Origin of the sequence: Halolactibacillus alkaliphilus (assembly GCF_900115465.1) — a bacterium.
Lineage (GTDB): Bacteria > Bacillota > Bacilli > Bacillales > Amphibacillaceae > Halolactibacillus > Halolactibacillus alkaliphilus.
In genome coordinates, this window is record NZ_FOWN01000014.1 from 1 (window position 1) to 57,671 (window position 57,671).

57 protein-coding genes, 1 tRNA gene and 1 other RNA gene (1 of these 59 running past the window's edge) are annotated in these 57,671 nt (G+C 39.4%); 14 read left to right on the forward strand and 45 right to left on the reverse strand.

All coding sequences use genetic code 11. The annotated features are described in order from the left end of the window. From BM163_RS13765 to smpB, 4 genes are all read right to left on the reverse strand, one after another. The coding region (locus BM163_RS13765) for a helix-turn-helix domain-containing protein (protein WP_177200256.1) at positions 1-335 on the reverse strand (335 nt) is incomplete at its 3' end. Beyond that, a complete protein-coding gene (locus tag BM163_RS07115) occupies positions 302-487 on the reverse strand; it encodes a hypothetical protein (protein WP_089801639.1) in 186 nt (61 codons plus the stop codon). The genes BM163_RS07115 and BM163_RS13765, both read right to left, overlap by 34 nt. A 453-nt stretch (positions 488-940) precedes the next feature. Continuing rightward, positions 941-1,304, reverse strand: a transfer-messenger RNA (tmRNA) gene (gene ssrA, locus BM163_RS07120). Positions 1,305-1,410: 106 nt separating this feature from the next. Beyond that, positions 1,411-1,872 (reverse strand): SsrA-binding protein SmpB, encoded by a 462-nt coding sequence (smpB, locus tag BM163_RS07125; protein ID WP_089801641.1) that lies wholly within the window; start codon positions 1,870-1,872, stop codon positions 1,411-1,413. 123 nt (positions 1,873-1,995) lie between these two features. Between smpB and BM163_RS07130 the strand changes: the two genes are divergently transcribed. Together BM163_RS07130 and BM163_RS07135 are read left to right on the forward strand one after the other, a co-directional pair. Next, on the forward strand, positions 1,996-2,835 hold the full coding sequence (locus BM163_RS07130) for a GNAT family N-acetyltransferase (RefSeq protein ID WP_089801643.1): 840 nt from the start codon (positions 1,996-1,998) through the stop codon (positions 2,833-2,835). 21 nt (positions 2,836-2,856) lie between these two features. Beyond that, positions 2,857-3,651, forward strand: coding sequence for a DUF4097 family beta strand repeat-containing protein (locus BM163_RS07135; RefSeq protein WP_089801645.1), 795 nt, complete (start codon positions 2,857-2,859; stop codon positions 3,649-3,651). A gap of 101 nt (positions 3,652-3,752) precedes the next feature. Here the strand turns inward: BM163_RS07135 and rnr are convergent, their stop codons facing one another. From rnr to secG, 3 genes are all read right to left on the reverse strand, one after another. Next, entirely contained in the window at positions 3,753-6,068 is a 2,316-nt protein-coding gene (gene rnr / locus BM163_RS07140; protein ID WP_089801647.1) for a ribonuclease R, read from the reverse strand. 114 nt (positions 6,069-6,182) lie between these two features. After that, the gene (locus tag BM163_RS07145) at positions 6,183-6,926 is read right to left on the reverse strand and encodes an alpha/beta hydrolase (protein WP_089801649.1); all 744 of its coding nucleotides are present in this window, start codon (positions 6,924-6,926) and stop codon (positions 6,183-6,185) included. Positions 6,927-7,087: 161 nt separating this feature from the next. After that, positions 7,088-7,318 (reverse strand): preprotein translocase subunit SecG, encoded by a 231-nt coding sequence (secG, locus tag BM163_RS07150; RefSeq protein ID WP_089801651.1) that lies wholly within the window; start codon positions 7,316-7,318, stop codon positions 7,088-7,090. Positions 7,319-7,567: 249 nt separating this feature from the next. On the opposite strand from secG, the gene BM163_RS07155 reads away from it, so the two are divergent. The 4 genes from BM163_RS07155 to ptsP all read left to right on the forward strand — a co-directional run bounded on the left by BM163_RS07155 (position 7,568) and on the right by ptsP (position 11,442). Beyond that, positions 7,568-8,320, forward strand: a complete 753-nt coding sequence (locus tag BM163_RS07155) for a DeoR/GlpR family DNA-binding transcription regulator (protein ID WP_089801653.1) — start codon at positions 7,568-7,570, stop codon at positions 8,318-8,320. Continuing rightward, positions 8,317-9,246: a 1-phosphofructokinase gene (gene pfkB, locus BM163_RS07160; RefSeq protein ID WP_089801655.1), complete on the forward strand. Its 930-nt coding sequence runs from the start codon at positions 8,317-8,319 to the stop codon at positions 9,244-9,246. Before BM163_RS07155 ends, pfkB begins: the two co-directional genes overlap by 4 nt. A gap of 202 nt (positions 9,247-9,448) precedes the next feature. Further along, positions 9,449-9,718, forward strand: coding sequence for a phosphocarrier protein HPr (locus tag BM163_RS07165; RefSeq protein ID WP_089801657.1), 270 nt, complete (start codon positions 9,449-9,451; stop codon positions 9,716-9,718). An 8-nt stretch (positions 9,719-9,726) separates the two neighbouring features. Next, complete coding sequence (gene ptsP / locus BM163_RS07170) at positions 9,727-11,442, forward strand: phosphoenolpyruvate--protein phosphotransferase (RefSeq protein ID WP_089801659.1); 1,716 nt, start codon at positions 9,727-9,729, stop codon at positions 11,440-11,442. 77 nt (positions 11,443-11,519) lie between these two features. Here the strand turns inward: ptsP and BM163_RS07175 are convergent, their stop codons facing one another. The 13 genes from BM163_RS07175 to BM163_RS07235 all read right to left on the reverse strand — a co-directional run bounded on the left by BM163_RS07175 (position 11,520) and on the right by BM163_RS07235 (position 24,349). Then, the gene (locus BM163_RS07175; protein WP_089801661.1) at positions 11,520-11,888 is read right to left on the reverse strand and encodes an iron chaperone; all 369 of its coding nucleotides are present in this window, start codon (positions 11,886-11,888) and stop codon (positions 11,520-11,522) included. A 42-nt stretch (positions 11,889-11,930) separates the two neighbouring features. Next, positions 11,931-12,917, reverse strand: coding sequence for an RnfABCDGE type electron transport complex subunit D (locus BM163_RS07180; RefSeq protein WP_089801663.1), 987 nt, complete (start codon positions 12,915-12,917; stop codon positions 11,931-11,933). Continuing rightward, positions 12,917-14,239: an electron transport complex subunit RsxC gene (rsxC, locus tag BM163_RS07185; RefSeq protein WP_089801666.1), complete on the reverse strand. Its 1,323-nt coding sequence runs from the start codon at positions 14,237-14,239 to the stop codon at positions 12,917-12,919. Before rsxC ends, BM163_RS07180 begins: the two co-directional genes overlap by 1 nt. A 450-nt stretch (positions 14,240-14,689) precedes the next feature. Continuing rightward, positions 14,690-15,253, reverse strand: coding sequence for a VanZ family protein (locus BM163_RS07190; protein WP_170243681.1), 564 nt, complete (start codon positions 15,251-15,253; stop codon positions 14,690-14,692). 199 nt (positions 15,254-15,452) lie between these two features. Beyond that, positions 15,453-16,736: a phosphopyruvate hydratase gene (gene eno, locus BM163_RS07195; protein WP_089801670.1), complete on the reverse strand. Its 1,284-nt coding sequence runs from the start codon at positions 16,734-16,736 to the stop codon at positions 15,453-15,455. Positions 16,737-16,833: 97 nt separating this feature from the next. After that, on the reverse strand, positions 16,834-18,369 hold the full coding sequence (gene gpmI, locus BM163_RS07200; RefSeq protein ID WP_089801673.1) for a 2,3-bisphosphoglycerate-independent phosphoglycerate mutase: 1,536 nt from the start codon (positions 18,367-18,369) through the stop codon (positions 16,834-16,836). Beyond that, positions 18,369-19,124, reverse strand: coding sequence for a triose-phosphate isomerase (gene tpiA, locus BM163_RS07205; RefSeq protein WP_089801675.1), 756 nt, complete (start codon positions 19,122-19,124; stop codon positions 18,369-18,371). The genes gpmI and tpiA overlap by 1 nt, the downstream gene beginning before the upstream one ends. A 57-nt stretch (positions 19,125-19,181) precedes the next feature. Next, on the reverse strand, positions 19,182-20,372 hold the full coding sequence (locus BM163_RS07210; protein ID WP_089801678.1) for a phosphoglycerate kinase: 1,191 nt from the start codon (positions 20,370-20,372) through the stop codon (positions 19,182-19,184). Between the two features lie 90 nt (positions 20,373-20,462). Continuing rightward, positions 20,463-21,458, reverse strand: a complete 996-nt coding sequence (gene gap, locus BM163_RS07215; protein ID WP_089801680.1) for a type I glyceraldehyde-3-phosphate dehydrogenase — start codon at positions 21,456-21,458, stop codon at positions 20,463-20,465. A 43-nt stretch (positions 21,459-21,501) separates the two neighbouring features. Beyond that, a complete protein-coding gene (locus BM163_RS07220; RefSeq protein WP_089801682.1) occupies positions 21,502-22,524 on the reverse strand; it encodes a sugar-binding transcriptional regulator in 1,023 nt (340 codons plus the stop codon). A gap of 243 nt (positions 22,525-22,767) precedes the next feature. Continuing rightward, on the reverse strand, positions 22,768-23,721 hold the full coding sequence (locus tag BM163_RS07225; RefSeq protein ID WP_089801684.1) for an L-lactate dehydrogenase: 954 nt from the start codon (positions 23,719-23,721) through the stop codon (positions 22,768-22,770). Between the two features lie 235 nt (positions 23,722-23,956). Beyond that, entirely contained in the window at positions 23,957-24,166 is a 210-nt protein-coding gene (locus BM163_RS07230) for a hypothetical protein (protein WP_089801685.1), read from the reverse strand. A gap of 110 nt (positions 24,167-24,276) precedes the next feature. Beyond that, positions 24,277-24,349, reverse strand: a tRNA-Arg gene (locus BM163_RS07235). Positions 24,350-24,631: 282 nt separating this feature from the next. Between BM163_RS07235 and clpP the strand changes: the two genes are divergently transcribed. Further along, positions 24,632-25,213: an ATP-dependent Clp endopeptidase proteolytic subunit ClpP gene (gene clpP, locus BM163_RS07240; RefSeq protein ID WP_089801687.1), complete on the forward strand. Its 582-nt coding sequence runs from the start codon at positions 24,632-24,634 to the stop codon at positions 25,211-25,213. Positions 25,214-25,316: 103 nt separating this feature from the next. Here the strand turns inward: clpP and BM163_RS07245 are convergent, their stop codons facing one another. Next, complete coding sequence (locus BM163_RS07245; RefSeq protein WP_089801689.1) at positions 25,317-25,661, reverse strand: YlbF/YmcA family competence regulator; 345 nt, start codon at positions 25,659-25,661, stop codon at positions 25,317-25,319. A 314-nt stretch (positions 25,662-25,975) separates the two neighbouring features. Between BM163_RS07245 and BM163_RS07250 the strand changes: the two genes are divergently transcribed. Both BM163_RS07250 and msmX read left to right on the forward strand, forming a co-directional pair. Next, on the forward strand, positions 25,976-26,869 hold the full coding sequence (locus tag BM163_RS07250) for a PucR family transcriptional regulator (RefSeq protein WP_089801691.1): 894 nt from the start codon (positions 25,976-25,978) through the stop codon (positions 26,867-26,869). Positions 26,870-27,106: 237 nt separating this feature from the next. After that, on the forward strand, positions 27,107-28,210 hold the full coding sequence (gene msmX, locus BM163_RS07255) for an ABC transporter ATP-binding protein (protein WP_089801693.1): 1,104 nt from the start codon (positions 27,107-27,109) through the stop codon (positions 28,208-28,210). Positions 28,211-28,329: 119 nt separating this feature from the next. Here msmX and fumC read toward each other — a convergent pair whose 3' ends face one another. The 3 genes from fumC to BM163_RS07270 form a co-directional block, all read right to left on the reverse strand. Further along, the gene (gene fumC, locus BM163_RS07260; protein WP_089801761.1) at positions 28,330-29,688 is read right to left on the reverse strand and encodes a class II fumarate hydratase; all 1,359 of its coding nucleotides are present in this window, start codon (positions 29,686-29,688) and stop codon (positions 28,330-28,332) included. Positions 29,689-29,772: 84 nt separating this feature from the next. Next, the gene (locus tag BM163_RS07265) at positions 29,773-30,561 is read right to left on the reverse strand and encodes a M15 family metallopeptidase (protein WP_089801695.1); all 789 of its coding nucleotides are present in this window, start codon (positions 30,559-30,561) and stop codon (positions 29,773-29,775) included. A 137-nt stretch (positions 30,562-30,698) separates the two neighbouring features. After that, a complete protein-coding gene (locus BM163_RS07270; protein WP_089801697.1) occupies positions 30,699-30,941 on the reverse strand; it encodes an IDEAL domain-containing protein in 243 nt (80 codons plus the stop codon). A gap of 323 nt (positions 30,942-31,264) precedes the next feature. On the opposite strand from BM163_RS07270, the gene BM163_RS07275 reads away from it, so the two are divergent. Beyond that, positions 31,265-32,128, forward strand: a complete 864-nt coding sequence (locus tag BM163_RS07275) for a cation diffusion facilitator family transporter (RefSeq protein ID WP_089801699.1) — start codon at positions 31,265-31,267, stop codon at positions 32,126-32,128. Here BM163_RS07275 and BM163_RS07280 read toward each other — a convergent pair. From BM163_RS07280 to BM163_RS07295, 4 genes are all read right to left on the reverse strand, one after another. Beyond that, positions 32,113-32,403, reverse strand: a complete 291-nt coding sequence (locus BM163_RS07280; RefSeq protein WP_089801701.1) for an AzlD domain-containing protein — start codon at positions 32,401-32,403, stop codon at positions 32,113-32,115. The genes BM163_RS07275 and BM163_RS07280 overlap by 16 nt on opposite strands. Then, the gene (locus BM163_RS07285) at positions 32,404-33,090 is read right to left on the reverse strand and encodes an AzlC family ABC transporter permease (RefSeq protein ID WP_089801703.1); all 687 of its coding nucleotides are present in this window, start codon (positions 33,088-33,090) and stop codon (positions 32,404-32,406) included. 124 nt (positions 33,091-33,214) lie between these two features. Beyond that, the gene (gene map / locus BM163_RS07290; RefSeq protein ID WP_089801705.1) at positions 33,215-33,973 is read right to left on the reverse strand and encodes a type I methionyl aminopeptidase; all 759 of its coding nucleotides are present in this window, start codon (positions 33,971-33,973) and stop codon (positions 33,215-33,217) included. A 141-nt stretch (positions 33,974-34,114) separates the two neighbouring features. After that, positions 34,115-36,388 carry a beta-L-arabinofuranosidase domain-containing protein gene (locus BM163_RS07295; RefSeq protein ID WP_089801707.1) on the reverse strand — a complete coding sequence of 758 codons (2,274 nt, stop codon included), beginning with the start codon at positions 36,386-36,388 and terminating at the stop codon, positions 34,115-34,117. Between the two features lie 160 nt (positions 36,389-36,548). On the opposite strand from BM163_RS07295, the gene BM163_RS07300 reads away from it, so the two are divergent. Then, positions 36,549-37,379 (forward strand): helix-turn-helix transcriptional regulator, encoded by an 831-nt coding sequence (locus BM163_RS07300; protein ID WP_089801709.1) that lies wholly within the window; start codon positions 36,549-36,551, stop codon positions 37,377-37,379. A gap of 164 nt (positions 37,380-37,543) precedes the next feature. Here BM163_RS07300 and BM163_RS07305 read toward each other — a convergent pair whose 3' ends face one another. The 3 genes from BM163_RS07305 to BM163_RS07315 all read right to left on the reverse strand — a co-directional run bounded on the left by BM163_RS07305 (position 37,544) and on the right by BM163_RS07315 (position 39,782). Next, a complete protein-coding gene (locus BM163_RS07305; protein WP_089801710.1) occupies positions 37,544-38,671 on the reverse strand; it encodes a hypothetical protein in 1,128 nt (375 codons plus the stop codon). Between the two features lie 126 nt (positions 38,672-38,797). Continuing rightward, the gene (locus BM163_RS14010) at positions 38,798-38,956 is read right to left on the reverse strand and encodes a YjcZ family sporulation protein (protein WP_229675531.1); all 159 of its coding nucleotides are present in this window, start codon (positions 38,954-38,956) and stop codon (positions 38,798-38,800) included. A 67-nt stretch (positions 38,957-39,023) separates the two neighbouring features. Beyond that, a complete protein-coding gene (locus BM163_RS07315) occupies positions 39,024-39,782 on the reverse strand; it encodes an SDR family NAD(P)-dependent oxidoreductase (protein ID WP_089801714.1) in 759 nt (252 codons plus the stop codon). 301 nt (positions 39,783-40,083) lie between these two features. Between BM163_RS07315 and BM163_RS07320 the strand changes: the two genes are divergently transcribed. Then, positions 40,084-41,238, forward strand: coding sequence for a trans-sulfuration enzyme family protein (locus BM163_RS07320; protein ID WP_089801716.1), 1,155 nt, complete (start codon positions 40,084-40,086; stop codon positions 41,236-41,238). Positions 41,239-41,321: 83 nt separating this feature from the next. Here the strand turns inward: BM163_RS07320 and BM163_RS07325 are convergent, their stop codons facing one another. The 10 genes from BM163_RS07325 to BM163_RS07370 all read right to left on the reverse strand — a co-directional run bounded on the left by BM163_RS07325 (position 41,322) and on the right by BM163_RS07370 (position 53,290). After that, a complete protein-coding gene (locus BM163_RS07325; RefSeq protein WP_089801718.1) occupies positions 41,322-44,342 on the reverse strand; it encodes a hypothetical protein in 3,021 nt (1,006 codons plus the stop codon). 228 nt (positions 44,343-44,570) lie between these two features. Next, positions 44,571-45,707 carry a metal ABC transporter solute-binding protein, Zn/Mn family gene (locus tag BM163_RS07330; RefSeq protein WP_089801720.1) on the reverse strand — a complete coding sequence of 379 codons (1,137 nt, stop codon included), beginning with the start codon at positions 45,705-45,707 and terminating at the stop codon, positions 44,571-44,573. Between the two features lie 89 nt (positions 45,708-45,796). Then, entirely contained in the window at positions 45,797-46,840 is a 1,044-nt protein-coding gene (locus BM163_RS07335; protein ID WP_089801722.1) for a GerAB/ArcD/ProY family transporter, read from the reverse strand. Continuing rightward, the gene (locus BM163_RS07340) at positions 46,837-48,018 is read right to left on the reverse strand and encodes a Ger(x)C family spore germination protein (RefSeq protein WP_089801724.1); all 1,182 of its coding nucleotides are present in this window, start codon (positions 48,016-48,018) and stop codon (positions 46,837-46,839) included. Before BM163_RS07340 ends, BM163_RS07335 begins: the two co-directional genes overlap by 4 nt. A 3-nt stretch (positions 48,019-48,021) precedes the next feature. Continuing rightward, the gene (locus tag BM163_RS07345) at positions 48,022-49,473 is read right to left on the reverse strand and encodes a spore germination protein (protein WP_170243682.1); all 1,452 of its coding nucleotides are present in this window, start codon (positions 49,471-49,473) and stop codon (positions 48,022-48,024) included. A gap of 146 nt (positions 49,474-49,619) precedes the next feature. After that, the gene (locus BM163_RS07350; RefSeq protein ID WP_089801728.1) at positions 49,620-49,883 is read right to left on the reverse strand and encodes a metal-sensitive transcriptional regulator; all 264 of its coding nucleotides are present in this window, start codon (positions 49,881-49,883) and stop codon (positions 49,620-49,622) included. Positions 49,884-49,902: 19 nt separating this feature from the next. Then, complete coding sequence (locus tag BM163_RS07355) at positions 49,903-50,271, reverse strand: rhodanese-like domain-containing protein (RefSeq protein ID WP_089801730.1); 369 nt, start codon at positions 50,269-50,271, stop codon at positions 49,903-49,905. 272 nt (positions 50,272-50,543) lie between these two features. Further along, complete coding sequence (locus BM163_RS07360; protein ID WP_089801733.1) at positions 50,544-51,908, reverse strand: dipeptidase; 1,365 nt, start codon at positions 51,906-51,908, stop codon at positions 50,544-50,546. Further along, positions 51,905-52,393 carry an S-ribosylhomocysteine lyase gene (locus BM163_RS07365; RefSeq protein ID WP_089801735.1) on the reverse strand — a complete coding sequence of 163 codons (489 nt, stop codon included), beginning with the start codon at positions 52,391-52,393 and terminating at the stop codon, positions 51,905-51,907. Before BM163_RS07365 ends, BM163_RS07360 begins: the two co-directional genes overlap by 4 nt. A gap of 381 nt (positions 52,394-52,774) precedes the next feature. Then, positions 52,775-53,290 carry a YhcN/YlaJ family sporulation lipoprotein gene (locus BM163_RS07370; protein ID WP_089801737.1) on the reverse strand — a complete coding sequence of 172 codons (516 nt, stop codon included), beginning with the start codon at positions 53,288-53,290 and terminating at the stop codon, positions 52,775-52,777. 256 nt (positions 53,291-53,546) lie between these two features. Between BM163_RS07370 and BM163_RS13640 the strand changes: the two genes are divergently transcribed. Beyond that, complete coding sequence (locus BM163_RS13640; protein WP_229675532.1) at positions 53,547-53,735, forward strand: YhdB family protein; 189 nt, start codon at positions 53,547-53,549, stop codon at positions 53,733-53,735. On the opposite strand, the gene BM163_RS07375 is transcribed toward BM163_RS13640, so the two are convergent. After that, the gene (locus BM163_RS07375; protein WP_170243683.1) at positions 53,671-54,591 is read right to left on the reverse strand and encodes a S1C family serine protease; all 921 of its coding nucleotides are present in this window, start codon (positions 54,589-54,591) and stop codon (positions 53,671-53,673) included. The genes BM163_RS13640 and BM163_RS07375 overlap by 65 nt on opposite strands. A gap of 215 nt (positions 54,592-54,806) precedes the next feature. Here BM163_RS07375 and BM163_RS07380 point away from each other — a divergent pair, with 215 nt between their 5' ends. Continuing rightward, positions 54,807-55,355: a beta-class carbonic anhydrase gene (locus tag BM163_RS07380; RefSeq protein WP_089801741.1), complete on the forward strand. Its 549-nt coding sequence runs from the start codon at positions 54,807-54,809 to the stop codon at positions 55,353-55,355. A gap of 93 nt (positions 55,356-55,448) precedes the next feature. On the opposite strand, the gene murG is transcribed toward BM163_RS07380, so the two are convergent. The 3 genes from murG to BM163_RS07395 form a co-directional block, all read right to left on the reverse strand. Further along, a complete protein-coding gene (gene murG, locus BM163_RS07385) occupies positions 55,449-56,519 on the reverse strand; it encodes an undecaprenyldiphospho-muramoylpentapeptide beta-N-acetylglucosaminyltransferase (RefSeq protein WP_089801742.1) in 1,071 nt (356 codons plus the stop codon). 79 nt (positions 56,520-56,598) lie between these two features. Beyond that, positions 56,599-57,090, reverse strand: a complete 492-nt coding sequence (locus tag BM163_RS07390) for a hypothetical protein (protein ID WP_089801744.1) — start codon at positions 57,088-57,090, stop codon at positions 56,599-56,601. Positions 57,091-57,497: 407 nt separating this feature from the next. Further along, on the reverse strand, positions 57,498-57,671 hold the end of the coding sequence (locus BM163_RS07395) for a M20 metallopeptidase family protein (protein ID WP_229675530.1). The gene runs 1,008 nt beyond the window's last position; only the last 174 of its 1,182 coding nucleotides appear in the window; the start codon falls outside the window, past its right edge; the stop codon is at positions 57,498-57,500.

The window sequence follows — 57,671 nt, forward strand, 5'->3', positions numbered from 1 at the left end:
GGTAACGCTCGATTATACGTTTGAAACTCTTGACTTGCCTTGTTAATTACACGTTGCACCGTTGTTGGAGAAACAGCACAATCACGTGCAATATCCTTTATCGAACGAGCTTCAGCTGTCTTTATTGCCGCCTGAAGGCACGTATCTTTCGAGATAAAACACCCTTTATTAACTAGCGATGTTTTCGCTACGAACGTTGTCTGACATTGTTTACAATAGAAGCGTTGTTTTCTTAATTCGAGATACGTCTTTTTCGTTCCTCCAGCAGGAATAACAATCGTTGATGTCTTCGTGCCATTTTTTATAATGGTGTAGTCTTCATTTCGGCGTGACAGCGGTCACAATGTGTTGGAGTATACGTGAGTGTACCCTTTAGGAATGTGCAGGCATGACCGTTCTTTGTGCCCGTGCGGGCACAATCCTCTTTAAAAATAATATTTTTATCTTGAATATCAAAAGCAATTCTTATAGTATGAGATATAGACAAGTGAGTTCCCTCCTAAGGATTAGTTTTCGTCGACTTCAATTCTACAGGGAAACTCACTTGTTTTCTATATTTAGAAAGAAAAAAGGTGCTAGCGAGTTATTTTAGTGAGCAATCTATGCCTCACTTAAAATCCCTTCACCAACACCAAATATTATACAACCCCGTTATCCTATTGATGATAACGGGTGCTTTTTCAATTATTTAGTATATAGAAACGAATAGAGAAACTCCGAGGTCACTTGACTACGCCCTATAGCTTTGCCTTGCTTCTAACGAGCCTTACAAAAACAGAACAAACACTTCTTTATCCGATCGTTTAAATAGGTTCGACTCCCACCGTCTCCATCATTTTCTTGTATAAAAAAAACAAAAAAACTGACCTTCCATAACAGAAAAGTCAGTTTAGATATGTATAGTACAACCACCAAAGGAATGAATTTTTTTACATTTTTTTGGTGGAGACGGTGGGAGTCGAACCCACGTCCAGAGATATCGCCACTCAAGCGTCTACATGTGTAGTTGACTTATTTAGAATTCGCAAGTGCTTATGCCAATCAACAGGCGTCTGCATTGCTAGTCTGATTGAGCTCTTCTAACTTGCCTCAGACGGTGGCGGTTAGCGTATCCCACTTAAGTTGAGACCCCAAATCTTAGCACATGGGCGATGCTAAGCGGGATCCTTTAGCAATTGCTTAGGCAGCTGCTAAAGAGAAATTGTTTTGTTTGCCAGTTATTATTGGCGGGTAACGTTTTACGAGCCGTAACCTCGACATGCAGCCTGAGCTCAAACTACCCCTGTCGAATCCGTAACGTCCCCAAAATTTAGGAAGGTACAGAACAAGGCGAAGTAAAAGCCTATTCAATTATCTAACATATCCTACTATAACAGGAATCTAGCTATATTTCAAGTAAGACCCCTATGATTAATCACGGTCCTTTAAAGCACGCGCCACATCACGGTTCATTTGTTTACGTTTTAAATCCTCTCGCTTGTCATATTTCTTTTTACCTTTTCCAAGCCCAATGAGCACTTTCGCATAACCATCTTTAATATAGATTTTAATTGGCACCAGTGAGTATCCAGCTTGTTGCGTTTCCCCAATGAGCCTAGCAATTTGCTTCTTGTGAAGCAATAACTTACGCATCCTTGTTGGTTCATGATTATGAATATTCCCTTGTTCATACGGTGAAATATGCAAATTATGAAGAAAGACTTCACCATTATTTACTCGTGCAAAACTATCTTTCATATTTACCCGGCCGTTACGTATGGATTTTATCTCGGTTCCCTGTAAAACAATCCCCGCTTCCATCGTCTCTTCAATAAAAAAATCATGATTAGCTTTTTTATTACGTGCCACAACATTCCCTGATCCTTTTGGCATGTAGAACACCTCCTATCATTAAATTGATCGTTATCTATTTTATCAATTCCACTTTTATTATACAATGGAAATAGAAAGAAACAAACCTTGAAGTTTAAACCTTTTTTGAAATGAGGAAGATAGATGGACACAATACGCTTACTAACGTTTGAAGATTTAAATATTTACCAAAAAATGCAAACTGGTGTTGAGAAAGATTACATGCTTGATGTTTTCAAGCGACTGACGACAACAAACGAAAATCGGTTATTCGGTTACTTTGTTGATGATGCACTCGTCGCAGTAGCTGGTTATACATATTTTCCAGGTGGAAATGTTATGCTTGGTCGATTAAGAAGTGACTACCGTTACCGAAAACAAGGCTACCCAACGAAACTATTAACTGCCTTAGTGAAACAACTTTCTTCTGATAAAACTGTGCGCTTTATTGGTGGATATACGCATATTTCGAATACACCTGCTAAAAAAATCATGTCACGACTTGGGTTTCAATTCATCGATACACATTACAGCTTTGCGTGTACTGATTTATCTCCCTTCTTATCTTCTGAGACACGTGTGTGGGATGAACTTATAACATACGATAAAAAGAAAGCGGCACTTGATCACTTAACACAAACCGCGATGACATCTTTTACATACGAAGCTTATTACCCATTCCCTTATTCTGAAAGACTCATACCAGAAGAAAAACTCAACAAGATAAGAATTTTCCAGTCTCCCCAGACGAAGGAATACCTCTACATGGATGAAGATTTTAAAGGAGAAGACCTACTCGTCATTCGTTATTTTTCTGATGATCTCTTTAATACTCCTGGATTATTTGACACAATTCATTTTGCTTTAAGTGGTGAGAATCGTCTGCCTTGGTTTGATTTTTCACCAAATCAATTTAACAGGATGATTCATCAAGACGCTTTTCAAATAGAAGAAGGTTGGGAATTACATGGAATGACGCTTTAATCTTAGAGGAGGCATGAAAAAATGATGAAAATGCTGCTTTTTGTTGGTGTAACATTGGTTGTGATCGGGCTACTAGGCACTTTATATTTATCACGCAGTCAACCTACTGATGGTGTACTTGAAGAAACACGACTAGAACCTGTTGACTCGCTTTATGTATCAGGCGAAAACGTACAAATAGACGTCATCGCGTCTTCAGACAACACAACGCGCATCACTTACAGCGGGTTGAGTGAATCGGCACTCCGCGAACAGTTCTCACTCGAACAGGTAGAGAATCATTTGACCATTTCTATTGACGCCTCCAGTCGCTGGTCATTTTTCAATTTTGGTTTTTTCACTTCAACACCAACGTTAACCATCGCATTGCCACAGATTGAGCTTGCGGAGATAAGGGGTAAGACGACTAATGGTCGACTGTCGATAAAAGATCACGCCATAAAAACACTTGATTTTCAAACGAATAATGGACGCGTGACATTAGAGCGCACCCACACCTACGATGCACGGGTAAAAACAAATAACGGTAGCATTACTCTAGAAGACGTCTCCGGCAAAATACATGCGGAAACGAGTAACGGATCCATTAAAGCGTTTAACCTGATAATGGACCACGACATCTCTTTATCTACAAGTAACGGAAGCATTACAGCGACACTTGCTAAATTGGCTAACACAACTATTGATGCCGACACACGGAATGGCTCTGTCACACTGTTAGGTAATAAAGCGTCTCAACTTACTTATGGAGAAGGTACCTCCCTTCTACACTTGCGCACGCATAATGGCAGTATTAAAGTAGAAGAAACGCACTGACGCCCCTTTAAAAAGGTTTGAATATTAGCACTATACAAAGACCAGGCCACCGAATATCCGATGGCCTGGTCTATATTTTATCTTGTTTTAGTTTCTATTGATTATTTTTTGCGTTTTTTCTTCACTGCTTTAGGTGGGACAGCGCGCCCTTTTTGTTTTTTCTTTTTCTTTTGCTTGTTCTTTTTCATCTCTAGGAATGGTTCTGGCTTTTTCTTCCCTTTACCTTTTGATTTACCTTTATCATTTGCACCACTCATCACGTATGGTCGTTTTGATTTTTTCTTCATGCCAACAATCTCAAAATCAATCGATTGCTCTTCAAGATTGACAGCTACAACACGCACTTCTATCACATCACCAATACGGAACACATTACCGGTTCGTTCCCCAATCATCGCATAACGCGTTTCATCGTAATGATAATAGTCATCCGTTAGGTCACTCACATGGACTAACCCTTCTACAGTATTATCTAGTTCAACAAATAAACCAAAACCGGTGACGGAACTAATAACACCCTCAAACTCTTCACCTATCTTATCTTGCATAAACTCTGCCTTTTTAAGGTCATCCGTGTCACGCTCTGCATCAACAGCGACACGCTCTTGTTCTGACGTATGTTTAGCAATCTCTGACAGCTTGGTTTTCCACTTTGTTTGTGTTTCTTCAGATATATCGCCGTTAACTAAATATGTTCTAATTAAGCGATGGACAATTAAATCCGGGTAACGTCTGATTGGTGACGTAAAATGTGTGTAAAACTCTGTCGCAAGTCCAAAGTGCCCAATACTTTTCGGGTCATACTTTGCTTGTTTCATCGAGCGCAACATTAACTTCGAAATAATCATTTCTTCTTGTTCACCTTTAACCTCATCTAATACATTTTGCAAGGCTTGCGGATGAATATCGTTTTTCACACCTTTAACTGAATAACCAAACTGTCCAATAAATTCAAAGAATTTTTGCAAACGGTCTTCATCAGGATCCTCATGAATACGGTGGATAAACGGTACATCCATCCAGTGGAAGTGTTCAGCAACGGTCTCATTCGCCGCTAGCATAAATTCTTCAATTAAGCGTTCTGAGACCCCGCGATGACGTAGGACAACATCTGTTGGATGTCCTGACTCATCCACAAGTACTTGTGCTTCATTAAAGTCAAAGTCAATGGCTCCTCGGTTCATCCGTTTGCTGCGTAAAATACTTGCGAGTGTTTCCATCTCATGAAACATTGGCACGAGCGCCTCGTACTCATTCATGACCGCTTCATTTTTATCTGTCAAGATTTGATTTACCGCTTGATACGTCATACGAGCAGATGTATTAATCACACTTTGGAAAATATCATGTGAAACAACTTCTCCTTCAGTATTGATTTCCATTTCACACGCCAGAACTAATCGGTCTGCGTGTGGGTTCAATGAACATATCCCGTTAGATAAACGGTGAGGAATCATCGGAATGACTCGGTCTACTAAGTAAACACTTGTTCCGCGCTTATAAGCTTCTTCATCGATTGGTGAAGCTTCTTCGACATAATAAGACACATCGGCAATATAAACGCCTAATAAATAGTTCCCATTAGCCAACTGTTCAACACGGACCGCATCATCTAAGTCCTTCGCATCGGCACCATCAATTGTCACAATTGTTTTGTCACGGCGATCAACACGCCCTGCCAAGTCTTCTTCATCGATCGTCTCTTTAACATTTTCCGCTTGGTCTAACACCGCTTCAGGGAATTCAATCTCAATATTATGTTTATGAATAATCGACAAGATATCTACTCCTGGATCATTTTTATGACCAAGTATCTCGACGACTTCTCCTTCAGCTGAATTTTGACCTTCTGGAAACTTCGTAATCATAACAATCACTTTATGCCCATCAACAGCCCCTTTACTGTCTTCTTTTTTAATGAAGACATCGTTTGGGATACGTTTATCATCGGCAACAACAAAACCAAAGTTTCCTTTATCAATATAATTTCCAATGATACGCGTCGAGCCACGTTCTAAAATACGCTCAACCACACCTTCTACACGCTTATCGCCAGATACTTCTGCATCCGCTCTCGCTAAGACAATGTCACCGTTCATCGCACCGTTTAAATCGTGTGGATGAATGTAAAGATCCTTCATACCTTCAGTATCCGGTATCAAAAAGGCAAATCCTTTTTTATGCATCTGCACTTTGCCACGTACCAAACCCGCACGTGCAGGAGATACGTATTTATTCTTCCGTGTTAACATAACTCTTCCTTCATCTTCTAACTGATTAAGTGATTTCATCAATTCAGTAAATAACTCACTTGTCACCGTCTCTGTAAAGACAGCCTCTGATACATCATCCACCGATACAGGCTTTTCCGCTTCTTCAGTAATAAATGATGCAATTCTTTGTTTTAATTGTTCCATTTAATCTTCACCTTCTTTCAATTATTTTCTTCTCATGTGTTATTATGTGTCTTCATCACTAAGCATTATGCCATTATATAGGATAGTCAAACGGGACATTGCTCATAGTATAACCTAATCCCAATCCAATGATTCTAAGAAACGGTAGGCATCTTCATGTACTTCTTCACGTTTGGGTCCTAAAGTAATCGCATGCCCTGCATGCTCATACCAATGGATTTTTTTATCATCACATTCCACATGATCATAAATATACGTCGCACTCTCTGTATTAATCATTTGGTCATCTTTCGCCTGAATAACAAGTGTTGGCGTATAAATGTGATCAAGCACCTCGCGCACTTCATCAATAAGACCAGCCAAGCTCTCAAAGAGCTCCTCCGCTTTAGTAACCAATGTCTCTACCTCTTGATCGATTATGCCCTTTGATTTACCTTCTTTTTCTTTATATTGGCTCGCAAAATAGCGGAAACCTTTCGTCAGTTGGGTAGAGTTATCAAAGAAGATTGGTGAACACATCGTACCAACACCTACTACAGGGTTTTCTGTCGCCAGTTTTAAACTTAATACGCCGCCGAGTGATAAACCTAAGACAGCTATTTTATCGTAGCCATCGACTTTCATTTGCTGATACGCTTGCTTAACATCTTCATACCACGTTTCTGCCGATCCTTCTAATAAATCCTCCGGACTTTTCCCATGCCCACGATAAATAGGACCGTATGATGTGTACCCTTTAGATTCAAGAAATCTCCCTAACATACGCATATCAGCACTATGGCCAGTAAACCCATGTAATAATAATACCGCTCTTTTACCACCTTTAAACATAAACGGTTCTGGTTGTTTAATTTTCAAATCTATCGCCCTTCCTCTAAAAGACTCTCTCTCAAATTTCTTTGCTTACGTTCATAGTTTATCAAATCAGCGTATCTCTTGCATAAACCATGCTTTATAAAAAAAGAAAATCTCTTCATAAGTGACTAAAGAACGTGTCACTCAAGAAGAGATTCGCCTTGTTAAATAATATACGCTAACGCAAACGTTGCTACAAAGAATACGACTGCAGCAACAATTGTCGCTTTTTGTAATACCGCATCTAAGCCACGTGCTTTTTTCTTTCCGAAGAGCTGTTCTGCTCCACCAGAAATCGCACCAGCTAATCCTTCACTTTTACCTGATTGCATGACAACTAACCCAATAAGAATAACACTAGATAGAATAATTAACGTCACTAAAATAGCTTCCATCGTTAAAGCATACCTCCTAGACCCACTTAAAGTCACTATATTTCTTAAATAATATTAAATAAAAACACTAGTACTAATTTAGCATACTTCACCAGTTGATGACAAGTATATTTTGTTCATATATTGAAAGCGTTAACCCGCGTAAACAAGCACTCGCCCGATATTTTGTCGAAATGACTGTTTTTGATTGATTTTGATTGATTTTTGATATCTTATAGCGTACACTATAAGTAAAAAGGAGGCGGCCTTATGCTTACACCAAAACGTCATGCCCTGATCATTGAAGAACTTAACAAAAAAGATTCCGTCACTATTCAAGACCTCGTTGATTTAATGGGCGTATCCGAATCAACCATTCGTCGGGATTTAAGCGAACTAGAAAATCAAGAGAAATTAACACGCGTTCACGGGGGCGCAACGACACTTCACCATACGAAGGAAGAACCGAGTTATGAAGAAAAGAAGACTCGTGGGACAACCGAAAAAAAACAGATTGCACAATATGCATCAACATTAGTTGAAGACCATGATGTGATTTATTTAGATGCCGGGACGACAACGTATGAAATGATTCCTTTCTTAAAAGATCGGCCGATTACGGTCGTAACTAACGGTCTGATGCACCTTGATCTTTTGCAGCATTACCGTATCCCAACATATATTATTGGCGGAAAAGTAAAAGATAAGACAGGAGCAATCATTGGCAGTGTTGCTTTAAAACAACTGGAACATTACCACTTTAATATTGCCTTTATTGGCGCAAATGGGATTGATCTTGCTTTTGGCTATTCAACTCCCGACCCAGAAGAAGGTGACTTAAAAGAACGTGCCTTGCGCTTAAGCGATGCCCGTTATGTTCTTGCAGATGAAACAAAACTTAATCACAAAAGCGCTTATCGTTTTGCTGATTTAAAAGAGGCCACTCTGATAACTAATCACATAACACCAGCGGATAAAAAGCGTTACACAAAAATAACGGATGTCGAGGAGGCAAAGAGATGATCTACACATGTACACTTAACCCATCGATTGATTATATTCTGACAGTTGATCCTTTCACTTACGGCGGATTAAATCGGGGCACACAACCAAACTATTTCCCAGGTGGAAAAGGTATTAACGTTTCACGGATTTTAACACGCTTAGACGTGACGCAAAAAGCCTTAGGTTTTCTTGGTGGTTTTACTGGCGACTTCATTCGTAACGCTTTGACATCAGAAGGTGTTGATCACCTATTCACTGAAGTAACCGATGCAACCCGCATTAATCTAAAACTAAAAGGACAACAGGAAACGGAAATCAACGGACCGGGCGCACGTATCAAAGACACAGAAACAGAAGCATTTATCAAGCAACTCGATCAATTAACGGAAGACGATTATCTCGTATTAGCTGGTAGCTTACCGAATGATTTACCAGATGATTTTTACTTACAGATCGTTAAACGCTTGCGGGAAAGAAAAGTAAATCTTGTCCTTGATACATCATCTGAAGCACTGAAGAAAATGGTTGGTGAGCCATTATTTTTAGCCAAACCTAATCACCATGAATTAGGCGAGCTATTCGATGTAGAGATTACGACAAAAAAAGAAGCAATCCATTATGCGAAACAATTACTTGATTCAGGTATTAAACATGTGATTATTTCTATGGGAGGCGATGGCGCCATTTACTTACATGAAGATAAGTTGTATCAAGCGGACGTACCTGAAGGTACCGTGATTAATACGGTTGGTGCAGGCGATTCCACTGTTGCTGGGTTTTTAGCCGGAATTGATCGAGGGTATACACCAGAAGATGCTTTTCGCTTAGCCGTTGCATCAGGAAGCGCGACCGCTTTCACTAAAGATTTAGCGACAAAAAAAGATATGGAAACGCTTTTCAACTTAGTGGAGATGAAAGTAAACGATTACCAAAACAATGATTGAACCTTTACAGTTCAAAGGTTTTATGATATGGTATCAAAGGTTTATTATGTCCTATTCTCTTTTTCCATATCTACTCGGAAAAAATAATCGGTCTTTTACGAATAAAAACATGCAATTGACTTGATATTTGACGGTGTAAACCGTTAAAATATAGGGTATGGTATACTGAAAACAAAACATAAAATACTAGGAGGTTTTTTTCATGGCAGCTGAAAAAACAATTACAATTACAGATTCAACAGGTGTGCACGCACGCCCAGCAACAGTGCTCGTAAACAAAGCGGGTAACTTCTCTTCAGATGTAACTGTAGAGTACAATGGCAAGTCTGTTAACTTAAAATCAATTATGGGTGTTATGTCTCTAGGTATCCCTAAGGATGCTGAAATTAAAATCGTTGCTGAAGGTGCTGACGAAGTTGAAGCTATCGAAGCAATCTATGCATCAATTAAAGAAACTGGTTTAGGGGAATAATCCTGAATATGGCGATTTTAAAAGGCATTGCGGCATCTAACGGTGTCGCAATTGCTAAAGCATATACTTTAGAAACACCCGATCTTTCTTTTGAGACGAAGAAAGTTGACGATGTAAGTACAGAAGTTAATCGTTTACATGACGCCTTAACTGTGTCAAAAAGCGAATTAGAGAAAATAAAAGAAAACGCACGTCTTTCTCTTGGTGATGAGCATGCGGAAATTTTTTCTGCCCACCTTTTGGTTCTAAGTGATCCAGAACTCATTACACCGATGGAAGAAAAAATTAAAAACGAAAACGTCAATGCTGAAAAAGCGCTTGATGATGTTGCAACAATGTTTATCGATATGTTTAAAGGTATGGATAATGAATACATGCGTGAACGTGCAGCGGATATTCAGGACGTTACAAAACGTGTAATGGCACACTTATTAAACGTGACTTTCCCAGACCCTGCATTAATTGACGAAGAAGTTGTGATTATTGCTGAAGACTTAACACCTTCAGATACAGCACAATTAAACAAGCAATTTGTGAAAGGGTTTACGACAAACATTGGTGGTCGTACATCTCACTCGGCGATTATGGCACGCTCTCTAGAAATTCCTGCAGTTGTTGGTACAAAGACAGTGACTGAAGATGTTTCTGAGGGTGATATCGTTATTGTAGATGGTATTGATGGCAAAGTTATCATTAACCCAACAGAAGAAGAATTAGCTTCATATGAAGAAAAACAAGCCGATTTCGAAAAACAAAAAGAAATCTGGGCACAATTAAAAGATGAACCAACGCTAACAAAAGATGGTGAACTTGTCGAGTTAGTCGCAAACATCGGTACACCTGATGATGTTGTCGGTGTTCTAAATAATGGTGGAGAAGGTGTCGGTCTTTACCGTACAGAGTTCCTCTATATGGGTAACTCAGACTTCCCAACTGAAGACGAACAATTCGAAGCTTATTCATCTGTCTTAAAACAAATGGGTGACAAACCTGTTGTTGTAAGAACATTAGATATCGGTGGCGATAAAGAATTAAGTTACCTTGATTTGCCGAAAGAAATGAATCCATTCCTTGGTTTCCGAGCGATTCGTCTTTGCTTAGAGCGTGACGATATCTTCCGTACACAGTTACGAGCGTTATTGCGTGCTAGTGTTCACGGTAACTTAAAGATCATGTTCCCAATGATCGCCACGCTTGACGAATTCCGTTCAGCTAAAGCTCTTTTACTTGAAGAAAAAGATAACTTAATTGCTGAAGGCGTCAAAGTAAGTGACGATATTGAAGTAGGTATCATGGTTGAGATTCCATCAACCGCTGTTATCGCACGTCAATTTGCTAAAGAAGTTGACTTCTTTAGTATCGGTACAAACGATTTAATTCAATATACACTTGCGGCTGACCGTATGAACGAACAAGTATCATACCTTTACCAACCTTATCACCCAGCGATCCTTACACTTGTAAATAATGTGATTGAGGCTGCTCACGCAGAAGGTAAATGGGCTGGTATGTGCGGTGAGATGGCTGGCGATTCTATCGCTATTCCAATCCTACTCGGCCTTGGTCTTGATGAGTTTAGTATGAGCGCCACCTCTATTTTACCAGCGCGTACACAAATTAAAGATTTATCAAAAGAAGAACTGCGTTCTTATAAAGATGAATTATTAAGCATGTCAACAGCTGATGAAGTAGAAGCGTTCATTCGCGAAAAAACAAATCAATAGTATAAAGATAACCCCGTTCATAAGCTCAATGCGAGCGAATGAACGGGGTTATTAGCATTTTTAGTATATAACTCTCATTAGCGCCAAAAACGCGTCAGAGCGTCTTTATCTTCAACGTTATAACGGACCATATCAAAGATTAACTGTAAATCGACTGATTCAGACCATTTGATCTTCACCAGCTCCTTTGTTGTTTGATAACCTACTGCTTTAATTCTATCTTGAAATGCCGCTTTACAGGCTCTTTCTGGCGCTATAGCTAGGTGGGCTTTTGCCACACTAAACCCTATGATATAGGTCCCATGCGCAACAAACATCGGTTGGTTCCACTTTACGACGTATTCAAGCGTTGGAAATTGCCGCTTAACTTCTGACAAAATCATCTCAAGGCGATATTTATGTTCAGGAACATTGATTGTATTTAGAAACGCTTCAAAAGTCTCCAATCACACCACCCCTTCTATTTAACAGCTACTGTGAACTCTTTACTAACTCAGAGAAACTTTCGGCCGTTTTTTATGTCCATAAATACGTGGTGCAAGATATTTATCAATCAGTGGGCTTAAAGCATTCATAATGAGGATTGCAAAGCCTACCCCACCCGGAAAATCAAAGAGAATACGAATCCCGATCGTTAATACCCCTGCGCCAATCGCAAAGATTGTTTGACCACCAGGTGTCAGCGCACCACTTGTGTAATCTGTTGCCATAAAGACAGCTGCAAAGACAAGCGTTCCGCTTAGCACATGTGTCATCATGTATGTCGTGTCATACCCGCCATAAATCGAACTGATAACAGCAACAGTTATGACGTAAAGAAGTGGAATCTTCATATTAATGACACCACGAACCACTAAATAAATAAAGGCAAGTAAAATCATTGCTTTCGAAGTTTCACCGATATTTCCTCCTAAATTCACTCCTAGAAATAAATCCCACAATCCAGGGACATCCTCTCCAACGGTGCGTGAAAAGTGACCTATTGATTCAAGGGGTGTGGCCGTCGAGACAACATCTGTTCCTCTGCCCGGCGTCACCCAGTTGGTAATCCAAGGCGAGAAGAATACTTTTAACATCACACGCGCACCAACAGCCGGGTTAAACATATTTCGACCAATCCCACCGGGGAGCTGTTTGATAATTACAATAGCAAAAAAACTCCCCACAACAATTGACCAATACGGCGCTGTTACTGGTACACTAAGACCAAGTAACATACCAGTAATGACAGCACTATAGTCATTAATCCTAACCGGTTGGTCTTTTATTTTCTGATAAGCATACTCAAATAGAACACTTGATAATATACCGACAATGACCATAAATAAAGATTTAATCCCGAAAAAATAGATAGCTGCCGCTAGTGGGAATAATAAAGCAATAACGACTTGTTTCATTATCCAATCTGTTTTTTTCGGTGATTTCAAGTGAGGAGAAGCTGTCATTTTAAGCGTCATATCTTGTAAATTAACCATTATGCTTTCTCCTTTCTTGCCCTAATTTCTGTTTTTGCTTGTCTAATATTATCAAGTAAAGGAATGTTCGCTGGACAAATAAAGGAACAGTTACCACAATCAATACAATCCATCGCACCTAAACGCTCAGCTTCATCGATATCCCCTTTTTCATAGGCATTTGATATGAGAATCGGTTGTAAACTTACTGGACAGACATTCAGACATTCAGCACACTTAATACACGGTGTTCGCTCGTCTTCTTTGACTTCTTCTTTAGGTAAAAATGTAACAACAGACGTCCCTTTTGTAATAGGTACTTGACCAGAAGTAATTGGCTTACCCATCATCGGGCCCCCGTGTAACATCTTCCCTGTTTTACTGACAAAACCGCCTGAAGCATCAATCAATACTTGAATTGGGGTACCAATTCTCACTCTAAAGTTTTGCGGGTCTTTAATCGGTTCTCCTGTTAAAGTCGTCACACGATCAAGGAGTGGCAAGCCTTTTTGAATCGCTAAGTAGACAGCACGCACTGTACTAACATTCGCCACAATTGTATGCACATCTAGTGGTAAACCAGCAGATGGTACTTCTCGATTGACTAATGTTTTAATTAATTGCTTTTCAGCTCCTTGAGGATAAAGCGTCTCAAGTTCTTTTATTTTAATACGTGTATCATCGCCAATCGCACGCTTTAATGCCTCCACGCTATCATGGACATTTGTTTCAATGGCGATGTATGTTTGTTTGATTGGGAACAGGCTTAATAACTCTTTCACACCTGCAATAATATCATCAGCTGACTCAATCATGAGGCGGTGATCGGCTGTTGAATACGTTTCACATTCTGCCCCGTTAATAATTAATGTGTCAATCTGCTTTTCTTTTGGTGGTGATAGTTTGACGTGCGTTGGGAAAGTAGCCCCACCCATACCAACGATCCCTGCTTTTTCCACGAGGGCTAACTTCTCTTGTGGTGTAAGATGTTGATTAGGTTCTACTAATAAAGGGGCTGGCGTATCTTTAAAGTCATTTTGAATGACGATCGCTCGATTTGGACCGTGCATAGAAGGCATATCTTTAATTGCTTCCACTGTACCTGAGACTGACGCATAAATATTCGCTGAAACAAATCCTTGTTTTTCTGCGATTAATTGACCCATTTTTACGTGGTCACCAACTTCGACAATTGGCTCTGCTGGTTTTCCGATATGCATATTAAGCGGATAAATCATCGTATCTGATAGTGGTGCATCTACAATTACTTTATGTTCTGTGCGCTCTTTTCTTTCTTCTGTGTAGGCACCCCTTCGCTTGTATTTTAATTTTAAATTTAACATAATACGTCCTCCTCGTAGTTTCGGATTATTACTCTATTCCTTGATTTCTATGCCATTAAACCCATTTTTTCCGTATGTATATCATTTTTTAAACCAACTTACGCAGTGTAGGCCGCACTTCAGGACTGCATCATTTGTTGTTATATATGACCGAATTAACGCGTTATAACAAAAACACTCACACTTTATTTCATCACCCTCTCCACGACCTGCAGACTTATCGAATGAGGACAACGTAAACCAGCTAACATATATAAGCGAAAAAGACTATGAATAACGGTTCGCTCAGATAATGGCGCTATATGTTAAAATGCCTCTATAAAAGTTAGACGTAACTGCACGATTGTAGCAAAAAAGCACAGCAACACGAGTAAGGTCATTCACTTACAAGCGTTGCTTACTGTTTTATAAATTATTATATAGCGTATAAAAAGAACCGCGACACTATCATCAACTTGCGTTTTTCTTTTCTTTATAGGTTGACTTAGTAAATGAACGGGGGATACCCTCTTCATGTAGCCAACTTAAAAATAACCCTAAATAAATGCCCAAACTATTCAAAATCCAATCATCAATGTCCACCGAACGAGATACCATATGCAGTTGATGAAGCATAAATTGCCCACCTTCAAAAAGAACCGGAATAAGTATAATGAAGAGTAACTTTTTATACCAGTCGTAAGGCTTGTAGTAGAGCCAAAATCCGAGCGGAAACATCATCACCACATTACCTACTAAATTGGCGATGATAATCTCGAGAGAGAGCGTCTCTTGTCTATAAGCACGCATATATAGTTGAATGGTTTCAAAAGGGGTTAAATTTATCTGAAGAACATCTTGCACGTCACCTAATTCTCTAAACCAAATCAGATAACTTAAGATAAGTAAATATATAAACATCAAGCCATTAAACAGCCATTTCTTTAATCGCCGATTACTTAGCTGTCTGAAAACGATATAACTTACCATAAAAACAGGTAAAATAACAAAAAAACCGAACGGCAAATAAGACACTCCATGTCCCCCTCTCATTTTGGCGCATGCCTTCTTTATTATTACGCAAATGATCTGACAAGACAATAGCCTCAGTAATTTTTTTAAAAAAACACGATCAGTTTAAATAACAATACCTCATTCAACCAACCTGATAACAATAGTTGAAGGCCTAGTCAATTGACTAGGCCTTTTGATGAAACTATGATCTTACACTCTCTTAGCGTAAGTTATAAAATGCGTTTTTACCAGCATATTTAGCTGTTTCAACAAGCTCATCTTCGATACGTAACAATTGGTTGTATTTCGCAACACGGTCAGTACGTGAAGGAGCACCTGTTTTGATTTGTCCAGCATTTGTCGCAACAGCGATGTCAGCGATTGTTGTATCTTCTGTTTCACCTGAACGGTGTGAGATAACAGCTGTGTAACCAGCTTGTTTCGCCATTTCGATTGCTTCAAATGTTTCAGTTAATGAACCAATTTGGTTAACTTTAACTAAGATTGAGTTACCGATACCTTTTTCGATACCCTCAGCTAATTTTTCAGTGTTTGTTACGAATAAATCGTCACCTACTAATTGAACTTTGTCACCTAGGCGGTCAGTAAGAAGTTTGAAACCATCCCAGTCGTTTTCGTCAAGACCATCTTCAATTGAGATAATTGGGTACTTGTCACACATTTCTGCATACCAGTCAACCATTTCTGCAGAAGTACGAACAACACCTTCACCTTTAAGGTTGTATTTACCATCTTCATAGATTTCAGAAGCAGCAACGTCCATTGCTAATTGAATTTCTTCACCTGGCTTATAACCAGCAGCTTCAATTGCTTCAATGATTGTAGCTAAAGCTTCTTCATTTGACTTAAGGTTTGGTGCGAAACCACCTTCGTCACCTACAGCTGTATTATAACCTTTTGAAGTAAGTACTTTCTTCAAGCTGTGGAAAATTTCAGCACCCATACGTAATGCTTCTTTGAATGTAGGTGCACCTACAGGCATAATCATAAATTCTTGGATATCCACGTTGTTGTCAGCGTGCTCTCCACCGTTTACGATGTTCATCATTGGTGTTGGTAACACTGTTGCGTTAAATCCACCTAGGTAAGTGTATAAAGGAATACCTAAGTGATCAGCAGCAGCACGAGCAACAGCCATAGAAACACCTAAAATAGCATTAGCGCCTAATTTAGCTTTGTTTGGCGTACCATCTAATTCAATAAGTAAACGGTCAATAACAACCTGACGCGTAACGTCAAAACCTAGTAATTCCGGTGCAATCACGTCATTAACGTTTTCTACTGCTTTTTCTACACCTTTACCTAAGTAACGATCTTTGTCGCCGTCACGTAGTTCAACTGCCTCATATTCACCAGTTGATGCACCACTTGGTACTAAAGCGCGACCGAATGCACCTGATTCTGTGTAAACTTCTACTTCTATTGTTGGGTTACCGCGTGAGTCCATGACTTCGCGAGCATATACGTCTGTAATGTATGGCATAATAATTAGTCTCCTTTGTTGTTTAAATATAGTATGGTCTTACGATGTGTTTTTAAACATTGATTCGAATCAATTATTTGATTTGTTCATAAAGTCATTACTTAATTAATGATTTACCTGTCATTTCTTTTGGAAGGTCAACGTTTAATAAATCGAGTAATGTTGGGGCCAAGTCTCCTAGGATACCGCCATCACGTAACTCAATGCCTTCTTTAGTTACAATAACAGGCACAGGGTTCGTTGTATGAGCGGTCATTGGCTTGCCATCAAGTGAGACAACTTCGTCTGAGTTACCGTGATCAGCGGTAATAATCGCATGTCCACCTTTTTCGATAATTTTATCAACGATTTTACCAAGGCATTCATCAACCACTTCAATCGCTTTGATTGTTGGCTCAAGCATACCTGAGTGACCAACCATATCAGGGTTAGCAAAGTTTAAAATGATGGCATTTTGGTTGCCTTCATCTAACTCTTTAAGCAAAGCATCTGTTACTTCATACGCACTCATTTCAGGTTGTAAGTCGTACGTTGCGACTTTAGGCGAATTGATTAAGATCCGCTTTTCCCCTTCAAATTCTGCTTCACGGCCACCACTCATGAAGAACGTCACGTGTGGATATTTTTCCGTTTCAGCGATACGTAATTGGTTCAGCTTATTATCTGCTAATACTTCACCGACCGTATTTTTAAGGTCTGTTGGTGGGTAAGCAATCTTACTATTAACCGTATCACTATACTTCATAAATGATACGAAGAATAAATCTTTCGGTGCATCTTGTCCGCGGTCAAATTCTTCAAAGTCATTGTTAGCAAAACTTTGTGAGATTTGGATTGCGCGGTCTGGACGGAAGTTATGGAAAATGACTGAATCACCTGAATGTATTTTAGCTACCGGCTCACCAGAATCATCTGTAATAACTGTTGGGATGACAAATTCATCATAAACATCTTCACTATAAGCGTCTTCTACCACTTGTAGTGGATCATTGGATGTTTTGCCCTTGCCGTATGCAATAGCATCATAAGCAAGCTTCACACGATCCCAGCGCTTGTCACGGTCCATCGCATAATAACGACCAGAAATCGTTGCGAATTGACCTACACCAAGTTCATCCATCTTAGCTTGTACTTGTTCGATGTATTGTTTCGCTGATTTTTGACCAACGTCACGTCCATCTAAGAAACCATGTACATAGACTTTATCAAGTCCTTTTTCTTTTGCAAGTTCTAATACCGCATATAAGTGATCAATGTGTGAGTGAACCCCACCATCAGATAAGAGACCAAAGATATGCAATGCTTTTCCATCTTCTTTTGCGTTCTCTACCGCTTGAACAAGTTGTTCATTCGTAAAGAAATCACGCTCACGGATAGACAAGTTCACGCGTGTCAGTGACTGATAGACAATACGCCCTGCACCAATGTTTAAGTGACCCACTTCTGAGTTACCCATTTGACCATCTGGTAAACCAACCGCCTCACCTGAAGCCGTTAATTGGCTGTGAGCATACTTGTTCCAGTAACGATCAAAGTTCGGTGTATTGGCTTGCTTTACAGCATTGCCAACCACTTCATCACGTAAAGCATATCCATCAAGGATAATCAAAGCGGCTAATTTGTCTTGACTCATTATTTGCCCGCCTCCACTAACTTAAGGAATGAATCAGCTTCTAGGCTTGCGCCTCCAACTAACGCACCATCAATATCTGATTGCTGTAATAATTCATCGATATTGTCTGGCTTAACGCTACCACCGTACTGAATACGCACAGCTTCAGCTACGTCACTTGAGACAACAGCAGCTACGGTTTTACGCACATGTGCACAAACCTCATTTGCTTGAGCTGATGTCGCTGTTTTACCTGTTCCAATCGCCCAAATTGGCTCATAAGCGATCACAGATTGTTTCACTTGGTCTTCAGTTAAACCTTCAAGTGCTTTTGTTACTTGATCAGCTACTAAATCCATTGTTTGGTTCGCTTCACGTTGCTCTAATGTTTCACCAACACAGATGATTGGCGTTAAGTCATACTTAAAAGCTGCATGAGCCTTTTTGTTTACCGATTCGTCTGTTTCGTTGAACATTTCACGACGCTCAGAGTGACCGAGTACGACATGTGTCACACCTAAGTCTTTAAGAACAGCTGGTGACACTTCACCAGTGAACGCACCACTTTCTTCAAAGTGCATGTTTTGTGCAGCGATTTTTAAATCTGTCCCTTTTGTTTCTTCCACTAGTGCGTGCAAGAATGGGTAAGGTGCACATACGATTGAATCAACCACATCACTTGATGGCACGTTGTTCTTTGTATCAGCGATAAAGCTTTTCGCTTCCGCTAATGTTTTGTTCATTTTCCAGTTACCTGCAATAATTGGTTTACGCATAATCTCTTCCCTTTCGTCTATGATTAGTTGACTAATCAGTGAGCTTATTATTCTACCTTACTTGTTGCTGATCGCAGCTAAACCAGGTAGTTCTTTACCTTCAAGATACTCAAGTGATGCACCGCCACCAGTTGAAATGTGTGAGAAGTCATCAGCGAAGCCAAGTTTCATTGCTGCAGCAGCTGAATCTCCACCACCGATAATCGTCGTCGCATCATTTAGACCAGCGATTGCTTTACAAACACCAACCGTACCTTTAGCGAATGCTTCCATTTCAAACACACCCATAGGTCCGTTCCAAACAACTGTTTTTGCACCTTCAAGTTCTTTTTCAAACTGTGCAATTGATTTAGGACCGATATCAAGACCCATGTAGCCTTCAGGAATCGAACCAGCCGCAACAGCTTTTACGTCACCTTCTTCAGAGAAAGCTGTGTTGATTGTTGTATCAACAGGTAACACAATTTTACCTTCAGCACGTGCAAGTAAATCTTTCGCAAGATCTAATTTATCTTCTTCAAGTAATGACGTCCCGATGTCAAGACCTTGTGCTTTGTAGAATGTATAAGCCATTCCACCACCGATAAGGATTTTATCTGCTTTAGTTAGTAAGTTTTCAATCACGCCGATTTTATCACTTACTTTTGCTCCACCTAGAATCGCTACAAACGGGCGCTCTGGGTTATCAACTGAATCACCGATAAAGCGAATTTCTTTTTCCATTAGGAAACCAGCCGCTGATTCAACATGTGTAGCAATCCCTACGTTAGATGCGTGCGCACGGTGTGCTGTACCAAAAGCATCATTAACGAATAAGTCACCAAGACTTGCCCAGTACTTACCTAATTCAGGATCGTTCTTGCTTTCTTTTTTACCATCGATATCTTCAAAACGAGTGTTTTCAAACATCAAAATATCGCCATTGCTTAATTGATCAATCGCGTTTTCTAATACTTCACCACGTGTTTCAGGTACGAAAGCAACATCTTGACCTAATAATTCAGCTAAACGCTCAGCCACAGGCTTAAGTGATTTACCTTCCTTGTCTGCTTCTTCTTTCACACGACCTAGGTGAGAGAAGACAATGACTTTTGCATCTTCTTTAAGCAAGTGTTTAATCGTTGGAAGAGCTTGAACGATACGGTCATCATTTGTGATGTTACCGTCTTTCATTGGTACGTTGAAGTCAGCACGTACGAGTACTTTTTTGCCAGCAACGGCTAAATCAGTTACAATTTTCTTCGCCATATTGGATAATCCTCCTAGTGAAAATTAAAAGCGGAAAGCGCGAACGCTTCCCGCTAATGGACTGCTTGTTTATTAAAGTTCCGCTAAAAATTAAAGGTTAGCGAAGTATTCTAATGTACGCACTAATTGTGCAGTGTAAGACATTTCGTTGTCATACCAAGCAACAGTTTTAACTAATTGCTTACCGTCAACAGTCATTACTTTTGTTTGAGTAGCATCAAATAATGAACCGTAAGAAATACCTACGATATCAGATGATACGATTGGATCTTCAGTGTAACCGTAAGATTCGTTAGCAGCTTTTTTCATTGCCGCGTTAACACTTTCTACTGTTACTTCTTTGTTTAATACAGTAACTAACTCAGTTAATGAACCAGTTGCTACTGGTACACGTTGAGCAGCACCATCTAATTTACCATTAAGATCAGGAATTACTAGACCAATTGCTTTAGCAGCACCTGTTGTGTTAGGTACGATGTTAGCTGCAGCAGCACGAGCACGACGTAAGTCATTGTGTGGCGCATCTAATGTATTTTGGTCACCAGTATAAGCGTGAATTGTCGTCATAAGACCTTCAGCAATACCGAATTCTGTGTTTAATGTATCAGCCATAGGAGCTAAACAGTTTGTTGTACATGAAGCACCAGAGATTACTGTTTCTTCACCAGTTAAAATATCATGGTTTACGTTATATACGATTGTTGGTACGTCATTTCCACCTGGAGCAGAAATTACAACACGCTTCGCGCCACCTTTAAGGTGAAGTTCAGCTTTTTCTTTTGAAGTGAAGAATCCTGTACACTCAAGTACGATATCTACACCTAAATCTCCCCAAGGTAATTCTTCAGGGTTACGGTTAGCTAATACTTTAACGTCTTTACCGTTAACAGTGAAAGCACCTTCTTTAACTTCAACTTCGCCATTAAAACGACCTTGAGTTGTGTCATACTTTAAAAGGTGTGCAAGTGTGTCAGCATCAGTTAAGTCGTTGATCGCCACTACCTCGATTCCTTCTACTTCTTGAATACGACGGAAAGCTAATCGGCCGATACGACCAAAACCATTAATACCTACTTTTACAGTCATACGTATTTCCTCCTTAGTATTGTTTAAAATTTTATCTAAAGGATTAAAAATCCTTTATTAACGCTTTGGCTGCCCCTTCATCTGTGATGAGGACATTACTTTTTCCTTGTCTAAAGTAAGAGCGGATCGCTTTTGCCTTTGAACGACCTCCAGCAATGGCGACGACTGTCTTAATATTGGACAAGTCTTCTAATTGCATACCTACTGTTCGCACTTTATGTACGATTTCACCGTTTTGGTTAAAATAATAACCAAACGCCTCACTTACTGCTTTTCCCGATTCTAGTTTAGCTAAAACATCTTTTTCTGCTTTTCTACGCTTAGCCATAGTAAAGGCATCCCCGATGCCGTGCATGACGATGTCAGCTTGTTTAATTATATGTAATGTCTCTTTTACACCAGGCTCCTCGATGATGGAATGATACGTTTCCTCACTTAAAGGATCTGGTACATATAGCAAACGATAATCGCCTTTCATCTTATTGGCCATTTCAGCACAAATAGTGTTCGCTTGATTCTCTACCCGCTCTCCGAGACCACCTCGGGCTGGAACGAACATTGAACCTTTACCTATATCGGTCGGCGCCATCATTTTTGCAATTGCTGCCATCGATGTACCACCAGTTACAGCAACGGTTTGCTTTTTATTAAGTTGGGATTGTAAAAACGTCACAGCACGCTTGCCTAGTTCATCTTTCACCCAAAGGTCAGTATCACTGTCCCCAGGTGTAATTATAACACGTTCTAGGTCGAATGTCTGTTTAATTTTCGTTTCAAGATCACGAAAGCCTCGTAACTCCTCGAAATATGGCGTAAACTCATCTACTAACGTTTGACCAGTTACGGTGAGTACCACACCTTTAGGTGTCGTTTCAACAAGACCGAGTTGAGACAGTTTGTCAATCTCACTGCGCGCTTCCCGCTCTTTTAACGATAACTGTACCGCAAGATTTCTTCTGCCAATCGGCTGGTAGTAGTGAATGGTATGTAAGAGATGATACCGCCGGTCAATCACCGCGATAAGATCAGGGCATATTTTTCGTTGCAATTCAATGAGCTTTTGCATCTTTTTAACACCCTTCCAATTATCTTGGGACGTTTTTTGTCCCTATGGTCAACATTTTGTCCCGCTTAGAACAAAATAATACCCAACACCCATAATATTATCAGAGATGACAGTGAATGACAAGTTTTTTCGTCCTATCCGCTTCTTATCCCACTTAAAAGCAACGCTTTGTAAACTGCAGCAAGAAGGTATAGCTCAAAAGAAAACTGCGTCTAACTATACCTTCTCACTAGGTTCACGTTATTATTTATCTAAATTGTTGTACATGTTTCGTAAGATATCTGCTGAATTCTCAAGTTGTTTTTGCTCACGTTCTGGTAGGTTCAATCGTAAAATCTCCCTCACACCATTTGCATTAACAACAGCAGGAATCCCCATAAATACGCCATCAATATCGTACTCACCTTGGAAATATGTTGAAACGGTTAAAATAGAATTTTCATTGTAAAGCAATGCTTTAGTTAAGCGCGCAAGACCCATACCTATACCATAATAGGTCGCACCTTTTTTCTGGATAATTTGATAGGCTGCATCCCGAACATTTTCAAAGATAGCTTGCATATCGCGATCTTCATAGAAGTTATTTAGTTTACCGTACACATTTAGCGGTAAGCCACCAATCGTAACATGCGACCAAATAGGCAACTCAGAATCCCCATGTTCCCCGACGATATAAGCATGGACATTTCGTGAATCTACTTGGAAATAGTCACTGAGCAAATAACGGAATCGAGCGGTATCTAATATCGTTCCCGATCCAATTACATGTTCTTTTGGCAAACCTGACGCTTCATATGCAACGTGCGTCATGACGTCAACTGGATTTGATGCGACGACAAGGATGCCATCAAATCCAGAGGCCATGATTTCTTTTACGATGCCACGCATAATTTTAGCGTTTTTACTCGCTAAATCAAGTCTCGTTTCTCCTGGTTTTTGGTTTGCACCAGCAGTGATGACAACTAGATCCACATCATGACAATCCCCATAGTCACCCGCTTTAATTTTCATCGGCGAACCAAAAGGGACACCATGATTTAAATCTTGTGCCTCACCTTCTGCACGTTCTTTATTTAAGTCAATAAGAACCAGTTCGCTGACTGTTCCTTGATTTACTAATGAATAAGCATAACTAGAACCAACAAACCCTGTTCCAACAATAGCTACTTTTTTCGTTTTATTTGATTTCTGATGCATCTTACAACACTCCTTAAAACTTTATTTAAGAGGTTTCTGCCTCTTACTTTTTTACTATACCCGAATCACACAAACAATATGTTTGTTTATTAACAAATATGTATAAAAAAATACGTGCACATTAAAACCAAAAAAAACAAAACAATCCCATCCAACACTGACTACGCAAATGTTGGATGGGATTGTTAGTTATTTCTTATCCGACAAACAAAGACTAAGACACTCATGTAAGGCCTTAATCTTGCATCGTATTTTTGAAGATAATCATCAGCTGACGTTTGATCTGTTTTACATCGATGGCAACATCAAGTAAATAGAAAAAATAACTACTTGATAACAAAATCAAACTGTTTTGGGTGAACAACGAGTAGCCAAAAATCCCCCGCAACTCTACGATCTCCCAGATTAACAACAGCGTGACAAAGACCCATACTATTACTTTCATTTCACACCTCGTACTTTCATTAAAACGGCAACGATCACTACTATACACTTTGTTACTATCTATAGTTTTATTATATAGAAAAGACAGATGAGACCATCTGTCTAACAAAGCGCGCTCGGAGGGATTCGAACCCCCGACTCACGGTACCGGAAACCGATGCTCTATCCCCTGAGCTACGAGCGCATATTTTAATCGAACAAAAATCATTATAACCGAATCACTATAAAAATTCAATGCTTCTTTTTTTTGCTGCTTACAAATATCATGTTCCAGTTGTTTTGGTTGATTCACTACACACAAGATGAAAATCTCTGTTATAATATCCGAGTAGGTTTAAACAAAAGGTAAGTTGGGAAGAAAAAAGACAGCAGTGAGTGGTTTTTATTTGACCTTTTTTGACCTTTTAGCTATGATAATGTTACACACGTATTAAACTCAGTTAAGTCATTTTAAGGAGGAATATATATGAATTTAATCCCTACAGTTATTGAACAAACAAACCGCGGTGAACGTGCTTATGATATTTATTCACGTCTACTTAAAGACCGCATCATTATGTTAGGCAGTGCCATTGATGACAATGTGGCTAACTCGATTGTGGCTCAATTGCTTTTCTTAGAGGCAGAAGACCCAGACAAAGATATTTCGATTTACATTAACTCACCAGGCGGATCGATTACCGCAGGTATGGCCATCTACGATACAATGCAGTTCATCAAACCAGATGTATCAACCATCTGTGTCGGTATGGCAGCATCCATGGGCGCATTCTTACTTGCTGCAGGAAAAAAAGGGAAGCGTTATGCGTTACCAAACTCTGAAGTCATGATTCACCAACCATTAGGCGGAACGCAAGGTCAAGCGTCAGATATTCAAATTCATGCAAATCGCATCATTGAGATGCGTAATAAATTAAATGAAATTCTTTCTGAACGTACTGGACAACCTATCGAAGTCGTTGAACGAGACACTGATCGTGATAACTTTATGACCGCACAAAAAGCACTTGATTATGGTCTCATTGACAAAGTCATGGAGAAAAAATAAGCCTGAAATTTTTTAGGAAAAGCGAAGAGACACATTGTCCCTTCGCTTTTTTAAATGTATAAACAAAGTGCCTACCTCTTGTTATTGAGATAGACACCTAGGATTATTGTTGGTTATATAATTCTTCTAATGGTTTAGTAATTGTACGGCTAATAGAATTAATAAATTCGTTCACTTTTTGTTCTTCTTCCATTAGCTTAGAAATTGCTTCGTGTTGTTGAACTGTTTCAACAACTTTACGTGCTTTTTCTACTTCTTCTTCGGTAATTTCTAGACCTTGCATTTGTTTTTGTTGTAATTCAATTTGTGTGTTACGGAAATCATCGAACATTTTCTTAGCGATGTCATCATTCATAACAGCCTCATACGCTTCTTTAAGTGTTGAAAATTCCTCGCTTTGGCGAATCGCTTCTGCTAATTGTTCTGCTGATTGTTGTACGTTAGACATAAAATAAAATCCTCCTAGTTTTTACTGACCAAGTTGGTCTTCTTTTAACTTCCTGTTTAACTATAACAAACTTCTAAACGTAATCCAAACGATACCGGTTAAGTTTTTTTGTTTTTCTCTCGTTTTTTTATTTAGTTCTAAAGCTCCAGCAGCATAATTAACAACTAAAGGTTCCCTGATGTTTGCTATTTTTGTTATACTACTAGTAATATGGTAATCATAGCACCATGACTTTCTCGGTTCATACGTGCTTGCCAAATGATGATCAACTGAAGCATCACTAAGAGACACACGCAACGAAGGGATGACGAACCATGATTAAACGCTTAAAAGCGCTCTATCCAAGCTTAATCACTGATGAAGAACGCCAAGGAAAAGGACCTTACTATTGGTTTACAACATCAGACAATCAACTTATCGGTATACTAGAAAACGAAATTAAAGAAAAAGAGCACGAGTTACTCGATTTATTACTTACACCTTACCACGGTGCTTACCCACCAGTCACCGAACGTGAACAGGCATGGTATGATTGGATTTTTGAAGGCACAAACTTTATCTCAGCAGCACCTAAAGAGTACCGCTTCATTTATTTCTCACTATCTGACGCCTTAAGTGACCCTAACGATTTTAGAGAAGCTATTTATGGGATGTATTCTTATAAACCCGTGATTCTCTTCTCAAGTCAAAAGCACGGTGTCATTATAGAAGAAGAACGCCCAGACGAAGATGACACAATCACCTTCTTTGAAATGATTGAAGTTTTTACGAGTGACTTTTTTATCGATGTTCACTTCTTTATCGGACCATATTTACGCGACCTAAAAAGAGCGCATGATTATCACCACTGGATGGATGAACAATTTCACCATATTCAACATTTTAATACGAAACCCGTGATGACATACATCTCTTCTGTGCCTTATCTAATGTCCGTTATCAAAGATCAAACAGCTATTCAGTTCCTTATTGAGGCCGTATTAAAGTCAACGGTTAAAGACGAAGAATTACTCCGCACCATTCAAACGTTCTTAGAGGCAAATTCAAACGCCTCACTTGCCGCAAAAGAAATGTACATGCATCGAAATAGTTTACAATACCGGATTGATAAGTTTGTTGAAAAGACAGAAGTTGATGTCAAACAATTTGAGGGTGCTGTTGCTGTCTATTTAATCCTTCTATTAAAACGTCAAATTGATCTAGCTTAGGCACTTTGCCTGCTGCTAGATCTTTTTTTGTTCACTCTCACGAAACCACTGATATGACTGGGGAGAAAGCGTATTTTATTTCGTTACGACTAGAATTAACCCTTCATCATGTAAGCGTTGCACAATGTCGGATTTTTTTCTTTGTGCATCTTGTCCATTTACGCTCAGCCATTTTTTTTGTAGACTTAAGGCATCAAATAAAAACGCTTTCACACATTTTAAGGAGGAACTATTACTATGGCAGAATTAAGCTTGAGACATATTGATAAAATTTATGAAAAAGACGGAGTTAAGGCGGTAGACGATTTTAATCTTGAAATTAAAGATAAAGAATTTATCGTTTTCGTTGGTCCATCTGGTTGTGGTAAATCAACAACACTTCGTATGATCGCTGGTTTAGAAGAAATCTCAGCTGGTGAATTCTATATTGATGATAAATTAATGAATGACGTTGCACCTAAAGACCGCGACATCGCAATGGTATTCCAGAACTACGCATTATACCCACACATGAATGTCTATGACAACATGGCTTTTGGTCTTAAATTGCGTAAGTTCAAAAAAGACGAAATTGATCGCCGCGTTAAAAATGCTGCACAAATTCTAGGTCTAGAACCATACTTAGATCGTAAACCAAAAGCACTTTCAGGTGGTCAACGTCAGCGTGTAGCTCTAGGTCGTGCCATCGTTCGTGATGCGAAAGTATTCTTAATGGATGAGCCGTTATCAAACCTTGATGCGAAACTACGTGTACAAATGCGTGCAGAAATTCAAAAACTACACCAACGCTTACAAACAACAACAATTTATGTAACACACGATCAAACGGAAGCGATGACAATGGCCACACGCCTTGTTGTACTTAAAGATGGTTTAATCCAACAAGTGGGTGCACCTAAAGAAGTATACGACAAACCAAACAACGTCTTCGTTGGTGGATTTATCGGATCACCTGCGATGAACTTCTTCCATGGTACATTAGAAGAAAATGGTTTCCGTGTGTCACCTAAAACATTGATTGAAGTACCAGAAGGAAAAATGAAAGTTCTTCGCGAACAAAACTACATTGGTAAAGAAACTATTTTAGGTGTGCGTCCAGAAGACATTCATGATGAACCAGTATTTGTAGATGCTAACCCAGGTTCTACATTAACAGCTCAAATCGAAGTAGCTGAATTAATGGGTTCTGAGTCTTACTTATACTCTAAATTAGATGAGCAAGATTTCGTTGCACGTGTTGATTCACGTACAGATATCCACGGTGGAGAATCACTTAAGTTAGCATTTGACATGCACAAGTGCCACTTCTTTGATAAAGATACTGAAGAACGTATTAAATAGTGTATACCCCCTTATATACATGAAGAGGCGACTCCTTAGGAGTCGCCTTCTTTCAATTTTATTGCCGTTTTTTTTAATAGTCCTCTTTTATGCACCTCTATTTTGCATACTTCCAACGACTAAATCATTTTTGTCGGGTCTACCCATTGATCAAATGCCTCTTCTGTCACATAACCAAGTGCTAAAGCCGCTGTCTTCAAATCTGTCTGCTTTAGATGGGCGTATTTCGCAATCTCACTTGCTTTATCATAGCCAATGTGTGGATTCAGAGCCGTCACAAGCATTAACGATTGTGCTACGGATGCTTTCACTACTTCTTCATTAATCGTTAAACCTGAAAGGCAGCGTAAATTAAAACTATCCATCGCATCACTTAATAGCTCAATCGACTGAAGGACGTTATAAATAATTACTGGTTTAAAGACGTTTAACTGAAATTGCCCTTGGCTTGCCGCAAAACTAATCGTCGTATCATTCCCTAAGACTTGACTACAGACCATTGTCATAGCTTCAATTTGGGTTGGATTTACTTTCCCTGGCATAATAGAACTTCCTGGTTCATTTGCTGGCAATGTATATTCCCCGTAGCCGGCACGCGGACCGCTAGACAGGTAGCGTAAATCGTTGCCGATTTTAAACAAATCCATCGCAAGTGCTTTAACTGTCCCGTGCAAATGTACTAATTGACTATGACTTGTTAATCCATGATAGTGGTTGTCTGTTTTTCGAAACGGTAAACCCGTATAGCGCGAAAGCGCATGTGCCACTTCGTCTCCAAAATCCACCGGGGCGTTTAATCCCGTTCCTACCGCCGTGCCACCAATCGCTAATTCAAAACAACCATCCATATCTTGAATCAGCATATGTTCTATCTTTTCCAACATGGCTAAGTAACCACTAAATTCTTGTCCTACTGTAAGAGGTGTCGCATCTTGTAAATGCGTACGACCTATTTTAACAACATCAGCAAATTGGTGTTGTTTAGCTTTCACTGTTTGAATCAGCCTCTCCAAAGCAGGAAATAATCGATCAGTTAGTGCTAATACAGTTGCGACATGCATTGCTGTTGGAAACGTATCGTTTGAACTTTGAGATTTATTCACATCATCATTTGGGTGGAGGGTGACCTTGTTGTCTGATGCTAAAAAGCTTAAGACTTCATTCACATTCATGTTTGTTTGTGTCCCAGATCCAGTCTGCCAAACAACTAAAGGAAAATGTTGATAGTCTGGTTGATGAAGCCATTGATCACAGGCGTCTACAATACGCGTACTTTTCTCAAGTGACAGTGTCCCTAAGCGATGATTGGCTTTTGCGGCCGCTCGCTTTAACATTACAAAGGCTTCTATTAACTGTTTCGGCATTTTCTCTGTACCAATAGGAAAGTTATCTAAACTTCTTTTTGTTTGTGCACCGTAGAAAACAGCTTCACTCACTTCCATTTCCCCAAACGCATCACGTACTTTTCTAACCATCATGTCCATCCCCTTTACCTCATGATTAACTGAATGTTTCGGCATTTTCTTTACATTTATTATAACACAAAAAAACCAGACAATGTCTTAGCGCTCATTGCCTGGGTAATCAAAACCAAAATATTCTTCTAACGTCAGTTCACGTTCATACAGTTCCGTTGCGACTTCTTGTCCAACATAACGCAGGTGCCAAGGTTCATAATTATACCCAGTAATTTCTTCTTTTCCTTCTGGGTAGCGAATAATGTATCCGAACCGGTGTGCATGAGTTGCGACAAACATCCCTGCTTCTGTCTCACCAAACCGTTGGCTTAACAAAACCTCATCGTTTCCTTCTACCGAGACGTCCATAGCCAATCCCGTTTGGTGCTCACTCGTACCCGGCTTTGCAGAAAACTGATCCGCATGCGTTTGACCTTTACTTGCGACATTACTCGCATAAATGGCAGCTTGCCTTTCATGTGAACGATAGCCTGAAACGGCTACTAACCTTATCCCTTCTTCACTTGCCGCTTCAAACAACAGCTCCAGTGCCTCTGATGCTTCTTTTCTTAATAAGCGCCGATTATCCCCTTCAGGCGAATAATGCCAGACATTAGGTTCAGTCAAGTCCTCAGGTTCATAACCGTCTGGTAATTGTCTATATTTATTCACATAGACGAGTATGTCGTTTTCATTGCTAACAATATAAAGGCCCGTTTCCGGGTCTTTTCCTTGTGTAAAATAATCGGGTTCCACACGCTTTATTTCTAACGGTTTTTTTTCTAAAAAAACCAAACCTAACTTTCCTTGCGCCCCCCGGGCACTCAACACCTCTTGGCTAATACAGCCTACCAAGACAGTGACTAACAGCAGAAACAACACGGTTTTTTTCATCATATCACACCTCACAGTCGTCGACCTAGTTTAACATATAGAGAGGATGTTTGTCTCTAGTGAAAAACTCATACAAAAAGGCCGTCGATTGAATACGGCCTTTGGGTTAATTATCTTCATTATACATATTTTTTAAGTCAATCAAGGAAATAATGCCGATATTTGGCAGACAGTTGTTGAAAAGCGTGTTCATCACCACTAGTAATGGCTTGATCTATCGCCTGATCAATCGTTTGTTTATTATGATGAAAAATTAAATCATCTAATAATAACGTCGCCATTAACCCATCTTCAAATGAGTAATCACGCTTTGCGATAATGTATTTTGCATACCCCTGATTGTAACGACGTAACGTAAAACAGACTTTTTGCTTTTTCATCAATGTCAACTCCTTTATGCCCTTGATCAGACAGTTATATTTTAATTATATATACCCCTTCTAACTAACTTTAAACACAAACGTTTGAACTAGCTAACAGCCAAGCTTTTGTTTTATATTTTCATCTTATGCAACAAGCATTAAATTGTTGCCTCAGTCAACTTTTTAAGCCACGCTAAATGAAGTGGCGATCAGCCCCAACTGTTTGTCTAGACCCACATAGGTTGGGCATGCTATTGTAAATAGACATGCGTTAGCTAAAAAAAAACGCTAAAAATACAGAAGGCGCTATAACGGCTTCACAGAACGAAAGTAGGTAAAACATGGATGCATTTAAAAAAGGGAGCCGAGGTGCCCTCGTCTCCATCATTGTCTATTTTATTATTAGTATAACAAAACTCGTCGTGAGCTATGTCGCTGACTCTCAAGCACTTCGTGCCGATGGGTTAAATAACGCGACAGATGTCATCAGCTCAGTCATTATCTTTATTGGCTTACGTATTGCGGTGAAACCGGCTGATCATAATCATCGCTATGGACATGCGCGGGCAGAGATGATTGCCAGCCTTGTCGCATCCTTTATCATGCTAACGGTTAGTATTCAAGTATTAACCCAATCAATTACAAATCTTATCAATCGCAATTACCCAGAACCGGGTTGGTTGGCTTTTTGGGTAGCTTCAATAAGTGGTTTTATTTTATTTATTGTCTACCGTTATAACTATAATCTTAGCCAATCTGTTAAAAGTCACGCATTAAAAGCGGCCAGCCTTGACAACCGAGCCGATAGTTTGATCAGTTTTGCAGCTGCGATTGGTATTATCGGTACGCGCTTTGGATTGTTTTGGCTTGATCCTGTCCTCAGTCTTTTTGTTGGTCTTCTTATTGCTAAAACAGCTTATGACACATTTATTCAAGCAAGTCACACGTTATCAGATGGCTTTGACCCTGAGATGATTAAAAAAATTAAGCTCCTTGTCTTATTAGACCCTGACGTTTTACACGTCTCTGATATTCGCGGGCGTACTGTTGGAAGTCATATTATGATTGATATGATTATTTATGTAGACCCTGACCTAACGATTAAATCAGGTCACGATATAACCGATCGGATTGAAGCACAACTTACCGATCAATTAGCCATAGAGTATACAACCATTCACGTTGAACCTTACAGCAACAAATAAACAACAGTAATACTAATGAGAACGACAAAGACGAGTGGCACACGAAACAAGGTCAGGATAAAAGCGGTCCCACCACCTATGATACTGACAACAGGTTGATCAGGGATAGCCTGAATAATTCCCGGAAAGATTAATGCTCCTAAGGTCGCATAAGGAATGAGATTTAAAAACTCACCGACAAGTGGCGGGACATAAAGTTTATCAACAATGACAGGCGGAAGAATACGCGGCACGATCGTCACAAACCATAAAGAAATGAGTAATAATACTGGCACCTAGAGCACCTCCTTCTTTCGAATAATAACACCTACACCGCTAGCAAGAAGTGTAGCTAAGACAATCCGCATGCCTTCAGATAACAAAGGAACAAATAGATAATTAAGGAGCATCGCCAGTATCGCAACGACGCCGTAACGCCACTCCTTCTTTACCGGCGGCACTAAAAGTGCAATAAACATGGCATATAAACTGATGCCAAAACTTTGACCAAGCGCCTCCGGTATAAATGACCCAATCACTCCACCTAAAAATGAGCCGATGACCCAGGCAAAATAGCCGGCGAGATGGAGCGTCACATAAAAACTTGCAGGGGTATGCTTGGCTTTATTTAAAGTACTTAAAATCGCAAAGGATTCGTCGGTAGTAAACGCACCAAAGCTCATCTTTTCTAATAACGTATAGTGACGCATCCGATGACTCATCGATAATGACATAACGAAATGACGAAAATTAAGCACAAACGTCGCTAATACAAGCTCAATAAAAACAGCTTGCACAAGTAGCATGTTTAAAATCATAAATTGACTCGCTCCACCAAAGACAAGCGCACTCATCGCTGTTAATTCCACTAGGCTGAGGCCTGCTTGGTTAGCGAGTACCCCGTAAGCGAGCGCAATCGGTAAATAGCCAATCATAATGGGTGTGGCGGTAATTAAAGCTTCTTTCACTGGGTGTGTCTTCATATTTTCCCCCTTTAGAATAGGCTATGTATTGTTTTTCACCTATCTCTTTTATCTATTTTCTCTTCTTCATCCTATAAAAAAACAGCTAGCCATATTGGCTAGCCTTTTTCTTTCATAACATCCATTACTCGACATCGTCTTGTTCTGTTAAAATTAACGGGCCGTCTTTTGTGATAATAATGGTATGTTCATATTGTGCTGAACGCGAACCATCAATTGTACGTGCCGTCCAACCGTTATCGTCCATTTGACTCTGCCATTTGCCTTCATTTAACATCGGTTCAATCGTGATTGCCATACCATCTTTTAAACGCGCACCCTTATTTGGCAGACCGTAGTGCGGAATGTGTGGCTGTTCATGAATCGTCGGACCAATGCCGTGTCCGGTAAAATCACGTACAACACTGTAGCCTTCTTTTTCGGCATACGTTTGAATGGCATGACCAATGTCACCAACACGGTTACCTACTTGCGCTTGTTCAATACCTAGGTAGAGTGATTTTTTTGTTACATCAAGTAATTTCTGCGTTTTTTCGTCCGCTTCACCAATGACATAAGTCCATGCCGAATCGGCTAAACCACCTTTATATTTAACGACCATATCAATTGTCACGATATCACCTTGTTTTAATGCCTCATCTCGAGGAAAGCCATGACAAATTTCATCGTTAATCGATGCACACGTCGCATACTCATAACCTTGATATCCTTTTTGCTCGGCAGTCGCCCCGTGTTCAGCTAAGTACTTTTCAACAAAGCGATCGACTTCTATAGTTGTGATACCTGGTTTCATCATTTTGGCAATTTCTTTATGCAACTTAGCAAGTAATCTCCCTGCTTCAGCCATCATTTCTATTTCTCGTTTACTTTTTCGTTCAATCATTTGCTTCTTCCCCTTTCTTCCTCTCATACTATAACATATTTCGTTTATAAATGGGGAGCGAAAAAGGTGGAACACCTAAAAAGAAGGACCCACGCAGCTAAACGTAGGCCTTATAGGTATGAACACATGAATAACAAGCGTTTACTCTGCTTCCCTTTTTAATAGACGCACACCATAAATCCCACCAGCGACCGTCTGCTTACGTGATTGGAATGTCACTTCTAGATGCTGTTTTCCTTTCGTTAACTGCTCAGGCAGAACATAATCACGCTCAACTAACTCACCTGGTGCTTCTGACTGTAAATGAACGGTTTGTATCGAGATACCATCAACTAAAATATCAAATAATCGCGGATACATGACGTCATTGATATAGACATTATCATCCCCACCAAAATACGTGACCCGAAGCAATAGTGGGGTTGCTGCTGTTTTTAATCGATAACTAAAATACCCATGGTCATAAGCATCTCGCCAGTGTCGGTCGACACTGGGCACGTAACCCATGCGTGAATGAACTTCCACCAAATGATGATCTGTTTCGGGTTGTTGCTCACCTGGTGTGACATAATCAACAGTCTTTAAAAGCAATAACTGCTTTAATTCTTCAGCTTCTCTAGTGTATGTGCGCGCCGCTTCTTCTGAAAGGACGTCAACATAAAGGGCGTAACGTTCATGATGAATCATAAAGAACGGTTTAAATGTATAACACTCACCCGTCTCACCAACAACAGGTAACGAACGAAAGGTCAGCGTCTCCTCATCCATGCACGTCAAGATGTCTATTAATGGTTCATCTGTAATTAATGGCGGGACATGAATAAGCGGGTGATGATTGTAAATCTGATGATCTCCCACGATATCTGTCTCGGGATACTGCTCTTTACCTAAAGCTGCGGCCAATACGAGCGGCCCATACATGAACGCCACTTTTTCTTTGGCATCTTTATTATGATAAATATGCAAAGATTGTGGCAAACGCCACGTTAACTCATCACCTTCATACCAAGTGCGTTTGATTGTTATATAGCCCGCTTCAATCGACGATGAAACGACTTGATTATTTACAGCCACAGTCATCGGTTCACTAATCCACGCGGGCTGTCTTACTTTAACAGTTAACTTGATACCATTGCCACTTGAGACAGAGAGTCGCACTGTCTCATCAAAGGGAAAGGCCGTCGTTTGTTGAAATTGAATGGCCGCTTCTTCTAGCGTCACGCGGGCACTAATAAATAAGTTCACGTATAACGTATCATCAATCTGTTTAAAAATATCTGTCCAATATCTCGCTGGATTTTCCATACCAGTGCCGGTACAACACCAAAAACTATCTTCTTTATCACAATAGACTTTAAAGTGTCCCGGTTCTGTCGCCACAAAATATGTTTTCCCTCCTGAAATAGGATCTTGCGAAGCTAAAATATGATTATAAAGGGCCCGCTCATAATCGTCATAATATTGTGACTGCTGGTCCCATTCAAATATCATCGCACTCAACTTCATCATATTATACGTATTACACGTTTCTGTTGTGAGAATCCCTAAAGGCTCTGTACCTGAAGGGCCAAAGTGTTCACCGATACTGTTTCCACCAATAACATAACTTCGATGATCCATCACCTCCCGGTAAAAAAACATCACACTTTTTTTATAGCGCTCTTTCTTTGTTATTTGATACAATTTTGCCGTACCGATCAGTTTCGGTATTTGTGTATTCGCATGCTTCCCAGCTAAATCATCGATGCCTTTACTTAGCGGTTCTAGAATAATTTGATGTTGAAACCGTTCGGCGAGTTCAAGAAAACGGACTTCGTTTGTTAGTAAATACATATCCGCAAAAACCTCATTCATACCCCCAAATTCACATATTAACATACGCTGAAAAGAGGCATCTGATAATTTTTTCAACCCACGCTCAGCCCAATTAGCTAAACGGTAGACCACTTTTTTCGCAAGCATTAAACCAGTAAAATGATAGACATCAATTAAGCCTTGATAGATTTTATGTATGCTGTACCAAGGCACCCACGACCCACCTAGTGAAAAAGGCGCCACCCTAAACTCGCCTGTAAACACCTCATCAAAACAGTCCCGTTTAAAGCCACTCACATAACCATCTTCTGACTGTGCCTGTAAGTCACTAAGTTCCATGATGGCGTAATCAATGCGCTCTTTTAACACAGGATGTTTTGTCGTTTTATACATAATACTTGCCGCGGATAAATAATGACCAAGTGAATGACCAGCAATCTCCATCGACTCCCATCCACCGTAACGTGGCTTTTTCGGTTTAAGTCCCGCCGCTATATAACATGGTGCGATTAATCGATCAATATCTAAATCAAGTAAAAATGTTAAGCCAGTGGCTTCCGACTTTTTAAATATCCCCTCAGTTAATGTTACGTCTAACATCTCCGTCATCCTCTCTAGCTACATGATTTACGTGGCTTTTTTTAAAGCCCACGCGTTCATTATCGCTATCTTTTAGCCGTGTTTCCATGCCCTTCGTTTAGATAAACCTATCTTTTTTTCAGTTAGTTTTGTTATACTATTAAGCGAAAGGGTGATCCGAATGACAGAAGTAATATTGAACGTCGATCAACTACCACTTATTAATGAAGCAGGATATTTAACGATTGAAGACGATCACTTTACCCATCTATCACGTATTCTACAAGATATACATGTCTTTATTTTCGTTGAATCTGGGAGCATCCAGGTGACAGAAGCTGACATAGATTATTATTTAACAGCGGGTGATTATCTGTTTTTACATGCGGGTGTCCACCATTACGGCAAAGTGCCTTTTTCTTCTGGGACAAGATGGTACTACGTACACTTTTTCCAGCACGACACGTTACATCACGACACCTTTAGACCAGAACGGGCCGCATTTATGACACCAAAGACGTATTACCATAAACAACTGCGTTTAAATAAACAGGGGCATATTCACCAGCAAGGGCCATTCATTGATCGATTCAAACAGTTGCTTTACGCCAAGCGTGAAGGGAGTGTACGACAATCGATCGAAGCGTATCACTTGTTTTTTGACTTAGTGAGAATGAATCAACACGTAAATGCTCCCCACCAAACGATTGCTGAGGCGGTCTTTGATCTAATCGAACTTCACAAAGGTCATGTGACAAGTAAAGACATTGCTTCTAGTCTTCATTTAAACTATAGTTACATCTCGACCGTCTTTAAACAAACAACCGGTCAGACGATTCAACAAGCCAAAAATACTTATCGCATCGAACAAGCGATTAAATTATTTCAATACGAACAACTTAATGTCACAGAAGTAAGTGAACGCCTCGGCTTTCCTAACCCGTACTACTTTAGTCGTGTATTTAAACAATACACCGGTTACGCACCTAAGCACTACTTAAAACAACTGTAACGCCGCTAGGTAGCCATTCACAAGACACTTTAAAGAAGCTGCCACTCTCTATATTAAATCACGGAACAACACGCGCCTTCACTATAAAAATAAAAAGGTAAACGACGAAAAAAACGTCCTTTACCTTTTTAGCTACGCATACGTTGATTGATTTCTTGACTACGTTAAGTCAATTTCATTAATCTTCTTTTCTCTTCACGTGACAAATGTTCAGTAAACCGACTAATCTCACGATCAAAAACGTCTTTATACGCACGATATAAGCGCGGATAGCTTTTTTTAATTCGCATCAAACCAGCGGCGTGAAGGTCTGCTTCTGCTTCTATTGCCAACTCATAAATATACCCTTGTTCAAATAACTCATCTTCCAACATTTTTTTCCGTTCATGTCCTTTAAAAAGTAGCCGGGTGAGATCCAGGACAACGCTCATGTTGATTTTTGAATCTATCATCGCCCGTTCGTAATCTTTTTCTAATTGGGCTAAGGCTTTCATATCCTTTAAACCGTCTCTAAGAGCGGGTTTGTCAGGAATCATCGCCAATTGTAGTTCTTGTACATAACAGCCATACGTAAACAAACCTAACTGATAATACGTGGTAAACATTTCCGTTAGCTGATCATAAAGATGATCAGTAAATTCATCATCAGGTAAAGTAGGCAAAAGTTCTTTTAGTAGCTTGTGTACTTTAAGAATATCCTTTGTTTGATTACGTTGCAAAAGTAAATCAAAATACCATAACAATACCGGAGCATCATCAGCGGTTGGTGACTTTAGGTGTTTAACATACTCACTTGATATGTCAAACCCACGGTCTTCATCGTCACTAAAACTATAAACGGCGCTTAAATATTTAAGCAGCTGATGTTTTAAGTGGCGGTCTTGATTTAAAATCAATGTTTCATACCGCTCTATGAAATCAGTTATCCTTTCTTGTTCAATCGCAAACTTTGACAAATGACTCACACCAAACAACACAGTACTATGATCGATTGGTTCTAACATTAAAGCGGCAGTCATATGTGTTTTGCTTGTTACATCATCCTCCCCGAGAAAGCGAAGTCCGTGAAGCATTAAATCTTTCACATTATACTTATATTTTCTGATGCGATCATAAGCCATCCGTTTTTCAGCACTGCCTAACACTTGAAAAGCTTCTTCTATTCGCCGATTAGTTTCTAGATCAACTTCTTTTGGGAATTTTTTTACCTGTTCATAATACCTATAAATGATTCTTGCTTGAGACGCTTTAGCTGTGGTACCTAGCCTTTTATAATAACTATCTCTTTCCATTTATTCGATTTCCTCCCTCATACTATTTTCTTTTGCCTATGTAACGATACAAACACCTTATAATGACGAGAAGAATCCATTACGTTTTCTAACCGATTCTTCTCGTCTATCATGCTCCTCTTTCTTTTAACAATACGGTTTTGCCATGGATGCACCAATAATAATGAGTAAAATAAACAAGACAACAAGCAAACTAAATTGTGAAGATTGACATTTTGGCGGATAACACTTTGGTGGTTGGCATTTATCGCATCCTTTATCATAACATTTTTCATGACAGCCCACTTTCCTCACCTCCTACTTACACTGATAGTGTATGTACTAGAAAGAAAATGGACTGGGTTATTGTTACTTAGACATAATCATGGATTCGGTAATACTGACCATTCACTAATCGATCATCAGCTAACAACAGGTCAACAAGGACACGGCCAACCAAGGCCGGATGTCTAAGTGCGTCCTTATCTTTAAAGCCAATGAATGTATCCACTTCTTTGAACTGATCTTCTGATGCTTGACGAATCGTTTGTTGCATCGCAGTATCCATAATGCTCGGATCAAAAATAATCACTTTATGTGGCTCTTTTAGCTCATCTACTTCCAAAGCCACCGTCTTCGTGTAACGATTGATTGCCGCTTTTGAAGCACCATATAAACTCCAGCCATATGTTGAACGATCTGCTGCTCCAGATGAAATATTGGCGACAACGACAGGTGTGCTGAATTTCTCAGCATCATGCAACAGGCGAGAGGTTGTAAACATGGGCGCGGTGATATTTAAGCTGACATGCCTTTCAATAGCCTCACGGCTATGGCGCTTACTTACATCGATTGGATTGACCGTGGCCGCATTATTGATCAAGTAAACCTTCTCTGTATTCTTATTAAAAACGTGTGTCTTGATTTTATCACATGTATCTTCTAACGCCTCTAATGAGGCAAGGTCACATGGATAGTGTGTATATTCTACACCTAAAGCTTGGCTAATGTTTTCCAAGTCCACATTTTTTGTTCGACTTATACCGATCACGCGAACTTTTTCTTGTAAGAATAATCGTGCAACACTTTCTCCAAGACCTTTTGATGCTCCAGTGATAATCACATACTTCATAGGAAGCCCTCCTTTTCACCCATGGTGTCTAGGGTTACCCTTATTATAGCGCAATTTACATGCTTGATAAACGGTGACCTCCATACATTTAACTGATCTATTCTCGGTCATCCCTGTTTCCTTTGTTATTTCTTACAGAAATCCATCGAAGAAAACACACTGCTTTAGCTGTTGGGCAGTCAGAGATAGTGCTCATCAAACGCTTTTTTTACAGAATTATCACACTTTTCATACAAAACACTTGATAAAGAGAGGCTATTTAACGTAAAGTAGAGCATATATATAAAAGGGGGAACCATCATTGTCTCAATCATTTGAAACTAAAACCGTTCATTTTAAACAAGATAAACATCGTCCGCACAACAGTAAAGTCACACCTATTTATCAAACAAGTGCCTTTTCATTTAAAGACTTAGATGATGTTGAAGCTTTTTATAACGGGGATACGGATTATTTATATTCACGCGTAGGTAATCCGAATCCTGATGAACTTGCCTACCTTGTTAGCCAATTAGAAAATGCCCCGAGCGGGGTATCAACAGCTTCAGGTCTTTCAGCTATCTTAATAGGTGTCTTATCTGTTTGTCAGGCAGGTGACCATATTTTAGCCTCTACTGATATTTATGGTGGAACATATGAATTATTTGAAACCGAGCTGACGAGCCTTGGAATCGACGTCTCTTTTGTTGATTTTAAAGACTTAGAGGCAGTAGAAAAAGTCGTTAAATCTACCACAAAATTAGTGTATACGGAATCGATTACGAACCCCTTGCTTTATGTTGAGGACTTAGCAGCCATTGTGAGCTTCAGTAAGGCACATCAGTTAAAAACGATGGTGGATAATACGTTTGCGACACCTTACCTTATGACACCTTACGATTTAGGGGTTAATTTAGTTGTACATAGTGCCACGAAATACTTAGGTGGCCATAGTGATATCACCGCAGGTGTCGTCGTGGGTGATACGGATTTAATTAAAAAAGCACGTACTAAAGCGATCCACTTAGGACCTACACTAGCGCCTATGGAAGCGTGGCTCACAGTCAGAGGCATTAAAACACTAGCTTTAAGAATGGAAAGACAAGTGAGTAATGCGCAAAGATTAGCTGACGCATTAATAAAGCACAAGGATGTTAAAACAGTCTACTACCCTAAAAATGCAAGCCCTCGAGGAAACGGCGCCATCGTGTCAATTGACTTGGCTGAAACCATCAATGTTTCAACATTTTTCAAATCGTTAGGCTTTGTAAAAATCATTCCGACTTTAGCTGGTGTAGAAACAACCGTGTCATACCCAAAAACAACCTCTCACCGGGCACTATCTGAGGATGTACAAAAATCACTTGGTATTACTGAGGGCTTAGTTAGGATCTCTGTTGGAATCGAAGCGAGTGAAGACATTATTCAAGCATTTACCCATGCCTTATCTGTTAGCGTAGGGCCTGTTTCTAATTAAAGAACCCCAAAGAAACAGCCGCGTAACCTGTCTACTGGTTACGCGGCTGTTTTAGATTGCGTTGGTTGTGACCAAGCTTTAACTTATTTTTTTCCTGATGCTTTGTCACTTTTACGTGATAGGACGTACAATAAACTACTTGAAACAATCAATAATAGACCAAAGGCCATAAGGCTATAACGTAATGTTGCTGTATTAGGCAACATACCATTTGTATTTGTCGCTGATTCATTTGAACCCGCAGTTGACCCATTAGTATTTGTCGCATTAGAACCACTATTGGTCGTATCATTCGATGTTGAGCCGTTCGTCGCTGAACCGTTGTTTTGATTCGTATTATTAGATGTACCAGCATTTGATTGATCATCACTCTGATTTGAGTCATTGTTCGTCGATCCGTTACCCTCGCCATCCGGATCATTTGAACTATCTCCAGAGGCGTCATCATTTTGATCATCGTCAGCACTGTTATTGTCGTTATTATTGTCGTTATCGTTATTATCATCGCTATTATTGTCATTATCGTTATTATTGTCGTTATCAGAAGAATCATCCTCATCAGGTATCACATCTTCATCCACAATCTCTTCGATAATAGCATAAAAGCTAAACGTATCTGTTTTAATGGTGACTTCTTCCTTTGCTTCATCGTATGTGGCAATCGGGTGGAGTGACAACTCACCTGATTCACTTAATCGAACAAATCGTAAGCCTTTAGGATTATCAATGGTTTGTCCACTTACATCAAAGGTAAGTGTCACTGGCGCCGGAAATCTATCACGATAACGCCCTGATGTGTTATATACATTTAAGCGATAAATATCACTCTTTAAATTAAACACATCAAAACCTGGTTGATCATTTGCCTTTGTCAGTCGAAAGATGAATTTATCATTTTTGAAGAAATCCGCTGTCAGAAGTCCATTTGGAAAATCGACCATTAATGCATCGTTGTCATGACTCGTCATCAATCGTTCACCATTTGTTAATGTTTGTAGAACATCTTTATTCACATAAACAATATCTTTTCCACGGGTAGATAAATGACCATTGCCACCTTGATACGTCGCTAAGTTCGCCTGTTCAATAACAACGGCATTTGATTCATATTCATAATCGTCATTAACGTCGTTATCATTGTCATTATCGTTATCGTTGTCGTTGTCATTATCGTCCGGATCTTTTTCAACAATCTCCTCAATAATCACAAATTTACCTGTTTGTTTCGGGCGGATCCTTACCGTACCCGTAGATGCGATATAATCCGCAATGTCTTCAATATAGATTTGACCATTCGGTCCAATTGTCGCATATTTCAGTCCTTCAGGATTGGATATTTGTGCTTGATTTACATCAAACTCCATCGTTACTTGTGATGACGTTGGGAAACTTGAAAGAAACGCTTGATCACTGTTAGTTAATCTGAAATCATACGCATGACTTCGAACGCGCAAGCCAGTGAAGTCAGACGTATCGGCTAGTTTATTAATTCGGTAGTTAAATTGATCACCTGAAAAATGTCTCAGTTTTAACACTTGTTCTGGCACCGAGACGACTAACCCGTCATGTGAGGCACGGAATACATCGCCTGTCCCTAACTGACTTAATACTTCACCTAAAATAATCACATTGTTTTTATCAAACGTATAAATATCGCCGTTTGTTAACCGGTACAGTGGTAAATTATCATTATCAATAATCAGTAATGTTGATGGGTCTGGTGCTGGCGTTTCTGGTTCTTCAGGTTCTTCTTCGTCTGGGTTGTCTGGATTTTCTGTATCTCCCGGTTCTTCTGGTACCTCAGGTTCTTCATAAACAAAACCTTTCGGACCGATAAAACCATTAATTTTCTCAGACGACTTTACAAAAATATAGTTACCAGGGTGATAGATAGGTGCACTTAGACGTGCATTCTCTTCTTCATAATCATATTTATTTACAACGTAATATTCACGGACAATAAGCTCACGGCCATCTTGAACATACTCATAATTACGGTACAAGTAAAACTCTTCATCTTCTGCTTTTTCAGGCAGTGGAATCGAATATGTGATTGGCGCATTATAAGTCGTAATCTCTTTTGATGTCACCTTTTGATCGGTTTCAACTAACTGATGCATGTTAATATCAACGGATTGACCAATACCCATAGCACTCGCATTAGGTGAATAGTTGTTTTTAAGTGCCGCATGTAACTTCAAACTTTCACCCTGAGTTTCAGGAAGGTACGACGGTGGCAGCTGGAGCGACGCATCCCCTTTATTAAAGAATAGGCGTTTCTGCTTAAGAGCTTTATTAACAACAGGCGAATTAAACACAACCGGCGCGATTTGATTCACCTGAACATTTTGAGCACTTGTCTTAAAGTATTTATCGTAAATTGTTTCTGTAAAATACGTAAAATCAGACACAGGCTGCGTATTTTCTACAAGTAAGAATTCAATATCATTGTTTTCGGTACTAAAAATAACATCCCCGTTTGATGCATCATAAAAAATCGGAGTCTCAAAATCTTCTATATACTGACCATTTGATTTATACACAAGCGTGGGTCTTTTTTGTAAACCGGCTTTCGTACGAAGTTGAAGTTGACTCGTACCGACGCGATTAATCGCCTGGACTTGATTGTCTTTTTCATACATATCCGCAAAGTAGCGCATATGATTTGATAGCGGCGTAATTTTAACACCATTCATCACTGAATGACCTTCGTTATCAACAGCGGTATAAGGCGCACCTTGGTCATATGTCAACAACAAGGAATAGTCTGTTGAGACGACTTCTGGCGAGAATGATGCCGCAAGAAAACCATTTCTTAAAGCAAACGTGGTATTATCATTAAAAACACCAAAATCAAATTTATCATAATAAATACCATAGCCATACATCGCATCTCGAACAGTCAAGCGATTGTTTGATGCATTGTAGTATTCTTCAATGTCAGAATAATTTAAATAAACCGCATTTCTAACCGACATTTCCTGTTCAAAAGCGGTATGACGCTCTCTAGAATTAAGCTCAGCAAAAAACTGAAAAGGTGATAAAAACGGCAACAATAAGCTGACGGCTAACACCCCACTAATAAGTGCTAATTTATGTTTCATATGTATAACCTCCCGAAATATCTGTGACTGACTTCTGCAACGCATCGCGTCTAATGATTGTTTCATTATATGTGTTTGTATAAAGATACCACATGATAAATGACCTTTATTCCTTACCCTATTATATCGACAAAGACCGAAGTAACCTAAAGTAAAGTTTATACGATAAACAAAAAGATGACATAAGGCCTTAGTCTTTCAGCCTATGTCATCTTTATTTCGTCTTGATTAGTTACTCAATACGTCGACTAATACATCTAAATTTCGTGCCATTAATGAGAAATAGTCTTCATCATTATCTATATCTTCCGTGCGCAGCGTTGCTAAATTATGCAGTTCATTCGTTTCCAGTCCAGCCTCATCTTTAATTACTTCTGACACTTGTGATGAGATATTCTGTTCAAACAAAAGCGTATCAATTTGGCGTTCTTTCACTAAATCAATTAAACGAATTAATTGTTGTTGAGACGGCTCATTTGATGGTGATAAACCCGTCACAGCTAGCTGTTCAATACCGTAATCACGTGCCCAATAATTATAAGCCGCATGTGTGACAAGAATCGTTTTATTTGGTACTTCTTGTAAAGCTGTGGCAAATGCTTCATCTAATGCTTCTAAGCGTGCGACTAAATCATCATAGTTTGCTGTAAAGTAAGCCTCTTCCTCTGGCATAAGAGCAATAAGTTCATTTAAAATATTTTTACTTAATTCAATAGATAGCTGTGGACTTAGCCAGACGTGCGCATCGTAATCACCATGTGAGTGACCATGGTCGTCTTCGTGACTGTGATCGTCATGAGCATGGTCATCTGCATGACCGTGGTCGTCATGAGCGTGGTCATCTGCATGACCGTGATCGTCATGAGCATGGTCATCTGCATGACCGTGATCGTCATGAGCGTGGTCATCTGCATGACCGTGGTCGTCATGAGCATGGTCATCTGCATGACTAGGGTCCTCGTGAGCATGGTCATGTAAATAAGTGATCATATCAAGTCCTGTTGATGCTTCTAGAAAAATTACAGATTCATCAGCAAGTGCTTCTTCAATTTTAGTCGCATAACTCTCTGATTGTTTTTCATTGTAAATAAATAAATCAGCACCAGCAATCGCAATCATCTCTTTGGATGTTGGCTCATACGTGTGGGCATCACTACCTGCCGGCAAAATAGATGTCGCCTCTACAAATTCTCCTCCAATTTCACTTGAGAAAAACTGAAGTGGGTAAATGGTTGTCATGACGGTTAATTTTTCTTGATGATTATCTCCCGTTATCTCTTCTGTTTGGTTTGTTTCTTCTGCTTGACCACAAGCAGTTAGTATCGTTAACAATGTGACGATGAACACTAGTCCGAATCGTTTCAATGTTTATTCCCCCTCTAAATATATTCTACGGGAAATAGTATATCGTAACCGTTACGCTTTGTAAACAGTAATGGTTACGTTTTGTTTATTTATTTTTTATATTTTACTCGCGCCAATTGATAAACTAGCAGTAAAACGAGCGTTAGCACAAGAAAAATAAGGGCGCCAGTATCGTATAACCATGGATAAATAACGATGGGTGGCTTTAAAAAATAATCTGACAAATAGAATAATCCTAAGAGCACAATAAATCGACTAATGTGCTGAAAGCGTTCCGTGTGTTTAAAACCGTGACTATGACAAATAAGGAATAGAAAAACTGTGAGCTTAATCACGCTCGTCACAATAATAAACAAAGAAAAAATCGTCTCAATCCGTTCAATTATTCTAAACCAATGGATATTCATTAACATATGAAAGAAAGGATACGTTGATATTTTTGTTAGCGCGGCACCTAAGAACATGAGTGTAATAACTGTTACCGTCAAATAAATTAGCAGCACTTTTAACAGTGTCTGTAGATAGAGCGTACGCACGCGAGAAGTATCATTTAAATATTCCCCTAAGCGCAGCGTCACAAATCCATCCGCAAAGACGATGAAAAAAAATACCCCACTGCCTTTAATGAGGTTCATAGGTTCATTCAAATAAAGAGGCATGAGCGTCTGAAAATCAAGGTGCATAAAGGCCATTAAAAAAATAATGATAACGGATAGCGTCGGTAAAAACTGCAAGACTTCCGCCGTACGACCAACATGTTCTAGCTTATAGCGACTTAATAGGAGAACAACTACTAGCATAACAATCAGCATCACACGTGTCGGTGTACCCATTAAATAATGTAACGTAATAAATTGACTTAAGATGATCACTTCCAAGATAAATAAGAGCAACGTAAAGATGACTACCACAACATATATTAAAAGACGAATAATAGGCCCAGCAGCCGAGAGCTGAAACAATTGTTTCGGAATAATGAAGATCAAAACACTCGCTAAAACGCCTGCTAGAAGTATACCTATCCATCCATTTTGATCAAGATAATGAATGGTGAGTTTAGGGAAATACAATACTTTACTTCCTAAAAACGAGAAATACAACAAGCATTTAAATTGACGCTCCGTTAACTTCATCCCTCATCCTCACTTTCATCATCTGACAATTGACCGTTGTGCGTCATCTCAACATCTACTTGGTAATCCACAGTAATTGTTGGAAACAGCGTCTCCCACTCCTCTTCTACCACCTTCCACACGCTAGGTGCTTTTCGGTTCACAACTTGACCGAAACCTACATTGTCCGTTTGTTCTTCTTGGAGTCGATCGACACAACTTGACATATAATCGCCTACTTTGGCCTCGACTAAACTTGTGAGTTGGTTTATCCCTTCTTTTCCTTTTACAAAGCCCGTTGGGGCTTCTCCTAATGTTACGTTTAGAGTCGTTACAACGTTGAACGAAGCAGGTGGTTTTACTAACTCAATCTTCGTCTCTGCTTTTGTCACCTCGAACGTATAAGCACCTGTTTCTGTCATCACAACAATCACAGTATTGTCAATTTCATTGATCAAGTAATTAAACCCAAGACTTTCTGTTTCATTTAACCATCCAATAAACATATCTTTTTTAAATAGTGCGATATACTTCACCTTCAACACGGCTTTTGGTGTTGTTTGTTCTAAACTGGTCATTTCTTTCCCACTCTCAGAGTTACCTAATACGGTTATACCGTTCATCACTGGTTCAATACCACCGGATAAATAATGTTGATAAAATTCCTCTAACTCCACTTCTAATGAGGGGCCATAGAAATCCTCTGAAGCCGAAAGACCATTAATTATTTTATTTGCGGGAATTTGTTCAATTGGACTTAAGACTTCCAGTACTTTTTTTGCCGAAATATCTTTTGACACAAGTAAAGCAAAATCACTACGCATTTCATGGTCCCGCATTAAAAAGTCTAGCGGCTCGATAATCCCGTCTTGACTGACCCCTTCACTAAATAAAACAAAGCGAATATGTCCTAAAAATATTTTCCTTGGTGTAACATGTGTGAGGCGTCTAATGGCATGAAAAAACGTTTCGCCACTTTCAGAATAACAGCTGATGCCTGGTTGTGTTGTTTTACCCGATGTTCCCGCAACCTCAGATGGATTTAATACTTGTAGCGTTACCTCATAACCCGTGGTTGACTTGTCAACACCTATTGCTGTTGCAATCATCATGTCATTTAATTCTGTTTGAGAGTAGCAACTTGTTAAAAGCGGCAACAACAATATTAGTAACACCAGTTTTATGCATACTTTTTTCATCTATTACACTCCCTTTCTTACTTTGTCACGTTTAAAGACATGCCTAATAGTAAAGAGATGTTGCCGCTTATCTAAACGCTTTCTGACCCAAAGATCAGCATGTGCCGTTTCGTCATAAGGCGCGATACCAGTCAAGTAACTGACACCGATTGAATCAAGTGTTGTTAAGTGATGGACTAACAACACTAAACCTAACGTAATCCCCACCAATCCAAATAAACTGGCGAGTAGAATAAACACAAATCGCAACAAGCGAATCGAAATCGCAAGGTCATAACTTGGAAAGACAAAGTTACTAATAGCGGTTATAGAGACGATGATTACCATCGCATTGGAGACAATTCCAGCTTCTACCGCCGCTTGCCCAAGTACTAGAGCACCAACGATTGAAACCGCTGAACCAACCGCACTAGGAAGTCTTACGCCTGCTTCTCTTAAAAGTTCAAAGGTAATCTCCATTAACAACACTTCCAGTAAAGCAGGAAATGGGATTCCCTCTCGTTGGGCAGCAAGTGAGACAAGGAGTGCTGTTGGAATAACTTCTTGATGAAATAATGTTAGCGCAATAAAAACAGCTGGTGTTAGTAAAGCAATAAATAAACTTAACACGCGAAGCATCCGGATGGCACTGGCAATGTCTGACCGCTGATAATAGTCTTCACTTGATTGGATAAAATCAAACAATAAACACGGCACAAGCAAGACAAACGGCGTGCCATCAACTATGACAGCAATTCGCCCTTCCAAAAGACCCGCGGCAATAACATCTGGACGTTCCGTATTATAGACGGTCGGAAAGACTGTTTTAACTTTTGTCTCTAGGAGCGTTTCAAGATAATGACTTTCTAAAACAGCTGCAATTTGCGCCTCTTTTAATCGCTTCAAAACATCATCAAGATGTTCTTTCTTACAGACTCCAGCTAAATAGACGACTTTCACATCTGTCCCTGTTTCTGTACCAAGCGTTAACGATTGAAACATTAATTGCTTATTTTTCAACCGCTCCCTAAGCATCGCTTGATTAACCACAACCGATTCAGTAAAGGCCTCACGTGGCCCTCTTACTACTTCTTGAGTTTTCACTTCACCAATGGCCCGGTGAAAATTCTTCCCGATATTTACTCTCACAGCCTCGTCATAGACGACGAGAAGTTGATGGTTCAATATCGTATTTAAATAGTCATGAGGTGTTTGTTGTTTTTCTGAGGGACCAAGTTGAAGACAAGCTTGTAATAATCCGGTTTCTTTTGCCCGTTTTTTCTCGACCAATAAACGGATAAAAAACACTTGAAGATCTTCTGATTTTAACTCCACGGTGTTCGTTAAATAAATAAAATAGACTGTTTGGTCATTGACCGTTATTGGTCGGATGACAAGATCTTCTCGGTGATATAAATCTTTTTTTATTTTATCGATGATTGCCATTGTTTGTTCAATGTCCACCTGTTTTCTCACTGTTACCGCTCCTTTAAAAGTTTCGTTAGTAGTATCAACAAACTTCAGGAGATTCATACATACTAGGCAGCAACAGCCTCGATTTAATAAAGATAGAAAAAGCAAAAAAAGCCATAAAAAAAGAACACCCATTGGGGTGCCCTCACTTAACGGCTTTTGACGAGCAATTGAACAGCTTCATCTACTAATTTTTGCGGGTCTTCATTTCCTGATTTTTCTGCTTCAAGCACGCAACTGACAAGGTTTGAACTCACAACCACACCCATTGTGCGGTCAATGGCTGTTCTAATGGCAGACATTTGTGTCACGACATCTTTACAATCTTTTCCTTCTTCCATCATTTTAAGGACACCTCTTACTTGTCCTTCAATACGTTTCATTCGATTAATTGCTTTAGGTGAGTAATCCATCGTCATCCTCCGTTCTCATTTACGATGCAAATTCTGTTAAGTATTTCTTACATTTACATGGATTATCGATAATCGCATACCCTGTTACCGCATGCCCATGACGTCTTAAAAGCCGAATACCAATATTTCTCTCTACTTCATCTGAGGCAATCACTACCACACCTTCTTTTGGTAGACCTTTATGATGACGTTTAATATAGGCTATTGGAAGAGCAACCGCACCAACAACAACTTCTTTTGCGGAATCACTATAATCACGTAAATCAACCAACACTGGTTGAGCCGATAATTGATCTTTTCTTATACATTGAACACCTCGAACAGGCACATAGCGCACATACAACAAGTAACCTATAAACACTGTTAGTGGTATGAATACAACGACCACTTTTTATACCTCCTTGATGGATAAGTCATTACTTATATTTTATACGTGTTACGGTATTTAAGTCAAATAAAACCCTTTAAAAATTTGTGATTTTTTTCACGTTTTAATCTCTCACGATGACGCGTTACAACAACACAGCTCGACATAGCTTCATATGGACAAACAAACCGCATGAAATCATTTATATAATTTTTGATTTCATACGGTTAGATATTTGTATTAAGCGACGGTCGTTTTCAACTGATACCCCACCAAAAATTTTATCACTGACGTTATTTTAAGGCAATCTGTTGATAAAAATCAACGAGCGTTACTAAGCCGCGATCAAAATTTATCACAGGGAAACTCTCATTAGGTGAATGAAGTCGGTCCTCTGGCGTTCCAAACCCTAATAAAATAATCGGGATATTAAAGATCTCATCAATCCACTCCACAACCGGAATCGATCCACCCATACGAACAAATACGGCTTCTTTATTAAAGGCTTCTCCATAGCTTTTCGCTGCTTGCTGGATCAACGGATGATCCACATCTACTTTATACGCTTTTGCGGACAATGGTTCACGCGTGATATCAACAGTTACACCTTTTGGCGTGTGTTTTTCGATATGTTTAACTAACTTATCTTGAATATCTTCTGGGTCTTGTCCAGGAACTAAGCGACACGTGATTTTGGCGGTTGCCTTCTCTGGAATAATTGTTTTTGTACCTTCACCTTGATAGCCACCAAAGAGGCCATTCACTTCAAGTGTCGGTCTGGCCATTGTATGTTCTGTCGCTGTGTAGCCATTTTCTGAGACTGTTTCAGGAATGTTTAATGCCATCACGTAGTTTTCTTTCGGCGCCTCTGTCATTAACTTACGTTCTATATCTGTTAATGGTTCCACATCATCGTAAAAACCGTCGACTGTGACCACTTCATCTACGTCTTTCATTGACTGTAAGATATGACTAATCGCCATCAATGGGTTACGAACAGCACCGCCGTATAGCCCTGAATGTAGGTCACGATTCGGTCCTGTCACTGTGAATTCTAGACCAGTAAAGCCTTTTAGACCATAAAGCACCGTTGGTTGCTCTTCCTCCACCATACCAGAATCAGAAATAATGCAAAAATCCGCATCAAATTGCGCCTTCTTATCTTGGAGTATACGATACAAATTCTCAGAACCAATCTCTTCTTCACCTTCAATACAAACCTTCACATTAATCGGTAACGTACCGGTTGTTTTCATTAATGCCTCAAGGGCCACAAGGTGCATAAAGACTTGACCTTTATCGTCACTAGACCCACGTGCATAAAGTCGGCCATGACGCACTTCTGGTTCAAATGGCGCTGAATCCCACAGATCATATGGATCCGCCGGTTGCACGTCGTAGTGTCCGTAAATAAGGCCTGTTGGTAAATCATCATCGACATGGTAAGACGCATAAACTAGCGGGTGTTTTTCTGTTTCTACTACATCAATATCAGTAAAACCAATATCTTTTAAATACGCAACCAAAAAGTCACATGCTTTCGTCATCTCGGTTTTAAAGTTTGTGTCTGTGCTCACACTTTTAATCCGTAAAAATTCATTAAGCTGTTCTAAATGGCGCGCACGGTGCGTCACTAAATAATCTAACACTGTTGTCATCTTCTTCTCTCCTCTTCTTTCTCTTCACCAAAGACATTCGCCCACTCAGAGCGTTTGTCTAACATTTCTAACGCATACTTTTTAGCACTGGTTAAACTATGACTAGCCGCAAAACCGCATTGAACTTCATTACAAGCTGGTACTTCTTCAGCATTTAGAATATCTTCAAGTGTCTTTTCTAACACTGTCAAAATCTCGTCAAAATCATTATGATTAATCACACTCAGATAAAATCCTGTTTGACATCCCATCGGACTAATATCTAGTACACAATCGAAATGATTGCGCATTAATTCAGCGAGTAAATGTTCCAACGAATGTAATCCGGGCATATCCATGTGCTGCTGATTAGGCTGTTTAAACCGCAGGTCATATTTATGTATCTGATCACCCTTTTCGCCCATACTCACACCGACCAATCTAACATAAGGGGCAACGACTTTTGTATGATCCAAGTTAAAACTTTCAACATTCATTTTTGTCATGAAGAGTCCCTCTTTTCTTTCACTAGTATGCTTTCTTCTACCATATCATTTTTTTGCTTATCTGACAAAAAATCATAACGGACTTAAGAACAATCATGATTATTTAACGCAAAAAGAAAATGGCGAGTAAAAAAATAACCGACAAGAGGTAAAAAAGAACGAATGGAAAAAGAAGAAAAGAAAAATAACCGTTCTGTATTTAATTGTTTTGAAAAACAACTAAACACATCACGGTTACCTTTTTAATCGTTTCAATTGAACTACCCCCACCTAACATTCTCACGAATGTTTGAGGAAGGGGATTCCATAAGGACACCCTAAAGGGGACCCATGCTCGTTCAACTAATTCTCTATAAACTTGGCACTGATTTAATTTTACGCTTATTCAGCACGGTCTGGAAACACACGGTCAATCATTTCACCGATTTCGTTGAAAAAACCTTCAACAGGTCTGCCTGCATCAACCTCTTTTTGATAGCGATCGGCTAAGTCTAAGAAATCCGGGTTAGTCGTTAGTCTAACAGTTTCCACCTCCGGATAACTTGCTTTAATCACTTGACTAACGGCTTTTTCCGTTTGATCAATTGGCATCGTATCATTTTCAATATCTGCAGCTACATAGACAGTCTGTCCCATTCTCATGAGATAGACGTTATTGACACTTTCAATTTCTTTTTCAACTTTCGTTTTAAGTTCGGCATCATCGATCATTTGATAGTCTGACATCATTTGATCATTCTCTGTCATACCATCGCTCGTGTTGCGATCATCATCCATCATTTGATCATTTGTTTCATTGTCTTTTGTTTGGTCATCATTAGGCTCATTCTGGTCTTCTACATTTTGACAACCAACAAGCATGACAGCCGTTAATAGTAATAACAATAATTGTTTCATCGTATATTTCCTCCTTGTGATTTTACTGATATTAGCTTAACCAGAATAGAAAGAAGCTATACATGTCAACAACTAAAAAAACTAGAAAAAACAACTGAAAATAACTGGCGTTTCAGTCGTCACAGCCAAAATTTACTGTGCATAACGTACACAGCAAATAACATACTAATGACGAAAGGAAGTGCGGATGATGAATTCTTATCTCTTGTGCGCAACATATTTGTTTGACCAAAATGATGACGGCTTGTTTATGTTAATGCTTCGGACCGATGATGATATTCTTTCCAAACGCATCCATCAATTTTTAACTGCTAAGCATTGTCTAGCACCTCTAAATGAACGATCACAGACCGAATACTTCTGTCTGCTTATTGACTACATCACTCATGGCTATCACCAAGGTCTAATTCATTTAAGCGCTTCACAACTTCAGTCACTGGAATAGCTAATCCTACCCGACCATAATCATTGTCTTCACGGATCGCATAAATTACCCCGACAACTTCTAACTGTTGATTAACAACTGGACTGCCACTATTACCTTTATAAATTGGGGCATCCAGCATAAGAACATCTGTCTCGAGTAGGGTATTTGATTGTCCTACAAATGTTCCCTTATTGGCAATGCGATTGAATCTTAGTGGATTTCCAACAAAACGTATTGACTCATTTACACTAGGCTGTTCATCACTTAGAGATAAATAAGGCAAGTCTTTACCTTCGATTTTAACAAAGGCGAGATCTACTTCGGGTGCGTGGTGAATGATGGCTCCTGTTTTTAACGTTTCTCCCTTTACACCTACAGAAACGGTTGACACACCTTCTACCACATGGGCATTTGTCACAATAACACCATCCGCTGAGACTAAAAATCCTGTGCCCTTCCCATCTGTTGTCTCAATGACTACAACAGTTTCTTTCATGTACTGAATCTCTTCATCAAACGAGAGATCAATCGATGCCCGTAAGAACTGAATCGCCGGTATATTAAACGTATTAAGCGCAAGCGCCAAGCCTTGTATTAACATGACACCGACTAAAAACATACCGATCCACTTCATGTCTTTTGAAAGCAAGGGCGAACGCTTTGACTTAACTTTTTTTCGTTCTTCTACAAGAATCTCCTGCATGTTCTCGTGGGTTAACGGTTCAAATAAATCATCATCAATCATCTCGCGCTTTACGTCTAGTAAATACGCTTGTTCTTCTTTTTTACGCTGATCTAAAAGTGCTTGTCGTTCTGAGGCGGTCATCTCCGACTCGCGGGGCGGCATTTTTTTGGAACTTTCATCATGATTCACGTTCATCACCTTCTATTTCCCGGGAAATTATTTAAAACTGTCTTTTTCCTCATTTTTTTGATTTTACCACGCGCTTTTTTCACCTATCATAACACATTTCCTAGTTAAAAGACGTGGCGAACCGACGTGGCTATTTATCCAAATTTTCAGTGAAGACTTGATTTTTTTCCTTATTTTCTCTATGATAAAACAAAATAGCGAGAGGGATTGAGTACATGTTATTAGAAGATATTTTAATGCATAACCATGCCTTTGTGGAGAATAAAGACTACGAGGCATACGTAACAAATAGTGTACCGGATAAGCATGCGGTTATCCTAACGTGTATGGATACACGTTTAACTGAATTGTTGCCTAAGGCGATGAATTTTAAAAACGGTGATGTCAAAATATTAAAAACGGCTGGTGCGATCATTAAGAATCCCTACGGTTCAGTGATGCGCAGTATTTTAGTCGCGGTTCATGCCTTACAGGCAGATGAAGTGTATGTCATTGGTCACCATGATTGTGGGATGAGTAGCCTTGATGCTGATGAATTCCTTGAGCATATCAAAGCCCACGGGATCGAAGAAGAAAAAATTACGAACTTGCCCGTTGATGCTTATGAATGGTTTGAAGGCTTTGACCACGTTGAAGACTCCGTCAAGAGCTCGGTTGATTTAATTGAAAACCATCCCTTACTACCAGATGATGTGCCTGTTCACGGCTTAGTCATTGATCCGAAAACAGGTAAAATCGATGTTGTCATTAACGGCTATCAGTAAATGAAGTATTATCTATCTGTTAAATAAGAAAAAGCCCCTTGTTAGTCTTAGCTTTTGTGCGTTTTCGGCTAGGACTAAACATCGGGGTCTTTTTTATTTTTCATACGTATGAATAGCTTTCAGCACTTCAAAAATAGCATCTTTTGCATCACGCTTCGCCATTTCTTTTATCATCTCTGGTGCCTCTTGTTCTAACTCAGCCAGTGTCTTAAAGAACTGCACCTCTTTTAGCTCATCTTCTTCAATGACTTTAGCAAATCCTGCTTCTTTAAAAACAGCAGCATTGAGTAATTGATCGCCACGACTCACTTTTTTAGATAAAGGAATCAAGATCATCGGCTTTTTTAAAGCTAAAAATTCAAAAATTGCGTTCGCGCCTGCACGAGAGACAATCACATCTGCGCTCATTAACAAATCCTTTAAGTCATCGGCGACATACTCATACTGTTTGTAGCGCGCATTTATCACAGTCTCATCACTTAAGGCTTTACCCGTTAAGTGAATCACTTGATACTTTTTTGTTAGCCGATCAAGGTGGTCGCGAATGAAGGTATTGACATGTTTTGAACCTGTGCTACCTCCCATAATCAACATAATCGGTTGATTTGGATCAAACATCAGCTTCTCACAGGCACGCTGTTTAGATCCTTCAAATAACTCTGGTCTTACCACAGCACCAATAAAGCGCGCTTTTTTTTCATCAACGTATTGAAGGGTCTTTTCAAAGGTCACTAAAATACGTTTGGCAAACGGCATGGCAATCTTATTTGCGAGTCCTGGTGTTAAATCTGACTCATGAATCACTGCCGGTGTGTTCGTTAACTTCGCCGCAATTAATACGGGTACTGAGACAAAACCACCTTTTGAAAAAATAATGGAAGGCTTGAGCTTCAGAATCAATTGAACCGATTGTCTAATCCCATTTAGCACTTTAAATGGATCTTTCAAATTATCAATCGATCGATAACGTCGATATTTCCCTGTTGAAATCGCATGATAGGTGACGCCTTCAATTGGCGTAATGAGCTCCTTTTCAATCCCATCAATAGAACCAATATAATCGATCATGTAGCCTTCTTTTTGAAGGAGGGGAATCAGAGCTAAGTTCACCATAACGTGACCTGCCGTTCCACCGCCTGTTAAAATAATTTGTTTCATTGTCATCATTCTTCCCTCTTTTTCTTTTCAATCATTGTTATACCTCTATGACACCTTACAGATCGGACTTCGATATTAGAAGGTGTTATGATAGTGTCAAAGAATCCAACAAAGACAAAAGTTGGTCTTTGGTTGGTGCCTCTTCAAGTTCTGAAGTATGGTGACGGTATTCGATTTGATATCTAAGCGCACCTTCAGTTTTTGATACGTGCGTCACGTAAGATAGCTCCTGAAAACAAACAGCATCCTCTTTCGTATCTGTCACTACTTCGTTAGGACAACCTAATGACTGGTCTGTCGTCACAGAAATAGTCAACAAGTCATTATCATTCGTATAAAAGCTCAAATCTAAATATTCATGGCCATTTAATTCGAAGTGATCATAAATAACGAAAGCGACTGGAATTGGAAGGGTATCTGGTACACTCACATCAAAACTTGAGACAGTTAAAGCCTCTTCAACAGCACCATAGGGATACTTATAGTATGTTGTTTCAAATGCATTATGTTCGACCTGTTCTTTAGAGCATCCTACTATTAATAGTATACTCATTATGAGTGTAAAAAATAATTTCAATCGTTTCCTCTCCTTCTAATTATTTAGTTTAACAGGCTTCGTTATTTTTTACCATAGTTAGAAGAGCGATTACACCTATATTAAAAACACTAAACTGAACTACCCCCACCTAACATTCTCTCGAATGTTAAGTGGGGGTGGCTTCTCACTCTATAATGATAAATCTTACAACATCTCATTTAAATTGAATAGAATATGTTTCCTTTGTTTTTCTTCGCGTGAGTAAATTAATGCTCTACACTTTATATGCGCTCACGCAATGCCTTAATAGCGTGGGGCTAGGAAAAATGTTTTGTTCATTATAAATATTAGCTAGCTTGAATGTCTCACTAAGAGAATCCCAAAAGTTAGTTTTTCTACTCTAACTTTTTGAGCAGGGTACCTTATAAGTTAAGTAACACACTTTTTTATACCTTAAGAGCGTTAATTAAACTACCGGCTAATATTTTAGCGCCAATTAATAAACTGTCCTCATCAATGCTAAATTTCGGGTGATGATAAGGGTGTACCGCCCCCTTCTTTTCATTAGCTGAACCTAAAAAGAAATACGTCGCTGGTACTTTTTCGGCAAAATAACTAAA

Bases quoted from the DNA above. Each gene is read 5' to 3' on its own strand.
- smpB (WP_089801641.1), bottom strand. From the start codon at position 1,872: ATGCCAAAAGGATCAGGGAATGTTGTGGCACGTAATAAAAAAGCTAAT.
- BM163_RS07130 (WP_089801643.1), top strand. From the start codon at position 1,996: ATGGACACAATACGCTTACTAACGTTTGAAGATTTAAATATTTACCAA.
- BM163_RS07135 (WP_089801645.1), top strand. From the start codon at position 2,857: ATGATGAAAATGCTGCTTTTTGTTGGTGTAACATTGGTTGTGATCGGG.
- rnr (WP_089801647.1), bottom strand. From the start codon at position 6,068: ATGGAACAATTAAAACAAAGAATTGCATCATTTATTACTGAAGAAGCG.
- secG (WP_089801651.1), bottom strand. From the start codon at position 7,318: ATGGAAGCTATTTTAGTGACGTTAATTATTCTATCTAGTGTTATTCTT.
- BM163_RS07155 (WP_089801653.1), top strand. From the start codon at position 7,568: ATGCTTACACCAAAACGTCATGCCCTGATCATTGAAGAACTTAACAAA.
- pfkB (WP_089801655.1), top strand. From the start codon at position 8,317: ATGATCTACACATGTACACTTAACCCATCGATTGATTATATTCTGACA.
- BM163_RS07165 (WP_089801657.1), top strand. From the start codon at position 9,449: ATGGCAGCTGAAAAAACAATTACAATTACAGATTCAACAGGTGTGCAC.
- ptsP (WP_089801659.1), top strand. From the start codon at position 9,727: ATGGCGATTTTAAAAGGCATTGCGGCATCTAACGGTGTCGCAATTGCT.
- BM163_RS07180 (WP_089801663.1), bottom strand. From the start codon at position 12,917: ATGGTTAATTTACAAGATATGACGCTTAAAATGACAGCTTCTCCTCAC.
- rsxC (WP_089801666.1), bottom strand. From the start codon at position 14,239: ATGTTAAATTTAAAATTAAAATACAAGCGAAGGGGTGCCTACACAGAA.
- eno (WP_089801670.1), bottom strand. From the start codon at position 16,736: ATGCCATACATTACAGACGTATATGCTCGCGAAGTCATGGACTCACGC.
- gpmI (WP_089801673.1), bottom strand. From the start codon at position 18,369: ATGAGTCAAGACAAATTAGCCGCTTTGATTATCCTTGATGGATATGCT.
- tpiA (WP_089801675.1), bottom strand. From the start codon at position 19,124: ATGCGTAAACCAATTATTGCAGGTAACTGGAAAATGAACAAAACATTA.
- BM163_RS07210 (WP_089801678.1), bottom strand. From the start codon at position 20,372: ATGGCGAAGAAAATTGTAACTGATTTAGCCGTTGCTGGCAAAAAAGTA.
- gap (WP_089801680.1), bottom strand. From the start codon at position 21,458: ATGACTGTAAAAGTAGGTATTAATGGTTTTGGTCGTATCGGCCGATTA.
- BM163_RS07220 (WP_089801682.1), bottom strand. From the start codon at position 22,524: ATGCAAAAGCTCATTGAATTGCAACGAAAAATATGCCCTGATCTTATC.
- BM163_RS07225 (WP_089801684.1), bottom strand. From the start codon at position 23,721: ATGCATCAGAAATCAAATAAAACGAAAAAAGTAGCTATTGTTGGAACA.
- BM163_RS07230 (WP_089801685.1), bottom strand. From the start codon at position 24,166: ATGAAAGTAATAGTATGGGTCTTTGTCACGCTGTTGTTAATCTGGGAG.
- clpP (WP_089801687.1), top strand. From the start codon at position 24,632: ATGAATTTAATCCCTACAGTTATTGAACAAACAAACCGCGGTGAACGT.
- BM163_RS07245 (WP_089801689.1), bottom strand. From the start codon at position 25,661: ATGTCTAACGTACAACAATCAGCAGAACAATTAGCAGAAGCGATTCGC.
- BM163_RS07250 (WP_089801691.1), top strand. From the start codon at position 25,976: ATGATTAAACGCTTAAAAGCGCTCTATCCAAGCTTAATCACTGATGAA.
- msmX (WP_089801693.1), top strand. From the start codon at position 27,107: ATGGCAGAATTAAGCTTGAGACATATTGATAAAATTTATGAAAAAGAC.
- fumC (WP_089801761.1), bottom strand. From the start codon at position 29,688: ATGATGGTTAGAAAAGTACGTGATGCGTTTGGGGAAATGGAAGTGAGT.
- BM163_RS07265 (WP_089801695.1), bottom strand. From the start codon at position 30,561: ATGAAAAAAACCGTGTTGTTTCTGCTGTTAGTCACTGTCTTGGTAGGC.
- BM163_RS07270 (WP_089801697.1), bottom strand. From the start codon at position 30,941: ATGAAAAAGCAAAAAGTCTGTTTTACGTTACGTCGTTACAATCAGGGG.
- BM163_RS07275 (WP_089801699.1), top strand. From the start codon at position 31,265: ATGGATGCATTTAAAAAAGGGAGCCGAGGTGCCCTCGTCTCCATCATT.
- BM163_RS07285 (WP_089801703.1), bottom strand. From the start codon at position 33,090: ATGAAGACACACCCAGTGAAAGAAGCTTTAATTACCGCCACACCCATT.
- map (WP_089801705.1), bottom strand. From the start codon at position 33,973: ATGATTGAACGAAAAAGTAAACGAGAAATAGAAATGATGGCTGAAGCA.
- BM163_RS07295 (WP_089801707.1), bottom strand. From the start codon at position 36,388: ATGTTAGACGTAACATTAACTGAGGGGATATTTAAAAAGTCGGAAGCC.
- BM163_RS07300 (WP_089801709.1), top strand. From the start codon at position 36,549: ATGACAGAAGTAATATTGAACGTCGATCAACTACCACTTATTAATGAA.
- BM163_RS07305 (WP_089801710.1), bottom strand. From the start codon at position 38,671: ATGGAAAGAGATAGTTATTATAAAAGGCTAGGTACCACAGCTAAAGCG.
- BM163_RS07315 (WP_089801714.1), bottom strand. From the start codon at position 39,782: ATGAAGTATGTGATTATCACTGGAGCATCAAAAGGTCTTGGAGAAAGT.
- BM163_RS07325 (WP_089801718.1), bottom strand. From the start codon at position 44,342: ATGAAACATAAATTAGCACTTATTAGTGGGGTGTTAGCCGTCAGCTTA.
- BM163_RS07335 (WP_089801722.1), bottom strand. From the start codon at position 46,840: ATGAAGTTAACGGAGCGTCAATTTAAATGCTTGTTGTATTTCTCGTTT.
- BM163_RS07340 (WP_089801724.1), bottom strand. From the start codon at position 48,018: ATGAAAAAAGTATGCATAAAACTGGTGTTACTAATATTGTTGTTGCCG.
- BM163_RS07350 (WP_089801728.1), bottom strand. From the start codon at position 49,883: ATGGATTACTCACCTAAAGCAATTAATCGAATGAAACGTATTGAAGGA.
- BM163_RS07360 (WP_089801733.1), bottom strand. From the start codon at position 51,908: ATGACAACAGTGTTAGATTATTTAGTGACGCACCGTGCGCGCCATTTA.
- BM163_RS07365 (WP_089801735.1), bottom strand. From the start codon at position 52,393: ATGACAAAAATGAATGTTGAAAGTTTTAACTTGGATCATACAAAAGTC.
- BM163_RS07370 (WP_089801737.1), bottom strand. From the start codon at position 53,290: ATGAAACAATTATTGTTATTACTATTAACGGCTGTCATGCTTGTTGGT.
- BM163_RS13640 (WP_229675532.1), top strand. From the start codon at position 53,547: ATGCTTCGGACCGATGATGATATTCTTTCCAAACGCATCCATCAATTT.
- BM163_RS07380 (WP_089801741.1), top strand. From the start codon at position 54,807: ATGTTATTAGAAGATATTTTAATGCATAACCATGCCTTTGTGGAGAAT.
- murG (WP_089801742.1), bottom strand. From the start codon at position 56,519: ATGACAATGAAACAAATTATTTTAACAGGCGGTGGAACGGCAGGTCAC.